The sequence below is a fragment of the Streptomyces sp. NPDC008139 genome (assembly GCF_042957025.1).
In the GTDB taxonomy this organism is placed as follows: domain Bacteria; phylum Actinomycetota; class Actinomycetes; order Streptomycetales; family Streptomycetaceae; genus Actinacidiphila.
Genome location: NZ_JBIBHM010000002.1, coordinates 56,424 through 112,144, shown reverse-complemented (window position 1 = coordinate 112,144; position 55,721 = coordinate 56,424). Strand labels below are relative to the sequence as shown.

48 protein-coding genes (2 of these 48 cut by a window edge) are annotated in these 55,721 nt (G+C 72.7%); 27 read left to right on the top strand and 21 right to left on the bottom strand.

The genetic code is table 11. The features are described from left to right. Positions 1–183 carry the final stretch of a DeoR family transcriptional regulator gene (locus tag ACFZBB_RS04380; protein ID WP_391117710.1) on the top strand. 576 nt of this gene lie to the left of the window's left edge, so the window shows 183 of its 759 coding nt (coding positions 577–759); its start codon lies beyond the left edge, outside the window; its stop codon occupies positions 181–183. 108 nt (positions 184–291) lie between these two features. On the opposite strand, the gene ACFZBB_RS04375 is transcribed toward ACFZBB_RS04380, so the two are convergent. From ACFZBB_RS04375 to ACFZBB_RS04365, 3 genes are all read right to left on the bottom strand, one after another. Further along, the gene (locus ACFZBB_RS04375) at positions 292–2,775 is read right to left on the bottom strand and encodes a tetratricopeptide repeat protein (protein WP_391117708.1); all 2,484 of its coding nucleotides are present in this window, start codon (positions 2,773–2,775) and stop codon (positions 292–294) included. A 56-nt stretch (positions 2,776–2,831) separates the two neighbouring features. Then, positions 2,832–3,338, bottom strand: a complete 507-nt coding sequence (locus ACFZBB_RS04370) for a hypothetical protein (protein WP_391117706.1) — start codon at positions 3,336–3,338, stop codon at positions 2,832–2,834. A 148-nt stretch (positions 3,339–3,486) separates the two neighbouring features. After that, positions 3,487–4,398: an aldo/keto reductase gene (locus ACFZBB_RS04365; protein WP_391117704.1), complete on the bottom strand. Its 912-nt coding sequence runs from the start codon at positions 4,396–4,398 to the stop codon at positions 3,487–3,489. A 450-nt stretch (positions 4,399–4,848) separates the two neighbouring features. On the opposite strand from ACFZBB_RS04365, the gene ACFZBB_RS04360 reads away from it, so the two are divergent. The 4 genes from ACFZBB_RS04360 (at position 4,849) to ACFZBB_RS04345 (ending at position 10,479) form a co-directional block, all read left to right on the top strand. After that, the gene (locus ACFZBB_RS04360; protein ID WP_391117702.1) at positions 4,849–6,852 is read left to right on the top strand and encodes a DNRLRE domain-containing protein; all 2,004 of its coding nucleotides are present in this window, start codon (positions 4,849–4,851) and stop codon (positions 6,850–6,852) included. After that, on the top strand, positions 6,849–7,349 hold the full coding sequence (locus ACFZBB_RS04355; protein WP_391117700.1) for a hypothetical protein: 501 nt from the start codon (positions 6,849–6,851) through the stop codon (positions 7,347–7,349). The genes ACFZBB_RS04360 and ACFZBB_RS04355 overlap by 4 nt, the downstream gene beginning before the upstream one ends. A 236-nt stretch (positions 7,350–7,585) precedes the next feature. After that, positions 7,586–9,190 (top strand): amino acid adenylation domain-containing protein, encoded by a 1,605-nt coding sequence (locus tag ACFZBB_RS04350; protein WP_391117698.1) that lies wholly within the window; start codon positions 7,586–7,588, stop codon positions 9,188–9,190. Next, complete coding sequence (locus ACFZBB_RS04345; protein WP_391117696.1) at positions 9,190–10,479, top strand: benzoate/H(+) symporter BenE family transporter; 1,290 nt, start codon at positions 9,190–9,192, stop codon at positions 10,477–10,479. Before ACFZBB_RS04350 ends, ACFZBB_RS04345 begins: the two co-directional genes overlap by 1 nt. Before the next feature lie 74 nt (positions 10,480–10,553). On the opposite strand, the gene ACFZBB_RS04340 is transcribed toward ACFZBB_RS04345, so the two are convergent. Then, positions 10,554–12,524 carry a discoidin domain-containing protein gene (locus tag ACFZBB_RS04340; protein WP_391117694.1) on the bottom strand — a complete coding sequence of 657 codons (1,971 nt, stop codon included), beginning with the start codon at positions 12,522–12,524 and terminating at the stop codon, positions 10,554–10,556. A 173-nt stretch (positions 12,525–12,697) separates the two neighbouring features. On the opposite strand from ACFZBB_RS04340, the gene ACFZBB_RS04335 reads away from it, so the two are divergent. Continuing rightward, positions 12,698–13,720: a LacI family DNA-binding transcriptional regulator gene (locus ACFZBB_RS04335; RefSeq protein ID WP_355346035.1), complete on the top strand. Its 1,023-nt coding sequence runs from the start codon at positions 12,698–12,700 to the stop codon at positions 13,718–13,720. Positions 13,721–13,771: 51 nt separating this feature from the next. Here ACFZBB_RS04335 and ACFZBB_RS04330 read toward each other — a convergent pair whose 3' ends face one another. Beyond that, positions 13,772–14,632, bottom strand: a complete 861-nt coding sequence (locus ACFZBB_RS04330) for a hypothetical protein (protein WP_391117691.1) — start codon at positions 14,630–14,632, stop codon at positions 13,772–13,774. 204 nt (positions 14,633–14,836) lie between these two features. On the opposite strand from ACFZBB_RS04330, the gene ACFZBB_RS04325 reads away from it, so the two are divergent. Next, positions 14,837–16,117 carry a VWA domain-containing protein gene (locus tag ACFZBB_RS04325; protein WP_391117689.1) on the top strand — a complete coding sequence of 427 codons (1,281 nt, stop codon included), beginning with the start codon at positions 14,837–14,839 and terminating at the stop codon, positions 16,115–16,117. Beyond that, on the top strand, positions 16,117–16,968 hold the full coding sequence (locus tag ACFZBB_RS04320) for a hypothetical protein (RefSeq protein WP_391117688.1): 852 nt from the start codon (positions 16,117–16,119) through the stop codon (positions 16,966–16,968). Before ACFZBB_RS04325 ends, ACFZBB_RS04320 begins: the two co-directional genes overlap by 1 nt. Positions 16,969–17,057: 89 nt before the next feature. Here ACFZBB_RS04320 and ACFZBB_RS04315 read toward each other — a convergent pair whose 3' ends face one another. After that, positions 17,058–17,426 carry a DUF427 domain-containing protein gene (locus ACFZBB_RS04315; protein WP_391117686.1) on the bottom strand — a complete coding sequence of 123 codons (369 nt, stop codon included), beginning with the start codon at positions 17,424–17,426 and terminating at the stop codon, positions 17,058–17,060. A 192-nt stretch (positions 17,427–17,618) separates the two neighbouring features. Here ACFZBB_RS04315 and ACFZBB_RS04310 point away from each other — a divergent pair, with 192 nt between their 5' ends. Continuing rightward, positions 17,619–17,840 carry a hypothetical protein gene (locus ACFZBB_RS04310; protein ID WP_188282053.1) on the top strand — a complete coding sequence of 74 codons (222 nt, stop codon included), beginning with the start codon at positions 17,619–17,621 and terminating at the stop codon, positions 17,838–17,840. A 31-nt stretch (positions 17,841–17,871) separates the two neighbouring features. Here ACFZBB_RS04310 and ACFZBB_RS04305 read toward each other — a convergent pair whose 3' ends face one another. Genes ACFZBB_RS04305 through ACFZBB_RS04295 form a run of 3 tightly spaced genes read right to left on the bottom strand, consistent with a single transcriptional unit; the run spans position 17,872 to position 21,346 of the window. Beyond that, positions 17,872–18,621, bottom strand: coding sequence for a succinate dehydrogenase/fumarate reductase iron-sulfur subunit (locus ACFZBB_RS04305; protein ID WP_391117684.1), 750 nt, complete (start codon positions 18,619–18,621; stop codon positions 17,872–17,874). Continuing rightward, positions 18,618–20,636 carry a fumarate reductase/succinate dehydrogenase flavoprotein subunit gene (locus tag ACFZBB_RS04300; protein WP_391117682.1) on the bottom strand — a complete coding sequence of 673 codons (2,019 nt, stop codon included), beginning with the start codon at positions 20,634–20,636 and terminating at the stop codon, positions 18,618–18,620. Before ACFZBB_RS04300 ends, ACFZBB_RS04305 begins: the two co-directional genes overlap by 4 nt. Positions 20,637–20,641: 5 nt before the next feature. Continuing rightward, positions 20,642–21,346: a succinate dehydrogenase cytochrome b subunit gene (locus ACFZBB_RS04295; RefSeq protein WP_355346013.1), complete on the bottom strand. Its 705-nt coding sequence runs from the start codon at positions 21,344–21,346 to the stop codon at positions 20,642–20,644. Between the two features lie 96 nt (positions 21,347–21,442). Here ACFZBB_RS04295 and ACFZBB_RS04290 point away from each other — a divergent pair, with 96 nt between their 5' ends. Continuing rightward, positions 21,443–22,333: a LysR substrate-binding domain-containing protein gene (locus ACFZBB_RS04290; RefSeq protein ID WP_391117680.1), complete on the top strand. Its 891-nt coding sequence runs from the start codon at positions 21,443–21,445 to the stop codon at positions 22,331–22,333. A gap of 16 nt (positions 22,334–22,349) precedes the next feature. Here ACFZBB_RS04290 and ACFZBB_RS04285 read toward each other — a convergent pair whose 3' ends face one another. Continuing rightward, positions 22,350–22,733 carry a cupin domain-containing protein gene (locus ACFZBB_RS04285; RefSeq protein WP_391117678.1) on the bottom strand — a complete coding sequence of 128 codons (384 nt, stop codon included), beginning with the start codon at positions 22,731–22,733 and terminating at the stop codon, positions 22,350–22,352. Positions 22,734–22,918: 185 nt separating this feature from the next. Beyond that, complete coding sequence (locus ACFZBB_RS04280) at positions 22,919–24,973, bottom strand: phosphocholine-specific phospholipase C (protein ID WP_391117676.1); 2,055 nt, start codon at positions 24,971–24,973, stop codon at positions 22,919–22,921. A 291-nt stretch (positions 24,974–25,264) separates the two neighbouring features. On the opposite strand from ACFZBB_RS04280, the gene ACFZBB_RS04275 reads away from it, so the two are divergent. Together ACFZBB_RS04275 and ACFZBB_RS04270 are read left to right on the top strand one after the other, a co-directional pair. After that, positions 25,265–26,890, top strand: coding sequence for a fibronectin type III domain-containing protein (locus tag ACFZBB_RS04275; RefSeq protein ID WP_391117673.1), 1,626 nt, complete (start codon positions 25,265–25,267; stop codon positions 26,888–26,890). A gap of 119 nt (positions 26,891–27,009) precedes the next feature. After that, complete coding sequence (locus tag ACFZBB_RS04270; RefSeq protein ID WP_391117671.1) at positions 27,010–28,743, top strand: glycoside hydrolase family 9 protein; 1,734 nt, start codon at positions 27,010–27,012, stop codon at positions 28,741–28,743. Between the two features lie 68 nt (positions 28,744–28,811). Here the strand turns inward: ACFZBB_RS04270 and ACFZBB_RS04265 are convergent, their stop codons facing one another. After that, positions 28,812–30,278 carry an ATP-binding protein gene (locus ACFZBB_RS04265; protein ID WP_391118455.1) on the bottom strand — a complete coding sequence of 489 codons (1,467 nt, stop codon included), beginning with the start codon at positions 30,276–30,278 and terminating at the stop codon, positions 28,812–28,814. A gap of 74 nt (positions 30,279–30,352) precedes the next feature. Next, entirely contained in the window at positions 30,353–31,096 is a 744-nt protein-coding gene (locus ACFZBB_RS04260) for a response regulator (RefSeq protein ID WP_391117669.1), read from the bottom strand. A 262-nt stretch (positions 31,097–31,358) separates the two neighbouring features. On the opposite strand from ACFZBB_RS04260, the gene ACFZBB_RS04255 reads away from it, so the two are divergent. The 4 genes from ACFZBB_RS04255 (at position 31,359) to ACFZBB_RS04240 (ending at position 35,065) form a co-directional block, all read left to right on the top strand. After that, positions 31,359–32,726 carry a ferric reductase-like transmembrane domain-containing protein gene (locus ACFZBB_RS04255; RefSeq protein WP_391117667.1) on the top strand — a complete coding sequence of 456 codons (1,368 nt, stop codon included), beginning with the start codon at positions 31,359–31,361 and terminating at the stop codon, positions 32,724–32,726. 55 nt (positions 32,727–32,781) lie between these two features. After that, a complete protein-coding gene (locus tag ACFZBB_RS04250; protein ID WP_391117665.1) occupies positions 32,782–33,294 on the top strand; it encodes an FMN-binding protein in 513 nt (170 codons plus the stop codon). 44 nt (positions 33,295–33,338) lie between these two features. After that, positions 33,339–34,064: an FAD:protein FMN transferase gene (locus tag ACFZBB_RS04245; protein WP_391118454.1), complete on the top strand. Its 726-nt coding sequence runs from the start codon at positions 33,339–33,341 to the stop codon at positions 34,062–34,064. A gap of 98 nt (positions 34,065–34,162) precedes the next feature. Continuing rightward, positions 34,163–35,065, top strand: a complete 903-nt coding sequence (locus tag ACFZBB_RS04240; protein ID WP_391117663.1) for an alpha/beta fold hydrolase — start codon at positions 34,163–34,165, stop codon at positions 35,063–35,065. Between the two features lie 34 nt (positions 35,066–35,099). Here ACFZBB_RS04240 and ACFZBB_RS04235 read toward each other — a convergent pair whose 3' ends face one another. Together ACFZBB_RS04235 and ACFZBB_RS04230 are read right to left on the bottom strand one after the other, a co-directional pair. After that, positions 35,100–35,750 carry a 3-oxoacid CoA-transferase subunit B gene (locus tag ACFZBB_RS04235; RefSeq protein ID WP_391117661.1) on the bottom strand — a complete coding sequence of 217 codons (651 nt, stop codon included), beginning with the start codon at positions 35,748–35,750 and terminating at the stop codon, positions 35,100–35,102. Between the two features lie 2 nt (positions 35,751–35,752). Continuing rightward, positions 35,753–36,526, bottom strand: a complete 774-nt coding sequence (locus tag ACFZBB_RS04230; protein ID WP_391117659.1) for a 3-oxoacid CoA-transferase subunit A — start codon at positions 36,524–36,526, stop codon at positions 35,753–35,755. 248 nt (positions 36,527–36,774) lie between these two features. Between ACFZBB_RS04230 and ACFZBB_RS04225 the strand changes: the two genes are divergently transcribed. Genes ACFZBB_RS04225 through ACFZBB_RS04205 form a run of 5 tightly spaced genes read left to right on the top strand, consistent with a single transcriptional unit; the run spans position 36,775 to position 41,669 of the window. Beyond that, entirely contained in the window at positions 36,775–38,085 is a 1,311-nt protein-coding gene (locus ACFZBB_RS04225; protein ID WP_391117657.1) for an ABC transporter substrate-binding protein, read from the top strand. Continuing rightward, the gene (locus ACFZBB_RS04220) at positions 38,082–38,840 is read left to right on the top strand and encodes an ATP-binding cassette domain-containing protein (RefSeq protein ID WP_391118452.1); all 759 of its coding nucleotides are present in this window, start codon (positions 38,082–38,084) and stop codon (positions 38,838–38,840) included. The genes ACFZBB_RS04225 and ACFZBB_RS04220 overlap by 4 nt, the downstream gene beginning before the upstream one ends. Further along, positions 38,837–39,688 carry an ATP-binding cassette domain-containing protein gene (locus tag ACFZBB_RS04215; protein ID WP_391117655.1) on the top strand — a complete coding sequence of 284 codons (852 nt, stop codon included), beginning with the start codon at positions 38,837–38,839 and terminating at the stop codon, positions 39,686–39,688. Before ACFZBB_RS04220 ends, ACFZBB_RS04215 begins: the two co-directional genes overlap by 4 nt. Next, on the top strand, positions 39,688–40,575 hold the full coding sequence (locus ACFZBB_RS04210; RefSeq protein WP_391117653.1) for a branched-chain amino acid ABC transporter permease: 888 nt from the start codon (positions 39,688–39,690) through the stop codon (positions 40,573–40,575). The genes ACFZBB_RS04215 and ACFZBB_RS04210 overlap by 1 nt, the downstream gene beginning before the upstream one ends. Then, complete coding sequence (locus ACFZBB_RS04205) at positions 40,572–41,669, top strand: branched-chain amino acid ABC transporter permease (protein WP_391117651.1); 1,098 nt, start codon at positions 40,572–40,574, stop codon at positions 41,667–41,669. The genes ACFZBB_RS04210 and ACFZBB_RS04205 overlap by 4 nt, the downstream gene beginning before the upstream one ends. Before the next feature lie 31 nt (positions 41,670–41,700). On the opposite strand, the gene ACFZBB_RS04200 is transcribed toward ACFZBB_RS04205, so the two are convergent. Together ACFZBB_RS04200 and ACFZBB_RS04195 are read right to left on the bottom strand one after the other, a co-directional pair. Then, the gene (locus ACFZBB_RS04200) at positions 41,701–43,614 is read right to left on the bottom strand and encodes a GAF domain-containing protein (protein ID WP_391118450.1); all 1,914 of its coding nucleotides are present in this window, start codon (positions 43,612–43,614) and stop codon (positions 41,701–41,703) included. 367 nt (positions 43,615–43,981) lie between these two features. After that, a complete protein-coding gene (locus ACFZBB_RS04195) occupies positions 43,982–44,809 on the bottom strand; it encodes a 3-hydroxybutyrate dehydrogenase (RefSeq protein WP_391117648.1) in 828 nt (275 codons plus the stop codon). A gap of 368 nt (positions 44,810–45,177) precedes the next feature. On the opposite strand from ACFZBB_RS04195, the gene ACFZBB_RS04190 reads away from it, so the two are divergent. Continuing rightward, positions 45,178–46,683, top strand: coding sequence for a PHB depolymerase family esterase (locus tag ACFZBB_RS04190; protein ID WP_391117646.1), 1,506 nt, complete (start codon positions 45,178–45,180; stop codon positions 46,681–46,683). A 52-nt stretch (positions 46,684–46,735) separates the two neighbouring features. On the opposite strand, the gene ACFZBB_RS04185 is transcribed toward ACFZBB_RS04190, so the two are convergent. Further along, positions 46,736–47,470, bottom strand: coding sequence for a methyltransferase domain-containing protein (locus ACFZBB_RS04185; protein ID WP_391117644.1), 735 nt, complete (start codon positions 47,468–47,470; stop codon positions 46,736–46,738). 424 nt (positions 47,471–47,894) lie between these two features. Here ACFZBB_RS04185 and ACFZBB_RS04180 point away from each other — a divergent pair, with 424 nt between their 5' ends. Both ACFZBB_RS04180 and ACFZBB_RS04175 read left to right on the top strand, forming a co-directional pair. Further along, positions 47,895–49,367, top strand: coding sequence for an MFS transporter (locus tag ACFZBB_RS04180; protein WP_188285401.1), 1,473 nt, complete (start codon positions 47,895–47,897; stop codon positions 49,365–49,367). 40 nt (positions 49,368–49,407) lie between these two features. After that, entirely contained in the window at positions 49,408–50,058 is a 651-nt protein-coding gene (locus ACFZBB_RS04175) for a TetR family transcriptional regulator (protein WP_391045581.1), read from the top strand. Between the two features lie 81 nt (positions 50,059–50,139). Here ACFZBB_RS04175 and ACFZBB_RS04170 read toward each other — a convergent pair whose 3' ends face one another. Both ACFZBB_RS04170 and ykgO read right to left on the bottom strand, forming a co-directional pair. Next, complete coding sequence (locus ACFZBB_RS04170; protein ID WP_355345949.1) at positions 50,140–50,799, bottom strand: zinc ribbon domain-containing protein; 660 nt, start codon at positions 50,797–50,799, stop codon at positions 50,140–50,142. 267 nt (positions 50,800–51,066) lie between these two features. Further along, the gene (gene ykgO, locus ACFZBB_RS04165; RefSeq protein ID WP_188285404.1) at positions 51,067–51,189 is read right to left on the bottom strand and encodes a type B 50S ribosomal protein L36; all 123 of its coding nucleotides are present in this window, start codon (positions 51,187–51,189) and stop codon (positions 51,067–51,069) included. Between the two features lie 118 nt (positions 51,190–51,307). On the opposite strand from ykgO, the gene ACFZBB_RS04160 reads away from it, so the two are divergent. The 3 genes from ACFZBB_RS04160 (at position 51,308) to ACFZBB_RS04150 (ending at position 55,604) form a co-directional block, all read left to right on the top strand. Then, positions 51,308–51,646, top strand: coding sequence for a hypothetical protein (locus tag ACFZBB_RS04160; RefSeq protein ID WP_391117641.1), 339 nt, complete (start codon positions 51,308–51,310; stop codon positions 51,644–51,646). Between the two features lie 88 nt (positions 51,647–51,734). Then, positions 51,735–52,424 (top strand): excalibur calcium-binding domain-containing protein, encoded by a 690-nt coding sequence (locus ACFZBB_RS04155; RefSeq protein WP_391117639.1) that lies wholly within the window; start codon positions 51,735–51,737, stop codon positions 52,422–52,424. Between the two features lie 333 nt (positions 52,425–52,757). After that, complete coding sequence (locus ACFZBB_RS04150) at positions 52,758–55,604, top strand: glycoside hydrolase family 3 C-terminal domain-containing protein (protein ID WP_391117637.1); 2,847 nt, start codon at positions 52,758–52,760, stop codon at positions 55,602–55,604. Positions 55,605–55,686: 82 nt separating this feature from the next. Here ACFZBB_RS04150 and ACFZBB_RS04145 read toward each other — a convergent pair whose 3' ends face one another. Beyond that, positions 55,687–55,721: the final stretch of an ArgP/LysG family DNA-binding transcriptional regulator gene (locus ACFZBB_RS04145; RefSeq protein ID WP_391117635.1), read on the bottom strand. It continues 931 nt past the right edge of the window; only the last 35 of its 966 coding nucleotides appear in the window; its start codon lies beyond the right edge, outside the window; it ends in the stop codon at positions 55,687–55,689.

Below are 55,721 nucleotides of genomic sequence, written 5' to 3'. Positions count from 1 at the left end.
CGCGCCTTCGCCGACAACAGCGACCGTACGGTCGTGGTCGCCGACCACACGAAGATCGGCCGGGCCACGCTCGCCAAGATCTGCCCGCTCACCGAGATCCACGACCTGGTGACCGACGGCGCGGCGCCGGACGCCGAGCTGGCCCGTATCGCGGGCGCGGGCGTACGCGTGACGGTCGGCTGAGCGCTTCTCCTCGCCACGGTCGGCCGCATGCTGTGCGGGCGCGCCGACCGCTGTTCACGGCGCCGGGAAGCGCCGACCGTCAGGGCGCCGGGGCGCGACGACCGTCGTTCACGGCGCCGGGGCGCGCCTCACGCGCAGGGTCAGCACCTCCGACTCCTCACGCCAGTAGGCGATGTTGTGCCGGGTGATGACCGTGTCGGCGTGCTCGGGACCGAGCACCCGCTCCATGTCGACCAGCAGCTCCTCGAAGGCGCGCGCCGCGCCTGCCGCGTCCCCAGCCCGCCCGCGCAGCCGCGCGACATTGTGCCGGGTGGTGAGCGTGTGCGGATGGTCCGGGCCGAGCACGCGGAGCCGGTCCGCCAGCAGTTCCTCGAAGGCGCGCGCCGCGCCGCTGACGTCCCCGGCCCGGCCGCGCAGCCGCGCGATGTTGTGCCGCGTGGTCAGCGTGTCCGGATGGTCCGGGCCCAGCACCCGCGCCGCGTCGGCCAGCAGCTCCTCGAAGGCGCGCGCCGCGCCCTCGGCGTCCCCCGCGCGCCCCTGCCAGTAGGCCAGGTCGTGCCGGGTGGTCAGGGTGTCGGGGTGGTCGGGCCCCAGCACCCGCACCATGTCGACCAGCAACTCCCGTAGCCCCTCGGCTGCTTCGGCCGTCTCCCCCGCGCGACCGCGCAGCCGGGCCATGTTGTGCCGCGTGCTGAGCGTGTCCGGATGGTCGGGGCCCAGCACCCGCAGCCGGTCCGCCAGCAACTCCTCCAGCGCGGTGGCGGCGTCCTCCGCGTACTCCGCCTCGCCGCTCCAGTAGGCGATGTTGCCGCGGGTGGTGAGCGTATGCGGGTGGTCGGGGCCGAGCACCCGCAGCCGGTCCGCGAACAGTTCCCGGAAGGCGCTGATCGCGCCCTGCGCGTCGCCCGCCGCGCCCCGCCAGTACGCCAGGTCGTGGCGGGCGGCGAGGGTGTCGGGGTGGTCGGGGCCCAGGTGCTGGTGGGTGGTCCTGGCCAGCAGCCTGAAGTGCCCGGCCGCGGCGGCCACCTGGCCCGCGACGCCCAGGCTCTCGCCGACCCGGTAGAGCAGCGCGTGCGCGTGCGGGCGGTGCAGGGCGCTCTCCGCCTTGCCGGTCAGCGCGGTGGTGTTGGCGCGCAACGCCTGCGCGAGGTCGGTGTCGCGCTCGACCTCGGGCCAGACCGCGGTCAGGGCGTCGGCGGCTGTACGGGCCAGCGCGTCGTGGTCCGCCTCGCCGAGGGTGTCCCGGACGGCCCGCTGGATGAGCTGGTGGACACGGACCGCCCGGTGCCCGGTCTTCGGGGTGTGGTCGATCAGATTGAGCCCGTGCAGATCGCGCAGGGCCCGTACGGTCTGCTGCTCGGTGATCCCGCGCGCCGGGCACTGCTCGGGGGCGGCTCGGCGTACGACGCGGGTGAGGTGGTCGCGGACCGGCCCGCTGGTGAGCACCGGCTGCGGGATGCCGTTCGGGTCGAGCAGCGCGGCCAGCTCCAGCAGGGACCTGGCCAGTCCCCGGGGACCGCGGGCGTCGGCGCGGTCCACCGACAGAGACCAGACGGCGGCCACGCCCGCGGTCTGGTCGTCGGGCAGGGTCGGCGGCCTGAGGTCGGCCAGCCGGGCCCGGTTCGCCAGCAGCGCGCGGTAGTCGTGGCAGCCGATGTCGGCGTCGATGAGGTACGCGGCGGCCTGGGACAGGGCCAGCGGCAGTCTGCCCAGGTCCTCGGCGAGCAGCGCGACCTCCTCGGGCGCCTCCACCCGGCCGCGCGCGGCGAGCGCCGCCGTCAGATAGCCGGTCGCCTCCCGCGGGGTGAACAGGCCGACGGTCACCATGCGGCGGCCCGCGCCGGTCAGGGCGGCGTCCCGGCTGCGGGTGGTGACGACCGTACGGCCGAGGGGGTGGTCGGGCGGCCACAGGCCGGTGAGGTCGGCCGGGTCCGTCACATTGTCGAGGACCAGCAGCCAGCGGCAGTGTCCGGCCGCCGCGCCGGGGCCGGGCTCCAGCCAGGCCAGGAACTCCTGCGCGGCGCGCGCCGGTTCGTCCCGCTCGATGTGCAGCACCCTCGCGGCGGCGTCCGCGTACGCGTCGATGACGGCCTGCCGGGTCGAGGCCGTGACCCACATCAGGAGGTCGACCTCGCCCGCCCGCCAGGCGTGGTGGGCGCGCCGGGCGGCGAGTTGCGTCTTGCCCACGCCGCCCATGCCGGTCAGCACCTGGCAGACCACGGCGGTGCCGGGGCCGGTCAGCGCGGTGTCCAGGGCGTGGATCACCTCCCGGTGCTGGAACCAGTCGGCCGACCGGGGCACCACGCCGACCCTGACCGGCCAGTTGACCGGCGAGCGCGGCACGACATGCCAGTGGTGGTGCTGGTGGATGTCGCCCGCGACGCCCGCCGCGACACCGCCGCCGGCCGCGGTGACAGCGGAAGGGGCCGGGGCAGGGGCCGCCTGGGACCGGGCCTCGGCATCGGTACGAGGCCGGGCCTCGGCCTCCGTGCGGCTCCGGCCCTCGGCGCGGACCCGCGACGGGGCGGCCGCGGGCAGCATCGGCAGCGTCGGGACGGTGTCCGAAGGCTCCGGCGCGCGCGGCGGCGCCACCGGCGCGGGTGCGTACGGCGGCGCGGACAAAGGGGCGGGGACGGCTCCGGGTGCGCTCAGCCCTGGGGCGGACCCGGCAGAGGAGGGTTTTCCATCCGTACGTCCCCCATCCGTAACGACGCCACGGACCTGTCCTGGGCGCGTACGTCGACGTCGCCGCCGACCGCGATCCCGTCGCCGGTGGCCGCCGCCGCGCCGGGCGGGCCGCCCGGCGGTCCGCTGCCGTAGGGACGGTCCCGCAGCCGGTCCACCGCCTGCCGGAGCGCCGTGGCCAGCGCCGCGTCCCGCTCGACGGCCTCGTCCAGCGCGTCGGTCAGGCGGCGCCTGGTCCGCTCGGTGACCGCGCCGTCAGGGGCGGCGCACTCCTCGGTGGCCAGCCGCAGCGCGGGGTCCTCGCCGAGCAGCACGCGGACCAGCGAGTACAGCCGGTCGAGTTCGCCGACCTGGACCTCGTCCAGGTCGTGCCGCCGGTGCTCTGCACCGCTCGCTCGCCACGTGAGCCACACGCAGACATGGCCGACCGCGGCCTCGACACCCGTCACCCCGTACCCCCATGCGCTCACTCGTCTCCACCGACGGTAGCCAGCCGCGCGCGGCCCGGCATCCGATCTCGGCAAGCCGTCGCGAATTGGCACCGCAGGCACACGATTCCACAGATGACCCACGGTGCACACGCGTCAACTCCGGCCCCGGCCGGGGTACCTCGGCTCCTCAGGCGCCCTCGTGGTGCAGCGCGTCCAGGGCGGCCAGTTCGTCGGCGGTGAACCGCAGCGCGCCCGCGGCCACGTTCTCCACCAGGTGGTCGGGGTTGCCGGTGCCGGGGATGGCCAGGACGTGCGGGCCGCGCTGGAGGGTCCAGGCGGTCCTGATCTGGGCGGCGGTCACGCCGTGGGCGCGGGCCGCGGCCAGCACCTGCTCGCTCTCCGCGGCGCCCGCACCCGACTCGCGGCCCGCGCCCGCGATGGCGAAGAACGGCACGAAGGCGACGCCCTGTTCACCGCACAGGTCCAGGAAGTCGTCGTCCTCGCCGGGCAGTCCGAGCGCGTACTTGTTCTGTACGCACACCACCGGCGCGATGGCGCGGGCCTCCGCGAGGTGGCGCGGCCCCACGTTGGAGATCCCGAGGTGGCGGATCAGCCCGCGCTCGCGCAGTTCGGCGAGCGCGCCGAAGTGCTCGGCGATCGAGTCCGCGCCCTGATTGCGGTAGTTGACCACGTCGAGGTGGTCCCGGCCGAGCTGCCGCAGATTCTCCTCGACCTGTCCGCGCAACTGCGCGGGCGTCGCTGCGGGCAGCCAGGCGCCCGAGGGGTCCCGGCCCGGGCCGACCTTAGTGGTGATGACGAGGTCGTCGGGGTACGGCGCCAGCGCCCGGTTGATCAGCTCGTTGGCCGCGCGCAGGGCGGAGAAGTAGAAGGCGGCGGTGTCGATGTGGTTCACGCCGAGTTCGACCGCGCGCCGCAGCACACCGATCGCCCGCTCGCGGTCGCTGGAGCCGCTGTCGGCCGCGAACGCCCTGCCGTCCTGCGGCAGCCGCATCGCCCCGAAGCCCATCCGGTTGACGGTCAGATCGCCGAGCGTCCACGTGCCCGCGGCGTCCGCGGTGATCGTCGTCCCAGAAGTCATCGGAGGATTCTCCCACGGCGGCTCACAGCCGTCCCCGAGGGACGTCGGGCTGACATTCAGGCCACATCCGGAGTCCAGCGGGAGTGTCGCGCATCACCGTCGCGACCGGGACCGCGCGGGCCGCGCGGCCTTGTGCCCGCAGGTCATGCCGGGTCATAGTCGTTCTTGGCACCGCACCGAAACATTTCGGGACCGCCCGGTGGGGACCGGATCCGGCCGAAGCGGAATCGGCGCGGCGCCGCTGCGTGCCCGCCGTGTCCCCCTCCCCGGCCGCTGGGCTACAGGAGTGCAACAGTCGTTACGGGGAGGCTGACCCCAAAGCGGACCAAACGTTAACCTTGCCGCATCTCGCGGCCGTTTGGGGCCGCTGGGGGAACAGCACAGAGCTCAGGGGGGCTCATGCGAAGAGCTGGGGCAATAACCGCTGCCTTCTCACTGGCGGCGGCTTCGATGATCGGATTCACCGCCGCGCAGTCCGCGTCCGCGCTCACCGCGCCGGTCGCGATGACCGCGGACGACCTGCCGACCTGGCAGACCAACGGCGTCGTGTGGGCGCTGGCCCAGGCGCACGGTGTGGTCTTCGCGGGCGGCACCTTTTCCACCGTCCGGCCGCCGGGCGCCGCCGCGGGCACCGGCGAGCAGCAGGCGCTCAACTTCCAGGCGTTCGACGCCGCCACGGGCGCGCCGACGTCCTGCAAGCTGTCCTTCACGGTCGGCTCGGGCACGGCGACGATTCGGGCGCTGGCCGTCTCACCGGACGAGTCGACGCTGTACGCGGGAGGCACCTTCGGTTCGGTGAACGGCGTTCCGTCGAGCAGCCTGGCCGCGATCGACATCGCCACCTGCACCGTGAAGACCACGTTCAAGGTGTCGGTCTCGGCGCAGGTCCGCAGCATCGTGGCGACGAACGACACGGTGTACATCGGCGGCAATTTCCTCACCGTCGCCGGGCAGCCCCGGCAGCGCTTCGCCGCGCTGACGACCACGGGCGCGCTCAAGCCGTTCACGGCCAACGCCGACAAGGCGGGCAAGGCCATGGTGCTCAGCCCGGACGGCACCAGGCTCGTCATCGGCGGCGACTTCAACACCGTCAACGGGGTCAATTCGCACGCGCTGGCCGTGGTGAACGCCACGACCGGCGCCAATGTGAAGACCTATCCGGGCTTCATCTCCGCGACCTCCACCGTGCAGGACCTCACGAGGGACGCCACCGGCTTCTTCACCGCCAACGAGGGCACGGGCGGCGGTGTCTTCGACGGCCGCATCGCGCTCAACTTCAGCGACCTCAACCAGCGCTGGCGCGACACCTGCCTGGGCGCGACCCAGGCCGTCACCGTCTACAAGGGCGTGCTGTACAGCGGCTCGCACGCGCACGACTGCTCCAGCATGCAGCAGTTCCCGCAGCTCAACAACGACCGGCAGCACCTGCTCGCGGAGTCCGTCGACAACCCGAGGCCGCTGCTGGGCTGGTTCCCCGACACCGACGACGGCCCGGCGGGCACCGAGCAGATCGGCCCGCGCGCCCTCACCACCGCCTCCAGCGGCGGCACCGACTACCTGTGGGTGGGCGGCGAGTTCACCCGGATCGCCAGCAACGGCAACCGGCTCCAGCAGGGCCTGGTCCGCTTCCCGAGCGGCCCCGACACGCGCGCGCCGTCCGTACCGCTCCAGGTGACCGCGGCGAACGTGTCCGGCGGGGTGCGGGTGAGCTGGCAGGCCAGCCTCGACCTGGACGACTCGACGCTGACGTACAGGATCTACCGCGACGGCACGCAGGTCGGCACGGTCACCGGTGACTCCAAGTTCTGGATCCGCCCGACGCTGACCTTCACCGACACCGCCACCTCGCCCGGCACCACGTACTCGTACCAGGTCACGGCGGGTGACGCGCCCGGCAACACCAGTGCCAAGTCGGCCGCGGCGGCCGTCACGACGCCGGGCGCGCCGACGTCCTCGACGGTGACGCTCAACGCGACGGCGGACAGTTACGTCAACGCGGGCGCGCCCTCGGCGAATTACGGCCCGGACCAGCAGCTCGCGGTGCGCGGCACGTCCGCGTACAACACGTACCTGCGGTTCGACCTGCCCGCCGCGCCCGGCGGCATGGTGCTCAAGAGCGCGCAACTGACCCTGCGCACCAGCTCCGACGCCATCGCCAACTCGGTCGACACGCTCACTGTGCAGCATGTGACGGGGAGTTGGACGGAGACAGGGGTGACCTGGAACACCCGTCCCACGCTCGACCCGACGGTGCTCGGCACGGTGCCCGCGCCGACCGCGCTCCAGACCGACTACACCGCGACGCTCACCGCGGCGGCACTGACGCCGGGGCTCGGCGGTTCGTACGATCTCGCGGTGACGTCCACCGGCACGGACTCGGCCTGGTTCTGGTCGAAGGACGCGCCCGGCACGTCGGGACATCCGCAGCTCGTCCTGACCTTCGCGAAGCCGTGACCGCGACCAGGGCCCGGTTCGCCGCGGCCGTCGTCATCGTGACGACGGCCGCGGCCGTCCTGGCCGGATGCGGCGGCGGACACCCGGAGGCGGCGCGGGACCGCGCCGCCCCCACCAGCGAGCGGCCGGCCTCCTCCGCGCCCGCGATCGGCCCCGACGGCACGGCGGAGCCGCCCGCCTCGGCCTCGACCGGTCCGGGCGGCAGCGGCGGTGCGAACGGCGCCGACGCCAAGGAGCCGACCCTGCCCAAATCCCAGCTCACCCCGGCCACCGGCACGTTCACCGACCAGCAGAGGAGCTATCTGGTCGGCAAGGTGCCCAAGGGCATGGACCCGGCCGCCGTTCTCCAGACCGGACAGGAGTCCTGCGACCGGATCGCCAACACCGCGGACGCGAGTCCGAAGCTGGCGAAGGAGGCCATCGCGGACGGCGAGATCGCGGACGCGAAGGACGCGATCACGTATCTCTGCCCGAAGTACAAGAGCCTGCTCCAGTAGCGGATCGACCGGCCCGCCCGCGCGACGGGCCGGTCGGCGCCGGGGACGGTCCGGGTATCGGAATTGGCGCGCGCTCCTTCGGGGCCGCGGATTACGATGCCCGAGCCGTCCCCTGCGCCGTTGTCACCTGCCACGGCGCGCGGGCCCGGTGGTCAAGCAAACGCCGAGCCTGGGAAAGCGCGGGACGTGATGGTTCGTCGAGCACACCGCCGACGGCACGCCGTATCCGTCCGGGGGTGTCGGCGCTGCGCCGGGTGACCGCGTCCGAGGCGGCCCTGGCCGCGCACCGGCAGATCAACGCCACGGCGGTCGGCTATCCGCGCGACAGCGCAGTGCCCGCGCTGTTCGAGGAGCGCGCGCGGCTGCGGCCCGAAGCGCCCGCGGTCGAACAGGGCGCGCGCACGGTCGGCTACGGGCAGCTCGACCGCCTCGCCAACGGCCTCGCCCGTGACCTGCTGGCGCGCGGTCTCCCGCCGGGCGCGACCGTCGGCGTGTGCCTCGACCGCTCCCCCGAACTCGTCGTCGCGCTGCTCGCCGTCCTCAAATGCGGCGGCTGCTACCTGCCGATCGACGCGTCCTGGCCGGACGAGCGGCTGCGCGCGCTGCTGTCGGACGCCGACTGCCGGTGGGTGCTCACCGACCGGCCGGCGGAGCTGGCCGACCGGCTCGACGGCTGCCGGACCGTCCCGGTGACGCGGGGAGGTGTCGCGGAGAGCGAGCGCGGCCCGGAGGTCGAGGTCGCGGGCGACGCCGTCGCGTACGTCAACTTCACCTCGGGCTCGACCGGCCGCCCCAAGGGGGTGCCGGTCCGGCACCGCGGTGTGGTCCGGCTGGTGTCCGGTGCACGCTACGCCCGGCTCGGCGAGGGCAGCAGGCTGCTGCAACTGGCGCCGGTGACCTTCGACGCGGCGACCTTCGAGATCTGGGGCGCGCTGCTGACCGGCGGCACCTGTGTGCTCTACCCCGACGCGCGGCTGAGCCTGTCGAAGCTGGGGCGGGTGCTGCGCGAGAGCCGGGTCAATGTGCTGTTCCTGACCACGGCGCTGTTCAACTCCGTGCTGGACGAGGCGCCCGAAGCCCTCGACACGGTGGCCACCGTGCTGACCGGCGGCGAGCGCGCCTCGGTGCCGCGGCTGGCGCAGGCCGTACGCCGCTTCGGCCCCGGCCGCCTGGTGCACGTCTACGGACCGACCGAGTCGACCACCTTCGCCACGTACCACCGGGTCGACGCGCTCCCCGCCGACGCGGCGGAACTGCCGATCGGCCGGCCGATCCAGAACACCCGGCTGTACGTGATCGACACGGACGGCGACGACGGCGGTGAGCTGTGCGAGCCGGGGCGCGCGGGCGAGATCTGGCTGGCGGGGGACGGTCTGTCGCCCGGATACCTGGGGATGCCGGAGCTGACCGCCCGGCTGTTCGTGGAGCGCGAGGTCGACGGCGTACGCGAACGGCTGTACCGGACGGGCGACTACGGGCATCTGCGGGCGGACGGCGCGGCGGTGTTCCACGGCCGCAGGGACGACCAGGTGAAGGTGAACGGCTACCGCATCGAACTGGGCGAGATCGCCCACCATTTGGACCGGCACCCGGCCGTCCGGCGCAGCTTCGTCACCGCGAGCGCCCGCGGCGAGAAGCCGGTGTGGGCGTTCGTCGTCACCGACGACCCGGCCTGCACCCCGCAGGCGCTCCGCGCCCACCTGCGCGCGCTGCTGCCCGGCTTCATGGTCCCGGCCCGCATCCAGCTCTGTGACACCCTGCCGTTGACCGCCACCGGCAAGATCGACCGCACGGCCCTGCTCGCCGCCCACGCGCGCCGACCGGCCCCGGAGGAGACCTGATGCCCGTCCGCACCACCGCCCCGGAGCCCGTCCGGGACAAGCCCGGCGGTGACTCCGCGCGCTCCGACCTCCTCCGGGCCTCGACGGCGGGCCTGATCGCCGCCTTCGTCGGCTTCTCCAGCTCCTTCGCGGTGGTCCTCGAAGGGCTCACCAAGGTCGGCGCGTCGCACGCCGAGGCCGCGTCGGGACTGATGGCGCTGTGCGTGGCGATGGGCCTGTGCGCGATCTACCTGAGCCTGCGCTCCCGGCTGCCGATCAGCATCGCCTGGTCGACGCCGGGCGCGGCGCTGCTGGCGGGCTCCGCCGGTACGCACGGCGGATTCGCGGCGGCCGTGGGCGCGTTCCTGCTCACGGGCGTGCTCGTCGTGATCTCCGGGCTGTGGAAGCCCCTCGGCCGGTGGGTCTCGGCGATCCCGAAGCCACTGGCGAACGCGATGCTCGCGGGCATCCTGCTGCCGCTGTGCCTGGCTCCGGCGCACGCGGTCAAGTCCGACCCGGCGGTGGGCCTCGGTGTGATCCTCGCCTGGGCGGTCGTCGGCAGCGTCCGGAAGCTGTACGCGGTGCCCGCCGCGGTGGTCGTGGCCGTCGTCCTGATCGCCACCACCACGCACATCGACACGGCCGCGCTCGGCCCACTGTGGCCGCACCCGGTGCTGGTCGCCCCGCACTTCACCGCCTCCGCGGTGATCGGCATCGCGCTGCCGCTGTACGTGGTGACGATGGCGTCGCAGAACATCCCCGGCATCGCGGTGCTCAATGTCAACGGCTACCACCCGGAGCCGGGGCCGCTGTTCGGCTGGACCGGCGTCTTCAGCCTGCTGTCGGCGCCCTTCGGCGGGCACGCGGTCAACCTGGCGGCGATCACCGCCGCGCTGTGCGCGGGCGAGGAGGCGGGACCCGACCCGCGCAAGCGGTATCGGGCCGCGGTCGTCGCCGGCGGCGCGTACATCCTGCTGGGCCTGGGCGCGGCGGCGGCGGTCGCCTTCGTCAACGCCTCACCGCCCAATGTCATCGAGGCCGTCGCGGGACTCGCGCTGCTCGGCGCCCTCGGCAATTCCCTGACCGGCGCGATGGCCGACGCCGACAACCGCGAGTCGGCGGTCGTCACACTCGTCGTCACCGTCTCGGGCGTGACCTTCTTCGGCGTCAGCGGCGCCTTCTGGGGCCTGGGCGCGGGCGGCGCGCTGTACGCAATGCGGCAGTGGCAGGCGCGCCGGACGGAGCGGGCGGCAGCGGCGGAGGCCGGGCCGGAAGCGGCGGCGCGTCCCGTACCGGAGGCGGACGCGTGACACGCAGGGGCAGCCGGGACCTCCAGGAGGTCGCGGCTGCCCCGGGGTGACGCGTCGGGTCTGAACGCCTCGGCTCAGCGGTAGAGCCGCAGATCGGCCAGGCTCCACCAGTTGGCCGCCGTGCCCGTCGATGTGACGCGCACGTAGCGTGCCGTGGTCGTACGGGGCAGGTCGGCGACGGTGAGTTGCCCGGTTCCCGTACCGGCGGCGGCCGTCCGCCAGGTGACGCCGTCGTCGCTGGTCGAGATCTGCCAGCCGCGTGCGTAGTCGCCGAGGTTGTCGCCGCTGTCGACGGCGACGCGGGAGAACGCGGTGCGCTTCTTGAGGTCGATCTGCACGTACTGGCCGGGGGTCTGGGCCGCGCCGCTGGACCAGCGGGTCGAGCCGTCGGCGTCGATCGCGAGGTCGGCGGCGCCCTGCCCGGCGGGCTGGGAGGTGGCGCTCGCGCCGTTCAGCGGCACCGCGTGCGACCGGCTGGTCAGATCAGCCGACTTGGGCCACGTGAAGGTCGCCAGCGCACCGCCGGGCAGGGAGTATTCGAAGGTCCGGTCGCCGACGGCGACGGCGAAGGAGCGCGGGTCGTCGTTCTCGTTGTGCACGACGAGCGCGGTGGAGCCGTCGGGGTTGCGGAAGGCGACATCGGTGAGCTGGCCGTTCCAGCCGGTCGTGCCGTAGTTGGTGCTGCCGATCCGTACCGCGCCCGGCCGGACGAACTTCGACAGGTGGCCGATGGTGAAGAACTCCGCGCTGGTGGTGACCGTGCCGTCCGGCTGGACGGTCAGCAGGGCGGTGCAGGTGTCGCAGCCGCCGTTGTGCGGGCCGCCGTCGGCGTCCAGCGCGAGGTTCCAGTCGGCGACGGACTTCGCCCAGTTGCGCGTGGTGCCGACGGTGATCGTGCGCGCGTGCCAGGTCAGCGTGCCGCGGAAGATCTGCGCGGGCGTGTCGGTCGCGCCGTGCGAGCCGGAGCACTCCGTGAACCAGATGCCCTTGTCGGGGTGCGCGTCGTGCAGCGCGCTCTGCGCGCTGGGGTCGCCCGAGTAGCAGTGGTAGGCGGTGCCCGCGATCCATCGGGCGGCCGGGCTGTCCAGCACCTCGTACGGGTAGTCGGTCTGCGGGTCCTCGCCCATCTGCTCGGCGGTCTTGATGTCGTCGGGGTGCGTGGTCCAGTTGTGGTCGTACGCGAGGATCTTGGTGCGCGGGCTGGCCCGGTGCAGCAGCGGTCCCAGCGCCTCGATCACCTTGACCTGCGCCTGCACGGGCAGGTCGGTGCCGGGGTACGCGGAGGGCTTACGGTTCTGCGGCTCGTTCTGGACCGTCAGGTAGTCGACGGGCACGCCGGCCGCCGTGTACGCCTGGACGAACTTCACCAGGTAGCGGGCGTAGGCGTCGTAGACCTTCGGGTCGTCCTTGAGGTGGCCGCCGACCAGCGAGTCGCCGTCCTTCATCCACGCGGGCGGGCTCCAGGGCGTGGCCATGACGGTGAGCCGGGGGTTGAGCCGCTTCGCCTGGCGCAGCAGCGGCAGGATCTGGCGCTGGTCGTGCGCGATGCTGAAGTGGCGCAGCGCGAAGTCGGTCTGCCCCGCGGGCATGTCGTCGTAGGTGTAGTGGGCGGCGGAGGCCGTGAAGTCGGAGGAGCCGATGGGCTGGCGCAGGAAGCTGACGCCGATGCCGCGGGCGGGGTCGAAGAGCTGCCGCATCGCGGAGTCCCGCGTCGTGCGCGGCAGTTGACTCAGGACGGCGGCCGAGGAGTCGGTGAGCGCGCCGCCGAAGCCGTCCACGCTCTGGTAGCTCTGGTTCGGGTCGATGGTGATGGTGGTGAGGTCGGACGGTCCCCGGCCGAAGTCGACCGGCGCCTGCTGCCGTAGTTCCTGGGCGCCGTCGGCCGTGGTCAGCCACACCTGGGCGCGGGGTGGCGGCGCCGGGCGGGAGGGGGAGGCCGCGGTGGCGGCCGTCGGGGTGACGGCGGACGTCTGGGCGGCCGGTACGCAGGCCAGGCAGAGTGCGGCGGCTGTGGCAGCGGCGGCACCTACGGCGCGTCTCCTCATCGTTCTCCTCGGGCAGCACTCACTGTGAAACGGAATGAAACGTTTTCTGGAACCGTGGCGAAAATCAGGTAAGCGGTCGGCGGCGTGCGCTGTCAATGCCTTGTACCGATCCTGCCGTGACCCTGATGGGTCGGGGCGCTAAGCTGCGCATATGAAACGAATGGGTGTAACAGTTGGCTAGGTCACCGGGCACCCGCGTGACGGTCCGCGCCATCGCGGCGGAGGCGGGCGTCTCCATCGCCACCGTGTCGCGGGTCATGACCGGACAGGCCAACGTGGCCCCCGACACCCAGGCGCTGGTCCGCCGGGCGGTCGAACGGCTGGGGGCGCCGGCCCCCGTCCGGCGCGGCGCGGCGGACGGCGCGATCTATGTGCGCTGCCCGTACGTCCTCACCGACTACTTCGGTGTGATCGTCTCCTCGATCGCCGAGACGCTCGACCTGCACGGCAGGCGCGTGGTGCTCAGCGCGGGCGACGCGGCGCGCGAGGTCCAGGTGCTGCCCGGGCTGCCGGGCGACCCGGGCATCGCGGGCGCGATCCTCATCGTCCCGCCCGAGCCGGAAAGGGAGTTGGAGGTCCTGCGGGCCCAGGACTTCCCCTTCGTGGTCGTCGACCCGCGCACCCCGCTCCCCCGCGACATCGCCTCGGTCTCGGCCGCGAACCTCGCCGCGGCCCGCAGTGTCACCGCCCACCTGGTGGAGTTCGGCCACCGCCGGATCGGCGTCATCGGCGGACCGGGCGACTGGCTCGCCAGCAAGTCCCGTCTCGCGGGCCACACCTCGGCCCTCGCCGACGCCGGGGTGCTGCCCTCCCCCGAACTCCTGCGCAGCATCGAGCCGACCGCCGACTGGGGCTACGGGGCCGCCTGCGAACTCCTCGACCTCCCCCAACCCCCCACCGCGCTCGTCGCGTTCAACGACAAGGCCGCCGTCGGCGCGCTGCGCGCCGCCTACGAACGCGGCCTGCGCGTCCCCGAGGACCTCTCCATCACCGGCTTCGACGACATCGACCTCAGCCGCAGCACCGTGCCCCGCCTCACCACCGTCCGCCAGCCGCTCGAAGAGATGGGCCGGATGGCGGTCTCCCTGCTGATGCGGCTCCTGGACCGCCACACGGTCGACACCCTCCACGTCGAACTGGCCACCCACCTGGTGGTGCGCGGCTCGACGGGCCCGGCCCCGACGCCTCCTCGCTGACGCGGGCAGCGGGCGTCCGTGGCCGGTGGCCCGGAGTCAGCGACAGGTGCGTCAGCGCTTGGGGCCGGTCGCGAAGACGCCCTCGGGGAAGGCGCCCGCGGCCAGCGCGCGCATGGTGAGGCCCTGGGCGATCTCGGTCAGACGGGCGGTGCCGGCCTCGCCGAGGTGCTCGTAGGGGGCGCGGCCGAGACGGTCGGTCTCGGACTCGATGTGGCGGCGCAGTTCGACGCCCTCGTCGGTGAGCGAGCCCTCGGCGTCGAGAAGGCCGCGGTCGCGCAGCCGGGCGACGGCCGCGTCCCACTCCTGCTCGCTCCAGCCGCGGTGGGTCCTGGCGAAGCCCGGGAGGAAGCCCTTGCCGGTCGCGGTGTGGGTGACGAGGGCTTCCAGGCCGTCGAGTTCGGCGGAGAGCAGGACGGCGAGGTGTCCGTCGCCGCGGTACTCGCGCAGCAGCGTGGTGGCGTGCCAGAAGGCGAGGTGCGGCTCCTTCGGCGACGGCAGGGCCGCGTGGGCGGCGAAGAGGATCCGGTCGCCGCCGGTGCACGCCTCGGCGGCCCGCTGGGCGAGTTCGGCGGCCTCGGCCGTCTCCGGGGAGTCGACGGCGTCGCCGAGCAGACGGCGCTGTACGGCGTCGACCGCGCGCAGCCGCGCCGCGGTGATGTCCTCGGGGGCGGCCAGGGTCCAGGCGAGCGGGATGTGCCGGGCCACCAGGGACGGGCTGAAGTTGTAGAAGGTGCTCGTCACCACGGCGGGGCCGACCGGGCCGAGGGCGGCGGCGCGGCCCGCGAAGTAGCACATGCGGTTGTTCTCCAGCCCGGCCGCGACCAGCGCCGCCTGCGTCTCGGGCGCGAAGTACACCATCGAGTGCAGCGGTTCGAGCACCCGGAAACATTTCCTACCGGCCAGTAGCGTCATATCGGCCACTTTACTGAGATCGCCGCGCACGTCCACCCCCGGCGCACCACCGGCCCGCGCGCGGCCCCGGCGGCTCCCCGGCCCGGCGCGCGCTCGTCGTCATCGCCCGTGGTCCGTCCCCGTCCGTCCGCTTTGGCACGGTCCCGCACCGGCCGCTGACCGGCCGACTTCAGGTTTTGACACTACCTTCACTACGATCCGGCGATGATCATAAGAAGGTTACTGACGGCCGGAGTTGGCTGCGGCCTGCTGGTCGTCCTGGCTTGCGGTCTGCTGCCCGCGAGCGCGGTCGCCGACGAACCCACGACACCGGCGACGCCGACGGCGCAAGCCGCCCCGAAGGTGGAACTGCTGCTCGATGTCAGCGGCTCCATGCGGGCGAAGGACATCGACGGGCAGTCGCGGATGGCCGCCGCGAAGCAGGCGTTCGACGACGTGCTGGACTCGGTGCCGGAGAACGTGGAGCTGGGCATCAGGACGCTCGGCGCCGACTATCCGGGCAACGACCGCAAGACCGGGTGCAAGGACACCCGGCAGCTCTACCCGGTCGGCCCGCTGAACCGCACCGAGGCCAAGGCCGCGGTGGCGACGCTGGCGCCCACCGGCTGGACGCCGATCGGCCCCGCGCTGCTCAAGGCGGCCGACGATCTCCAGGGCGGCGACGGCACCCGCCGCCTGGTGCTGATCACCGACGGCGAGGACACCTGCGCGCCGCTCAACCCGTGCGACGTCGCGCGGGACATCGCCGCCAAGGGCATCCATCTGGTCATCGACACCCTGGGGCTGATCCCGGACTCCTCGACCCGTAACCAGTTGACGTGCATCGCGGAGGCGACCGGCGGCACGTACACCGCCGTCCAGCACCGGCAGCAGCTCACCACCAAGGTGAAGCAGCTGGTGGGCCGCAGCACCGACGCCGTGGTGGCCCCGGTGGCCACCCGGGGCGCCGCGCAGTGCGCGGACGCGCCGCAGCTCAAGGCGGGGATCTACACCGACCGCGAGCTGTTCTCGGAGAACCGCTGGTACCGGGTGGACGTGCCGTCGGGGCAGGAGCTGCGCGCCTCGGTGAGCGTCTCCGCCGACCGCGCGGTGAACGCGAACTACGGCGTCCTGCTGCGTGGCGTGACCACGCACGGCCGGGAGATCGTCAGGGACGACGAGGGCGGCACCGGCCGTACCGACGTCGTGTCCGCCGGTATCCGCTACCCCAAGCCGCACGCGGACTCCGACACCCCGCCGGAGACGGTCTGCCTCCAGGTCGGCAACTCCTTCTCGGCGGCGCCGTCGGTCAAGACCACCCCCGGTCTGCCGGTGGAGCTCTCCATCGACCTGGTGGACTCCCCCGACCAGCCGTCCGACGTGGCCTTCTTCGGCCTCGGGCGCGGCTGGTGGCTGCTGGGCACGCTGGCCGTGGCCGGCGCGGTCCTCGGCCTGCTGTCGGGCTGGGTGTCCCGCTGGCGTCTGAACACGGGGAGGACCGTCTGATGCGTACGTCACCACGTCAGGCCGTACGGCTGCTGACGGTCACCGCGGCGGGGCTGCTGGCCGCCGCGGCGCTGGCCCTGAGCGCGGGCAGCGCGGTCGCCGACGACCCGTCGGCCGACCCGAGCGCGAGCACGGGTACGGCCACTCCCGGCGACGGCGACACCGCGCCGACGGAGGCGGGGACGAGTTTCCGTACCGCCACCGTCGTCCGGCAGGGGCAGGAGGCGACCGCGGACGCGTCGGCGGGCGACTACCTGTACTGGACGTTCCCCGCCGACAGCGGGCAGAACGTGACGGTGAAGGCCACCGTCACCTTCCCCGAGACCGCGACCCGGCACGGCGCGTCCACCTGGCAGCTCGATGTGTACGACGGGCTGCGGCGCCGCCAGCCGTGCAGATACGGCGCGCAGAGCAGGTCCGTGACGGCCGACGCGGGCTCGGTCGAGCTGGTCTGCCACCTGCGGGCGATCCGCTCGTGGGCCGACACCTGGTCCAACGATCCGCTGCGCGGCGGCTACTTCCTGCGGCTGACCGTGCTCGACCTGCCCGCGGCCGACCTCGGCCAGCCGGTCAAGGCGGCCGTGAAGGCCACCTCGGAGGGCACGGCCGGGCAGCAGGCGGTCGACGGCTCGGTGACGCCCGTGGTGTCGGCGTACGCGCCGCATGTGGCGCCGGCCGACGGCTGGGCGGGCACCTGGTGGTCGCCGCGCTGGCTGTGGACCGGCGGCGGCGGTCTGCTGGCCGCTCTGGCCGGTCTGGGCGCGCACCGACTCGCCCGGGGTCCGATCCGGTCTCGGCGGGACCCGCGCACCCCTGAGCGGCCCCGCGAGCCCGTGGGATACCGGGACTGAGGCAGCGGCACGCGAGGAGGGCCCGTCCGACCGGACGGGCCCTCCTTTTCGCGCGCGACGGCTACGACGCGGCGACTGCCACGCGAGCGCTACTGCGCGGCGACCTCGACGTGCTGCGGGTAGAAGGCGACGTGCCCGGCGATCGTGCCGACCGCGTCGTACGGCTTCTCGTACGTCCACACCGCGTCGGTGATCTCGCCGTCCGCGGTCACGAGGGAGTAGTAGGAGGCGTCGCCCTTGTAGGGGCAGTACGTCCGGGACTCGGTGGGGCGCAGGGCGCCGGCCTCGACGTCGGCGAGCGGGATGTACTGCACCGGCGGGTAGTCGGCCTCGCGCAGGGTCAGGGCGTGGGTGGTGTCGGCGATGACCTTGCCCGCGGCCCTGACCACGATGCGCTCCGGGTTCGGCTCGACCGTGATGGGGTGGTCGGGACCGGGTGTCTTGACCGTGCGTGCCATGGGGGGCTCCATGAGTAGAACCTGGATGGACCCGAGGTGACCTGGGGGGATCTGCCGCGGTCCGCCTGTCCTGGGCGATACCCACCGAGGGTAGACAGACAGGTCTATACGGGTCAAGGACGTCTGGCGGGTAGTCGCAGATGCGGCGTCCGGCGGGACAATCGGACCGCCGACGGGCGCATACTGGTGACAATGACAAAGCCTGATGCAGCGAAGCGCTTTTTGCCCACCAGTCCCTTCAAAGCCCCGGTGGCGCCGCCACCGAAGGAGTTCGCCGTGGGCAATCGGGTCACCCACGATGTGTACGGCCTCGGCCGGGTCACCGGAGTCGAGGAAGGCGTCGCGGTGATCGTCGACTTCGGCTCGCTCCAGAAGCGCATCATGAGCCCGTACACCAAGCTCACCAACCTCTGAGGTTCCAACGGCGTGGGGACCCCGAAGGTTCCTAACGGCGTGGGACCTTGCGGGTCGCCCGCAGCCACTCCTTGTTCATCGCGGTGATCGAGGTCAGCGGGATGCCCTTGGGGCAGGCGGTGGCGCACTCCCCCGTGAGCGTGCAGCCGCCGAATCCCTCCTCGTCCATCTGCGCGACCATGTCGAGGACACGGGTCTCGCGCTCCGGCGCGCCCTGCGGCAGCACGTTGAGGTGGTTGACCTTCGCGGAGGTGAAGAGCATCGCGGAGCCGTTGGGGCAGGCGGCGACGCAGGCGCCGCAGCCGATGCACTCGGCGTGTTCGAACGCGGAGTCGGCGGCCGCCTTGGGTACGGGCGTGGCGTGTGCTTCGGGCGCCGCGCCGGTGGGCACGCTGACGTAGCCGCCGGACTGGATGATCCGGTCGAACGACGAGCGGTCCACGACCAGGTCGCGGACGACGGGGAAGGCGGCGGCCCGCCACGGCTCGACGTCGATGGTGTCGCCGTCCCGGAAGGACCGCATGTGGAGCTGGCAGCTCGTGGTGCGCTCCGGGCCGTGCGCGTCGCCGTTGATCACCAGGCTGCACGCGCCGCAGATGCCCTCACGACAGTCGTGGTCGAAGGCGACCGGGTCCTCGCCCTCGACGGTGAGCCGTTCGTTGAGCGTGTCGAGCATTTCCAGGAACGACATGTCGGGTGAGACGTCGTCGACCTGGTAGGTGGCCATGGCGCCGGGCGCTTCGGTGTTCTTCTGGCGCCAGACGCGCAGGGTGAGCTTCATGCGTAGCTCCGCTGGGTGGGGTGTACGTAGTCGAAGACGAGGTCTTCCTTGTGCAGGACGGGCGCGCCCCCGGTCCGGGTGAACTCCCACGCGGCGGCGTAGGAGAACTCCTCGTCCCGGCGGGCGGCCTCGCCGTCCGGGGTCTGGGACTCCTCGCGGAAGTGGCCGCCGCAGGACTCGGCGCGGTGCAGCGCGTCGAGGCACATCAGCTCGGCCAGCTCCAGGTAGTCCACGACGCGGTTGGCGCGCTCCAGTGACTGGTTGAACTCCGCGCCGCTGCCCGGCACCTTGATCCGGCGCCAGAATTCGTCCCGGATCTGCGGAATCCGGTCCAGCGCCTTGCGCAGCCCCTCCTCCGTCCTGGCCATCCCGCAGAACTCCCACATCAGCTCGCCGATCTCGCGGTGGAAGGAGTCGGCGGTGCGGTCGCCGTCGACGGCGAGGAGCAGATTGAGCCGGTCCTCGGTCTCCGCGAGGACTTCCTGGACGACGGGGTGCTCGGCGCCGATCTCCTCGCGCCCCGGGTGGCGGGCCAGGTAGTCGTTGATGGTGGCCGGCAGCACGAAGTAGCCGTCGGCCAGGCCCTGCATCAGCGCGGAGGCGCCGAGCCGGTTGGCGCCGTGGTCGGAGAAGTTGGCCTCGCCGATCGCGAAGAGGCCGGGCACGGTGGTCTGGAGGTCGTAGTCCACCCACAGGCCGCCCATCGTGTAGTGCACGGCCGGGTAGATCCGCATCGGGACCTCGTACGGGTCCTCGGCGGTGATCCGCGCGTACATGTCGAAGAGGTTGCCGTACTTCTCCTCGACCGCCCTGCGGCCCATCCGCGCGATGGCGTCGGCGAAGTCCAGGTAGACGCCCTGGCCGCCGGGGCCGACACCACGGCCCTCGTCGCAGACGTTCTTCGCGGCGCGGGAGGCGATGTCGCGGGGTACGAGGTTGCCGAAGGAGGGGTAGATCCGCTCCAGGTAGTAGTCGCGCTCGTCCTCGGGGATCTCGCCGGGCGGGCGGGTGTCGCCCTTGGTGCGCGGCACCCAGATCCGGCCGTCGTTGCGCAGCGACTCGCTCATCAGCGTGAGCTTGGACTGGTGGTCGCCGGTGCGCGGGATGCAGGTGGGGTGGATCTGGGTGAAGCAGGGGTTGGCGAAGTACGCGCCGCGCCGGTGCGCCCGCCAGACGGCGGTCGCGTTGGAGTTCATGGCGTTGGTCGACAGGTAGAAGACGTTGCCGTAGCCGCCGGAGGCCAGCACCACGGCGTCCGCGAAGTGGCTGCGGATCTCGCCGGTGATCAGGTCGCGGGCGACGATGCCGCGGGCCCTGCCGTCGATGACGATCAGGTCGAGCATTTCGGTCCGCGGGTGCATCTCGACGTTGCCCGCGGCGATCTGCCGGGACAGCGCCTGGTAGGCGCCGAGCAGCAGTTGCTGGCCGGTCTGGCCGCGGGCGTAGAAGGTGCGGGAGACCTGGACGCCGCCGAAGGAGCGGGTGTCGAGCAGGCCGCCGTACTCACGGGCGAACGGCACGCCCTGCGCGACGCACTGGTCGATGATCTCCACCGAGATCTGGGCGAGGCGGCGGACGTTGGACTCGCGGGCCCTGAAGTCGCCGCCCTTGACGGTGTCGTAGAAGAGCCGGTGGACGGAGTCGCCGTCGTTGCGGTAGTTCTTCGCGGCGTTGATGCCGCCCTGCGCGGCGATCGAGTGGGCGCGGCGCGGGGAGTCCTGGTAGCAGAACTGCACGACGTGGTAGCCCTGTTCGGCGAGCGTGGCGCCCGCGGAGCCGCCCGCGAGCCCGGTGCCGACGACGATGACGGTGTGCTTGCGGCGGTTGGCGGGGTTGACCAGCTTCGCGGTGAAGCGGCGGGTGTCCCAGCGGTCCTCGATCGGGCCTTCGGGCGCCTTGGTGTCGGCGAGGGGCTCGCCGGTCGCGTACCGCGCGTAGTCGGACGGCGCGGTCGCGGTCGCGGCGGTCGTCGGGGAAAGCTCGGAGGTCTCGGAGGTCTGGGGCGTCTCGGGCATGTCAGTCAGCTCACGATTCCGGTCATGACGCCGACGGGTACGGCGATGAAGCCGGCCGTCAGCACCAGTGCGAGTGCGTTCGCGGTGGCCTTGAGCACCCGGTCACGGGTGGCACTGCCCGCGCCGAGGGTCTGGGCGGCGCTCCAGAAGCCGTGCCTGATGTGCAGGCCGAGTGCGAGCATCGCCACGATGTAGATGACGTTGTTCCACCAGTCGTGGAACGCGGCCACGACGTTCTGGTACGGGTGGCCGGGCACGAAGCCGCGCTGCACGGTGCCGGTGGTCAGGTCGAGGATGTGCCAGACGATGAACAGCAGCAGGATCACGCCGCCCCAGCGCATGGTGCGGGTGGCGTAGCTGGCGCGCGGGCGCGGATGGGCGTAGGCGACCGGCCGGGCGCGCCGGTCGAGGCGGCTGAGCTGGTACGCGCACACGCCGTGCAGCACGACGGCGGCGACCAGCACGACGCGGATGATCCACAGCGCCCACTCGTAGTGCAGGAACGGCTCGCCGATGGTGCGCAGCCAGTGCGCGTACTCGTTGAAGCTGCCGGACCCGAAGAAGATCTTGAGGTTGCCGAACATGTGGACGACCAGGTACAGCAGCATGATCAGGCCGCTCACCGCCATGATCGTCTTCTTGCCGACGGTCGAGCCCCAGACCGTGCGCGCCATCGACGGACGTCGGTCCGTCCGCGTTGCCAGTGCCATGTCCACAGACGTTACGGTCACCGGAGTCGAGTGGTCCAAGACATGATCCGGCTCGTGTCCATAGCCTGGACCTATCGCCGGGCTATCGTGGGACCCATGCAGTTCCAGCAGCTCGCGTACTTCGTGGCCGTCGCCGACGCCCGGCACTTCACCCGCGCCGCCGAGCGGGTGCATGTCTCGCAGCCGTCACTGTCCCAGCAGATCCGCGCGCTGGAGACGGAGCTGGGCGCGCCCCTGTTCAGCCGGGCGCGCGGCAACATCGCGCTCACCGACGCCGGGGAGGCGCTGCTGCCGCTGGCCCGGCGGATCCTCGCCGACGCCGACACCGCCCGCCACGAGGTGCTGGAGCTGGCCCAGCTGCGGCGCGGCCGGGTCCGGCTCGGCGCCACCCCGAGCCTGTGCACCGGTCTGCTCCCCGACGTGCTGCGCGTCTTCCACGACCGGCACCCCGGGGTGCGGCTGCTGATCGAGGAGAGCGGGTCGCACGATCTCGTACGGGAGCTGGCCCGCGGCGGCCTCGACCTGGCGCTGGTGGTGCTGCCGCTGCCGAACCCGTCGCCGGCCCTGACCACCGTCGAGCTCTTCCAGGAGGATCTGGTCGTCATCTCCTCGGCCGCCGCCGAGCCGCCGCGCTCACCGGTGAGGATCGCCGACCTCGAAGGCCGCCCGATGGTGATGTTCCGGCACGGCTACGACCTGCGCGACCTGACCCTCGCCGCCTGCCGCTCCGCGGGCTTCGAGCCCTACCTCACCGTCGAGGGCGGCGAGATGGACGCCGTGCTCGGCTTCGTGAGGGCCGGGCTCGGTCTGGGCGTCGTCCCCAGCATGGTCGCCGCCCGCGCGGGTCACGACCTGCGGGTCACACCGCTGGCCCGGCCGGGGCTGCGCCGCACCATCGCGCTGGCCCACCGCAGTGACGTTGCTCCGCCACGAGCCGCCCGGGTCCTCCAGGAGGTCCTTCTGACCGCGGCCCACCGGGAGACCTGAAGCCGCGCGGGAGACCTCAGTCCAGCGGGACGGCCGCCAGGGTCAGCGGGCCGCCCGCGCTGCCGGTGTTGAGGGTGCCCGCGGGCTCCAGCAGGAGGATGGCGGTCTCCTCGTCGGCGCGGGGGCAGTGCTCGACGCCCTTGGGGACGACGTACAGCTCGCCGGGGCCGAGGACGACGTCGCCGTCGCGGAGCTGGATGGTGAGACGGCCGCTGACGACCAGGAACAGCTCGTCGGTGTCCTCGTGCTCGTGCCAGACGAATTCGCCGTGCACCTTGGCGAGCTTGACCTCGTAGTCGTTGAGGTCGGCGATCTTGCGCTGCGACCACAGGTCGCTGAACTGCGTGAGCTTGTCGGCAATGGTGACCGGTGCGGCGGGCTTCCGGGTCGGTGCGGTCATGCGAGGTACTCCAACAGGTGCGTACGGCCCGGACGGTCATGTCCGGCTGCTGCCCCGAGCATGCCCCGGCGCGCGGCCCCGCGTCTTGTACATTCTTGACGCGGGGCCGCGTGCGGCAGCCGGTGCGGGACCCGTGCCGAGGCCGGTGGCACGACGGCTGTCGGGACCGCTGTCCAGGTCCGCCGTCAGTGCGTCCTGATCGCCGGGTCGCTCACGCCGGGACGGCCCGTCTCGACGTGTCCCGCGAAGCGCCGCAGGAACGCGGCGTCGTGGTCGGCGACCACCGTGAGGTCGTACCAGCGCTTGCCCGCGCGGACGTCGACCGAGTGCGTCTCGCGGCGCCCGGCGCGGACCACGTACGTGTGGTGGCGGCCGTCGTAGGAGTTGGTGACCGTGAGCCGGACGTCGCGGCGGCCGGAGTTGGTCATGGTCAGCTCCACCCGCTCGCTCAGGGCGTCATGACGGGCCGTCACCTCCGCGCCGGATGTGGCGCCCGCGCCGCGGAAGGCGCGCAGGAAGCCGTTGGGGCCGTGCACGGTGAGGTCGTAGCCGCCGGTCGCGGCCGTCTCCCAGGTGCCGGAGAGCTTCTTGCCCGCCTCGGTGGTGTACGTCCACGGGCCGTCGGCGCGGTCCGCGGCGGTGACGTGGAAGCAGACGCCCGCGGCGACACCGCCGCCGAAGGTGAGCGTGACCAGGCCGGTGGACGGCGTGACGGCCGCGTCGACCAGCGGCGCGTACGGCAGCGGGCGGGTCGGCCGGGCGCCCCGTTCCTGCGTGGGCACGGCCTGGCGGGCGGGCGGCACCGGGACGTAGCTGTCGTGCCGGTCGCCGTCCGGCGGCCGGTAGCCGTCGGTGCCGGGCAGGTGCGCGGGTCGGTCCCGCGTGAGCTTGAAGTCGAAGGCGGAGGTCAGATCCCCGCAGACGGTACGCCGCCAGGGCGAGATGTTGGGCTCGTGCACGCCGAAGCGGCGCTCCATGAAGCGGATGATCGAGGTGTGGTCGAAGACCTCGGAGCAGACGTAGCCGCCGGTGCTCCAGGGCGAGACCACCAGCATCGGGACGCGCTGGCCGAGCCCGTACGCGCCGGCCGCGTAGGTGCCGTTGCCCGGGAAGATCTCGCCCCGCGTGCTGACGGTGGAGGCGCCGCCATCGGCGGTGAGCGGGGCGAAGGGCGGGACGACGTGGTCGAAGTACCCGTCGTTCTCGTCGTAGGTGATGAACAGCGCGGTCCTGCTCCACACCTCGGGGTTGGAGGTGAGCGCGTCCAGGACCTGCGAGATGTACCAGGCGCCGTAGTTCGCGGGCCAGTTGGGGTGCTCCGAGAACGCCTCGGGCGCGGCGATCCAGGAGATCTGCGGCAGCCTGCCCGCCGTGACGTCGGCCTTGAGCACGTCGAAGAAGCCGTCGCCCGCCTTGGCGTCGGTTCCGGTGCGGGCCTTCTCGTAGAGGGCGTCGCCGGGCTTGGCGTTGCGGTAATTGTCGAAGTAGAGCAGGGAGTTGTCCCCGTAGTTGCCGCGGTAGGCGTCCGGGATCCAGCCCCAGGAGTGGTCCCCGTCCAGGCCGTCGCCGATGTCCTGGTAGATCTTCCAGGAGATCTTCGCCTTCTCCAGCCGCTCCGGGTACGTCGTCCAGTCGTACCCGGCCTCGGAGTTGTCGAGCACCGGGCCGTTGCCCCTGCCGTCGTTGCCCGTGTAACCGGACCACATGTAGTAGCGGTTGGGGTCGGTGCCGCCGGTGAACGAGCAGTGGTACGCGTCGCAGACGGTGAAGGCGTCGGCGAGCGCGTAGTGGAACGGGATGTCGCCGCGCGTCAGGTGCGCCATCGTGCCGGTGCCCTTGGCGGGGATCCACTGGTCGTACTTGCCGTCGTTGACAGCCGCGTGGCTGCCGATCCACTCGTGGTTGAGGCCCTCGATGAACTGGAGTCCGAGGTCGTCCACGTCCGGGTGGAAGGGCAGCACCTCCTTGTCGCCGTCCGGCTGGTGGAACACCGACTTGCCGCTGGGCAGGGACACCGGGCGCGGGTCGCCGAAGCCGCGGACCCCCTTCATCGCGCCGAAGTAGTGGTCGAAGGACCGGTTCTCCTGCATCAGGACGACGATGTGGTCGATGTCCTTGAGGGTGCCGGTCCTGCGGCTGGCCGGGATCGCGGCGGCGCGGGCGATGCTGCTGGACAGGGCGGTGAAGCCCGCGGTGGCGCCGGCTATCTGGAGGAACCGCCGCCGGTTGAGTTCAGACATGGATCCGAGGACCTCTTCGCGGTAGGGGGATGCGCGCAGTGCAGGGTCCTCCCACAGCAGCGACCACAGGCGACCTGCCGGTGTCCGGCGCGTGACTGCGGGCGGTACGCGTCACGAACAGGCCCGGCGCACAGGGCCGTTCGCCCGACCGGGGGCGGGACCTCGCCGCGCCCGGCTGGTCACAGGATTCCGCCGCGTGTGCGACAGGCGGCGTTCAACTGGCCGTCGCCGACGGGCGGGAGCCTTCGGAGGTTCGTGTCGCGAGACCCCGCACCGCACCAAGGAGCAACGATGGTCGCACAGATGGAGACACCGGGTCCGTCGGGAGACCGCCTCAGCCGCCGGTCGGCCGTCGGTCTGCTCGGCACCGCGGGTGTCGGCGCGGTCGCGGCGCCGCTGCTGACCGCGGGCCCCGTGTCCGCCGCCACGCCGTCCTCGTCCAGCACACCCGCGAGCGCCGCCCCCGCCTTCCACCCCACGCCCGACGCCGGCGGCGCGTCCCCGGTGCAGGGGCTGCACCTCACCTTCGGCAGGGACCCCGGCAGCCAGATGGTGGTGTCCTGGCTGACCGACGGCCCGGTCAAGCGCCCGCAGGTGAGGTACGGCACGATCAGCCACGGTCTGGGGTCGGTCGCCCCGGCGCGGACCCGCTCCTACAGCGACGGCAAGTCCGGCCGGGTCGTGTACGTGCACCACGCCGCGATCGACCGGCTCTCGCCCGGCACCGAGTACTTCTACCTCGTGTCGCACGACGGCGCCGCGCCGGACAGCGGCACCTTCAGGACCGCGCCGCGCGGCCGTCAGCCGCTGACCTTCACCAGCTTCGGCGACCAGTCGGCGCCGCAGGTCACCTGGACCAGCACCGGCGCGGTGGGCCTCGACGCCAACTCCACGCCCGCCACCAAGGACATCGTCACCGGCATCGAGCAGGTCGCGCCGCTGTTCCACCTGCTCAACGGCGACCTGTGCTACGCGAATCTGGACGTCGACCGGGTCCGCACCTGGAACAACTTCTTCACCAACAACAGCCGTTCGGCGCGCTTCCGGCCGTGGATGCCCGCCGCGGGCAACCACGAGATCGAGTCCGCGAACGGCCCGCTCGGCCTCGGCGCGTACCAGACGTACTTCCAGCTCCCGTCGACCGAGAGCGACCGCGAACTGGCCAACCTCTGGTACGCCTTCACCGCCGGTTCGGTGCGGGTGATCGTGCTCCAGAACGACGACAACTGCCTTCAGGACGGCGGCGACGTCTACATCAACGACTACTCCGGCGGCCGTCAACTCGCCTTCCTGGAGAAGGAGTTGCGGGCGGCACGCGCCGACCGCGACATCGACTGGGTGGTCGTCGCCATGCACCAGGTGATGGTCAGCTCGACGGACGCCAACGGCGCCGACCTGGGCCTGCGCGAGAAGTACGGGCCGCTGTTCGACCGCTACGGCGTCGACCTGGTGGTCTGCGGCCACGAGCACAACTACGAGCGGTCGCTGGCCGTCCGCGGTGTGGTCGGCGGCAGCGAGACGCTGACGCCCAACCCGGTGTCGCACGCCACCGACGACATCGACACCGGTCTCGGCACCGTGCACATGGTGCTCGGCGGCGGCGGGGTCTCGGGCACGACCAACCAGTCGTTCTTCAAGGACGGCACCGGCAAGGTCATCACCGCGGTCTCCTCGACGCCCGGCTCCAACGGCAAGCGGACGGCCACGTACGTGCGGGAGCAGGCGGTCTGGGCGGGCGTGCGCGATGTCGACCACCCCTACGGCTTCGCGGCGTTCACCGTCGATCCGGGCCGTCACGCGGGCGACACCACGCGGATGCACGTCACGTACTACAACGTGAACAAGCCGAACGGCGAGCTGTCGGTCTTCGAGACGTTCACGCTGCACCGCAAGCGGTCGGACGGCGGCCGGCACTGAGGTCCCGCGGATGTTCCCGGGCGGCCGGGCGGATGCCCGGCCGCCCCGACGATCACCGTTGACCCATAGAAGTCCACTACATACCTTTGCGGGCACGAGAGAAGGGACGGTGCCCGTAGGTGCCCATCGAAACCGGCTTGGAGACCTCGGCGGTACGCGTAGCGCACCTCGGTTACGGACTCGGCGGGGCACCCGCGGTCGTGGCGGTCCTGCCCGACGGAAGGGCCCCGCGGCGCGTGCAGTTGCTCGGCGCCGACGGCGGCTCGCTGCACGAGCTGGAACCCGGCCCGCTGGAGTCCGTCCCCGGCTGGCACGGCGGTCCCTTCTCCCGGGTGCCGCTGCCCTCCGGCCTCGCGCCCGGCCGGTACGCGGTCCGCCTGGTCGACGGCCGCGGCCGTACCTGTGTCTCGGACGACTTCGAGGTGGCCGCCGACCGGCTCCAGCGGCAGACGATGTCCGACGTGCTGGCGTACTTCAAGGCGATGCGCTCCAGCGGCGAGATCGACCGCAAGGACCGGCGCGCCGCACTGTGGGGCGACGACGGCGGCCGGGAGGTCGACGCGCGCGGCGGCTGGCTCGACGCGAGCGGCGACACCAGCAAATTCCTCAGCCATCTCACGTACACCCGCACCATGAGTCCGCAGCAGATCCCGCTGTGCGCGTGGGCCATGATGGCCGCGCGGGACGCGGTCGCCGAGCGACACCCGCTGCTGGTCCGCTCGTTGAGCGCGCGGCTGCGCGACGAGGCGCTGTGGGGCGCCGACTTCCTGGTCCGCTTCCGCTCCCCCGAGGGCTACTTCTACACGGGAATCTTCGACGCGCTCACCAAGCGGCTCGAAGAGCGCGTCGTGACGGCGCCGCTCCCGGAGTGCGTGCGCACCGACCGCTACCAGGCCGCGTACCGGCACGGCGGCGGCCTGGCCATCGCGGCCCTCGCCCGCGCCTCGACCCTGGACGACCACGGCGACTTCACCGGACCCGAGTACCTGGCGGCGGCCGTCGAGGGCTTCACACACCTTGAGGCGCACAACACCGAATACGTCGTCGGCGGGGCCGAGACGGTCCTCGACGACTACACGGCACTGCTGGCCGCCTGCGAGCTGGTCGCGGCGGGCGGCGGCACGGTCCCGGCCGCGGCGCGGGACGCGGCCCGGCTGCGCGTACGGTCGCTGCTGGCGCGGTACGTACGGCCCGCGCACGGCCCCGGCTGGTTCGGCGCGGACGCCGAGGGGCGGCCGTTCTTCCACGCCGCCGAGGCCGGGCTGCCCGCGCTCGCCCTCGCCCGCTTCGCCACCGCGCTGCCGGACGCGCCCGAGGCCGGGGCCGCGAGCGCGCTCGCCCTGGAGGCCGTCCTCGACACCGTGGTCAGGACCCGTTCCGTGCCGAATCCCTTCGGCTATCCCCGGCAGCGCGTGCAGCCCGCGGGGGGCACACCGCGCGACGCCTTCTTCTTCCCGCACGACAACGAGACCGGCTACTGGTGGCAGGGCGAGAACGCCACCATCGCCTCACTGGCCGCCGCCGCGAACACCTGCGCCGACCTGCCCGGCACGGCGGAGGCCGACCGCGACCTGCTGCTCGGCTTCGCCGACGACCAACTCGCCTGGATCACCGGCCGCAACCCCTTCGACGTCTCGATGCTGCACGGCCGCGGCCGTCACAATGTCGACTACGAGTCCGACTTCCCCAACATCCCCGGCGGCATCGTCAACGGCATCACCTCCGGCTGGACCGACGAGGACGACATCGCCTTCCTTCCCGCCGACGCCCCCGAGGACGAGGTCTGGCGCTGGGCCGAGCAGTGGATCCCGCACACCGGCTGGTTCCTGCTGGCGGTGGCGTCGGCCCGCTGAGGGACCGGCGGGGCGGCGGTGTCCGGATCGGCGCGGTGGCATCGCGGGAAGCCTCGCGGAACCCCGCGTCAGACCGCCGACGCTTCGGGCCGCTCGGGCGGCGCGTCCGGGAGCGTCACCGTGAAAGAGGTGTCGCCCGGCTCGCTGGTGAGGGTGACCGTGCCGCCGTGGGCCGCGGCGACCGCCGTGACGATGGCCAGGCCCAGACCGGCGCCATGGCCGGCGGCGGGGTCGGCGCGCCGGTCGTCGGCGCGGTGGTGGTCGGCGCGGGCGAAGCGTTCGAAGACGGTGCGCTGGATGGCCGGCGGGACACCGCCGCCGTTGTCCGCGACGGTGAGGACGGTCGCGGCGCCGTCGTGGCGCAGCCGTACCGTGACGCGGGTCCCCTCGGGGGTGTGCACGCGGGCGTTGGTCAGCAGATTCCCGGTGATCTGCTGGAGCCGGGCGGCGTCGCCGGTGACGGTGACCGGTTCGGCGGGCAGGTCCAGCAGCCAGCGGTGGCCGGGGCCCGCGGCCCTGGCGTCGTCGACCGCGTCGAGGACGAGGCGCGTCAGGTCGACCGGCTCACGGGCCAGCGGGCGGCCCGCGTCGAGCCGGGCGAGCAGCAGCAGGTCGTCCACCATGCCGCCCATCCGCGCGGACTCCGCCGCGATCCGGTCAAGTGCCCGCGTCACACCGGGCGGCACCGGGCCGGGGTGCCGCTGTGCCAGCTCCGCGTGGCCGCGGATCGCGGCGACCGGGGTGCGCAGTTCGTGGCTGGCGTCGGCGGCGAAGCGCCGCAGCCGTTCCTCGCTGGCGTGCCGGGTGGTCAGCGCGCCCTCGACATGTCCGAGCATGCGGTTGAAGGCCGCGCCGACCTGCCCGACCTCGGTCCCGGGGTCGGTGTCGGGCACCCGGTCGGGCAGCGCCACCTCTCCGCTGTCCAGCGGCAGCGCGGTCACCGAGGCGGCGGTCGCGGCCACCCGGCGCAGCGGTCGCAGCGACCAGCGCACCCAGAAGGCGCCCGCGGCCCCCGCCACGACCAGCGCGCCGCCGAAGACGGCCGCCTCCACCGCGATCAGCCGCGTCTCGGCGTCCTCGATGCCCTGCCGGGGCAGCCCGGTGATCAGGACGTCCCCGTCGTCGCCCGCCACCGCTTTGACCTGGTAGTCGCCGAGCGAGGACAGATCTACCCTGTGACAGTGGCCGTCGACGGGAACCGTCGCGAGGGCGGTCCGGTCGTCGGGGGTCAGCCGTACCGTGGTGTCCGTGCCCGCGCGGACCACGGCGGCGGCCGTGACCCGGCCTTTGAGCAGCCGCGCCCCGAAGGTCCCGCGCGCCTGGCGGCGGGTGTCCACATGGACGTTGTCGGCGTCCGGCTCCCCCGCGCCGTGCGCGTGTTCCAGGCTGGCGGGGAATGTGCCCCCGGCCTCCGAGAGCTGCTGGTCGAGCCGTTCGCCGAGGAAGGACCGCAGTGCGACGACCGCCGCGATGCCCACGGCTGCGCAGCTCAGCGCGAGCAGCACCACGAGGCCGCAGGTGAGCCGGGCGCGCAGCGTGCGCGGTACGAGGACCCGCGACGCGAAAGCGAGCGGCGTGGAGCGACGGCCGGTGCGCGCCGAAGGCGGCCTCACCACGGCGGCGCCTTCAGCAGGTAGCCCGCGCCGCGCACCGTGTGGATCATCGGCTCGCGCCCGCTGTCGATCTTGCGGCGCAGGTAGCTGATGTACAGCTCGACCACATGCGCCTGGCCGCCGAAGTCGTACGACCACACGCGGTCGAGGATCTGCGCCTTGCTGAGCACCCGGCGCGGATTGCGCATCAGGTACCGCAGCAGCTCGAACTCGGTCGGGGACAGCTCGACGACCGCCCCGCCGCGCGTCACCTCGCGCGCGTCCTCGTCCATGACGAGATCGCCGACGGTGAGGACCGCCGCGTCGCCGCGCGCCCTGGTCATGCCCGCCCGGCGCAGCAGTCCGCGCAGCCTGGCCAGCAGTTCCTCCAGGCTGAACGGCTTGGTGACGTAGTCGTCGCCGCCCGCCGTGATGCCCGCGATGCGGTCCTCGACGGAGTCGCGCGCGGTGAGGAACAGCACGCACACCTCGGGCTGGCTCGCGCGGAGCTGGCGCAGTACGGACAGGCCGTCGCCGTCGGGCAGCATCACGTCGAGCACGACCGCGTCGGGACGGAAGGCCCGCGCCTCGGCGACCGCGGAGGCGACGTCACCGGCGGTGCGCACGTGCCAGCCCTCGTAGGCGAGGACGCCGGACAGCACTTCGGCGAGGTCGGGTTCGTCGTCCACGACGAGGACCCGGACCGGGGAGCCGTCCGGGTGGGCGAGGGGGTGCGGTGCCGCGCTGTCTGAGATGTCCATGGTCCTTCCAGCATCGCCCGGCGGGCGGTCGCGCAGCGAGAGCGGGCGCCTCTGCGTTCCCTGTGAGTCCTGTGAGTCCTGTCGCCGATCGGTGAGCGAGCCGCCCGCGCGGCGCCCTCACCACGGGTCCCGCGGGCCGCCGTGAGCCTCTGGATCACCTGTGAGTCCGCGGCCGGGGCCCCGATTCAGAGCTGGCTCAGAGGTTCCGCCCGCACAGTGGCAAGCGTACGACCAGGAAGGGAACCACCGTGAGCGGCACGACATGAGCGGCACCCACAGCCCCCGCACCACCGTGCGGCACGCGGGGACGTATCCCGGCAGGCGGTCACCGGCCGTCGTGGTGCTGGCCCTGGGCTGGGCGGGCGCGGCGGCGGTGATCGCGCTGTGGTGGCAGGACACGTCGTCGGTCGTCGGCCCCGCGGGCTGGCTGATCGGCGCGGGCCGGATCGCCGGGCTGCTGACCGGCTACTGCTGTGCGCTGCTGGTCGGCCTGATGGCCCGGATTCCCGCCCTTGAGCAGGGGGTGGGCAGCGACCGGGTGGCGCGCTGGCACGCGATGGCCGGGCGCTACACCGTCTGCCTGCTGATCGCGCACATCACGCTGATCCTGTGGGGTTACGCGGCGCAGGCGCACGCCTCGGTCCTCGGCGAGACATGGACGGTGGTGTTCACCTATCCGGACATGCTCAAGGGCACGATCGGTGGTCTGCTCCTGCTGGTCGTCGGCGCGCTGTCGGTACGCGCGGTACGCCGCAAGGTCCGCTACGAGACCTGGTACTACCTGCACCTGCTGACGTATCTGGCGATCTTCCTGGCCTTCTGGCACCAGCTCGCGCTCGGCGCGGACTTCGCGGGCGGCACGGTCGCGCGCGGGCTCTGGTACGCGCTGTACCTCGGTGTCGCGGCGGCGGCGCTCTGGTACCGGGTGCTGGTGCCGCAGCGGCTGAATCTGCGGCACCGGCTGCGGGTGGCGTCGGTGGTACGGGAGGCGCCGGGCGTGGTGTCGGTGCTCATACGCGGCCGACGGCTGCCCGAACTGGCGGTGCGGCCGGGGCAGTTCCTGCGCTGGCGGTTCCTGACGCCCGGCCTGTGGTGGACGGCCAGCCCGTACTCGCTGTCCGCCGCGCCGCGCCGCGACCTGCTGCGGATCACCGTGAAGGCGGTGGGCGAGCACAGTACGGCGCTGGCCGGACTGCGGCCCGGCACCCGGATCTGGGCCGAGGGACCGTACGGCGCGCTGACCGCGGAGCGCAGGACCCGGCAGAAGGTGCTGCTGCTCGCGGGCGGGGTCGGGGTGACCCCGCTGCGGGCGCTGTTCGAGTCGCTGCCCGCGGGGCCCGGCGACCTGACGCTGGTCTACCGGGCGCGCACCGAGGCCGATCTGGCGCTGCGCGGCGAACTGGAACGGATCGCCGCCGCGCGCGGCGCCCGTCTGCACTTCGCGGTCAACGCACCCGACGGCCGGCGGCCCGTCCTCACCGCGGACACCCTGCGCGCCACGCTGCCGGACATCGCGCGGCACGACGTGTTCCTGTGCGGGCCGCCCGGAATGGCGCGGGCGTCGTACGAGGCGCTGCGCGCGGCGGGTGTCCCGGCCCGCCACATCCATCACGAGTCCTTCGAACTGTGAGCCATGCCGTGAGCCATGCCGTGAGCGAGATGGTGAACCGAGGTGAGAGCCGTCCATGAGCGCCTTTCCCGCCCGCCCTTTGCGGCGCGTCCTGTTGAGCACCCTGGCCACCGTCGCCGGTGTGGTACTGCTGCTGACCCTCAAGCCGCACACGACGGCGAGCGCGGGTGACGTCGCCGCGGGCTCCGCGGCCCCCACGCCGGCGCCGTCCGCGACGTCGGGGACGTCCGGCTCCTCCAATGGCTCGTCCAATGGCTCGTCCAACGGCTCGTCCTCGAAGGGGACTTCGGGCACCAGGACGGTCGACGGCGACACCGCGCAGACCCGCTACGGTCCTGTCCAGCTCCGGCTCACCCTCACCGGCGGCAGGATCACCGCGGTGAAGGCCGTCCAGTTGCCGAACGACAACCCCAGGGACACGGAGATTGCCGGTTTCGCGATCCCGCAGCTCACCCAGGAGACGCTGGCCGCGCAGAGCGCGAAGATCGACACCGTGTCCGGGGCGACGTACACCAGCGAGGGGTATGTGCGGTCGCTCCAGAGCGCGTTGGACAAGGCGGGGGTCTGACCGTGTCCGACACGCGGGCCCGGCCGCGCCGGGTGGAACACACGATGGGCACGGTCTTCTCCTTCGACGTGCGGGGCGGCGGCGACCGCGTGGAGGCGGCGCTGCACGCGGCGGCTGCCTGGCTGCACCATGTCGACGAGGTCTTCTCCACCTACCGCCCCGACAGCCAGATCAGCCGGCTCGCCGCCGGCACGCTCACGCTGTCGGCCTGCTCCCCCGACGTGCGCGAGGTGCTGGCGCTGTGCGAGACGGCCGGGCGACTGAGCCACGGCTGGTTCAGTACGGGGTACGCGGGCGGCTTCGACCCGACCGGGCTGGTGAAGGGGTGGGCGGTGGAGCGGGCCGTCGCCATGCTGGCCTCCGCGGGCGCCGACGCGGTGTGCCTCAACGGCGCGGGCGACGTACAGGTGTACGGCGGTCCCTGGCGGATCGGTGTCGCCGACCCGCTGCGGCCGGGCGCGCTGGTCTGCGTGGTACACGCCGACGGCGAACTGGCCGTCGCCACCTCGGGTCCCGCCGAGCGCGGCTGCCACATCCTGGACCCCTTCACCCATCACCCGCCCGCCCCCGCGCTCGCCTCCCTCACCGTGGTCTGCCGCGGCCTGACCGACGCGGACGCCCGCGCCACCGCCGGCTACGCGATGGGCCCCGCCCGCGCCCGCCGCTGGCTCGAATCCCTCCCCGACACCGAGGGCTTCGCGGTCGCGGCGGACGGCGCCACATGGCAGACCGCCGGGTACGGCGTGACCACCGCCGCCCACACACCCTGAACCCCCGCTGTGTGGGCCGCGCCCATGCCCGGCCGCCGGATCGGCCCCTATCCTGCTCGGGCCGTACGGGACGGCGCGAGCGGATCGCGGGAGCGCGCATGCGGGAATTCGAGGATGTCGGCGTCGAGGTGCCGGGCGGACGGCTGGCGGTACGGCGCTGGCCGGGCCCGGCGGGCGGCCCTGTGGTGCTGGCGCTGCACGGGATCGCCAGCAACGGCCTGGCCTGGGCGCAGGTCGCCGAAGCGCTCGACGGGGTCGAGATCCTGGCGCCCGACCTGCGCGGGCGCGGGCTCAGCCGGGAGGTGGCGGGCGCCTGCTCGATGGCCCGGCACGCCGACGACATGCTCGCGGTGCTCGACCGCTTCGGCGTCGAACGGGCGGTGCTGGCCGGGCACTCCATGGGCGGCTACGCGGCGTGCGTGGCCGCGCGCCGCGATCCGGGGCGTTACTGCGAACTGGTGCTGGTCGACGGCGGCTTGGGCTTCCCCGTACCCGCGGGCGTGGACATCGACGCGGTGCTGCACGCCGTGGTCGGACCCGCGATGCGCAAGCTGGAGATGGAGTTCGCCGACCGCGCCGCGTACCACGCCTTCTGGGCGGAGCACCCGGCGTTCAGCACGCTCGGCGGGCCGCTGCTCGCCGCGTATCTCGACCGCGATCTCACCGGCGAGGCACCGCACTTGAGGTCGGCGTGCCGGGCGGACGCGATCCGCGAGGACGCCGCGGACGAGCTGCGCAACCCGGACGTCTTCGCCGCGATCCACGAAATCACCGTCCCCACCCGGCTGTTGTGGGCCGAGCGGGGGCTGTCGGACGAGCCGACCGGGCTGTACGCGCCCGAGGCGATCGCGGCGAGCGGCCTGGTGGCGGAGGGGATCGCCCTGCATTTCGTCCCAGGCGTCAACCACTACTCGGTACTGCTCGGCGAGCCCGGCGCCCGCCTGGTGGCCGAGCACCTGACGGACGCGGTACGACGCACGGCTGCCGCGGCCCGGAGCTGATCCTCCGGGCCGCGGCCCGTACGGCGCGGGGCGGTCAGCCCCGCGCCACCGCGTCCGGCACCAGCAGGTCCGGCCCGGTCGCCGCCCGTACCTCCTCCACGCCCACGCCCGGAGCCAGTTCGGCCAGCCGCAGTCCTTCGGGGGTGACGTCGAGGACCGCGAGGTCGGTGATCACGCGGTGCACGACGCGGCGGCCGGTGGCGGGCAGGGTCAGTTCCTCGACGATCTTCGGGGAGCCGTCCTTGGCCGTGTGTTCCATGACCACCACGATCCGGCGGGCGCCGTGCACGAGGTCCATGGCCCCGCCCATGCCCTTGACCATCTTGCCGGGGATCATCCAGTTCGCCAGGTCACCGCGGGCGGAGACCTGCATGGCGCCGAGCACCGACACGTCGATCCGGCCGGAGCGCACCATCCCGAAGGAGGCGGCGGAGTCGAAGTACGCGGCGCCGGGTGCCACGGTGACCGTCTCCTTGCCCGCGTTGATCAGGTCGGGGTGCTCGTCGCCCTCGTACGGGTAGGGGCCGACGCCGAGGACGCCGTTCTCCGAGTGCAGCACCACATGGGTCCCGGCGGGCAGGTGGCCGGGGACGAGCGTGGGCAGGCCGATGCCGAGGTTCACGTACTGGCCGTCGCGCAGTTCGCGAGCGGCGCGGGCGGCGAGTTGGTCGCGGTCGAGTGGCACGGTCAGTTCTCCCGGTCGGAGGTGGCGTGGGCGGTACGGACGGTGCGTCGCTCGACGCGTTTGTCGGTCGGATCGGCGGTCACGACGCGGTCGACGTACACACCGGGCAGATGGACGGCGTCCGGCGGCAACTCACCCGGTTCCACGATGCGTTCGGCCTCCACCAGGGTGATCCGGCCGGCCATCGCGCACAGCGGGTTGAAGTTGCGGGCGGCGGCGTGGAAGGCGCAGTTGCCGTGCCGGTCGGCGACGGCCGCCCGGACCAGCGCGAAGTCGGCGGTGATGGCTTCCTCCAGCAGATGGCGTACGCCGCCGAAGTCCCGTACCTCCTTGGGCGGCGAGGCGACAGCGACCGTGCCGTCCGCCGCGTACCGCCAGGGCAGGCCGCCCTCCTCGACCTGCGTGCCGGCGCCCGCCGGGGTGTAGAAGGCCGGGATGCCGCAGCCGCCCGCGCGCAGCCGTTCCGCGAGGGTGCCCTGCGGGGTGAGTTCCACCTCCAGCTCGCCCGTCAGATAGCGCCGGGCGAACTCCTTGTTCTCGCCGACGTACGAGGAGGTCGCCCGCGAGATCCGGCCGAGTCCGAGCAGCAGGCCGAGTCCCCAGTCGTCCACTCCGCAGTTGTTGGAGACGACCCGCAGATCCGTCGGGCCCGCCGCGGCGAGCGCCGCGATCAGCGCCGACGGGATGCCGCACAGGCCGAATCCGCCGACGGCGAGCGTCGCGCCGTCCGGGATGTCCGCCACCGCGCGGGCGGCCGAGGCCACCACCTTGTCCATGCGTCCGCCTTCCCCGCAGGGGTCATCGAGGGTGTTTCGAGGGTGGGTTGAGGGTGCGTCGGGCCGCCGTGCCGGGCGTGACCCGGACCGTGGCGCCCGCCCTGTCACCTTTGCGACGGCGCAGCGGGGCCGCCATGGTCCCTGTCGACATGGCTCGCGGGGAAGGAGCGTGTGCCGCCCACATGTCCGGTTCGGCGGGGCGCTTCTACGGTTTGCGCAACAATCCACCTCTCCGGGAGCCGGTCGCCATGCGTCGCAGCACATCGAGCACCAACAGATCGAGCCGAGCGGGCCGTTCGAGCGAGCCGGCCGCGTCCCGTCGGCCGCGCCCGACGAACGGGCCGGGCGCCTTCCGTACGCTGACCGTACCGGCGCTGGCGGTGCTGACCGCGGGTGTGCTGCTCGCCGGATGCAGCGCCGCCGGGACGGCGGGCAGCGCCAAGTCCTCCGACGGCAAGAGGGACTCGGCGGTCAAGGTGGGCCTGGTCTACTCGCGCAGCGGGCCGCTGGCCGCCTACGGCAAGCAGTATCTGGACGGCTTCAACGCCGGTCTGGCGTACGCCACTCACGGCAAGGGCACAGCGGGCGGCCACCGGATCGAGGTGGTCGAGCAGGACGACGCGGGCGACCCCGCGAAGGCCGTCGCCGCGGCCAAGACCCTGATCGGCAAGGGCACGCACATCATCGCGGGCACCACCGACTCGGGCGTGGCGCTCCAACTGGCCCCGCTGGCCGCCCAGAACAAGGTGCTGTACATCGCGGGACCCGCCGCCACCGACGCGTTGACCGGCGTGAACGCGTACACCTTCCGCTCCGGCAGGCAGTCGTACCAGGACATCCTGACCGCCGGGTCGCTGCTGGGCGACTCCAAGGGCAAGAGGGTCACCGTGCTGACCCAGAACTCCGCCTTCGGGCAGGCGAATGTGACCGCCGTGAAGGAGGTGTTGGGCGGCCAGGGCGCGACCGTGGACTCGGTGCTGGCGCCGCCGAGCGCGGGCGATCTGACGCCGTTCGCGCAGCAGGTCAAGTCGAAGAAGCCGGATCTGGTCTTCGTCGCGTGGGCCGGGGCCAGCGCGCCCGCGCTGTGGACGGCGCTTGACCAGCAGGGCGTGGTGACCTCGACCAAGGTCGTGACGGGCCTGGCGGGCACCGCCTCGTACCCGCTGTTCGGCGCGGCCGGGTCCAAGATCTCCTTCCTCGCGCACTACTTCCCCGGCGCCGCGCACAACGCGGTGGAGACGGCGATGCTCGACGGCATCACCAAGGCGGGCGGCACGCCCGACCTGTTCAGCCCGGACGGTTTCACCGCCGCGCAGATGATCGTGCACGCGGTGGAGGCGGGCGGCGCGGACAGCCCGACCGCGATGGCGAAAGCGCTGGAGGGCTGGTCGTTCGAGGGCCCCAAGGGCGACGAGCAGATCAGGGCGGTGGACCACGCACTGCTCCAGCCGATGTTCACGGCGAAGCTGAACGGCACGGGCGCCGCCGCGAAGCCGGAGCTGATCAGCAGGCTGCCCAAGGACGCGGTGAACCCGCCCTCGAAGCAGATGGCGGGCTGACCGTGACGAGCACGGCCCCGGTACTCCGGCTGCGTGACGTGGGCTGGTCGGTCGGTGGCGCGACCATCGTGGACGAGGTGTCCTTCGATGTGCGCGAGGGCGAATTCCTGGCCTTCATCGGTCCCAACGGCGCGGGAAAGACATCCCTGTTCAACCTGATCAGCGGTCTCGTACCGGCCAGTCGCGGGTCCATCGGGCTCGACGGCGCGGACATCACCGCCGAGAGCGTTCCGGCCAGAGCGCGGCGCGGGCTGGGGCGGACGTTCCAGACGTCCAGTCTGTGGCCCGGTATGACGGTCGCCGACCATGTGCGGCTGGCCGCCCAGGCGGCGGGCGGCGGGTCGTACCGGATCTGGCGCCGCGCCGCGGGATACGCGCGGCAGGTCGGGCAGGTGCTGGAGCGCACGGGGCTCGGGCACCGTGCCCAGGCGCTGTCGAGCGCGCTGTCGCACGGCGAGAAACGGAAGCTGGAGTTGGCGGTGCTGCTGGTCGGCGAGCCGCGCGTGATGCTGCTCGACGAGCCGATGGCCGGGGTCAGCGCCGAGGAGGTGCCGGCCCTGACCGCGCTGATCCGCTCGCTGCATCGCGACGAGGGCCGCACGGTCCTGATGGTCGAGCACCACATGGACGTGCTGCTCGGCCTGGCCGACCGGCTCGCGGTGATGCACCACGGCACCCTGCTCGCGCTCGACACCCCGCAGGCCGTCACGGCCGACGCCACCGTGCAGCGGGCCTATCTCGGGGAGGCGTTGTGACCGGCGAACCCCTGTTGTCCGTACGGGACTTGAAGGTCGTCATCGGCGGCCGTCACATCCTGCACGGCGTGGACCTCGACGTCGCCGCGAGCGGGGTGACCGCGCTGCTCGGCCGCAACGGCGCGGGCAAGACCACGACGGTGCGCGGCGTGCTGGGCCTGGTGCCGCGCACCGGCAGCGTGCGCTTCGCCGGTCAGGAGACGGTACGGCTCGCCACGCACGCGCTGGTGCGGCGCGGGATCGGCTACGCGCCGGAGGACCGCGGGGTGTTCGCCGCCCTGACCGTCGCGGAGAATCTGCGGCTGGCCGAGCGGCGCGGCGCGGGCGAGCCCGCCTACGCGCTGGTGCACGAGCTGTTCCCCGAGCTGCGGCAGCGGGCGGCGCAGCGCGCGGGGACGCTGTCCGGCGGGCAGCAGCAGATGGTCGCGATCGGCCGCACCCTGCTCAACGGCAACCGGCTGATCATCGCCGACGAGCCCACCAAGGGCCTGGCGCCGAAGGTCGTCACCGAGGTGGCGCGGGTGCTGGAACGGGCCGCGCAGGCGGTGCCGGTGCTGCTCGTCGAGCAGAATCTGGCGATGGTACGGCGGCTCGCCGAGCACTGCGTGGTGCTGGCAGACGGCAGGACCGCGCACCGCGGCCCCGCCGCCGACCTGCTCGCCGATCCCGAGGCGACCCGCAGGCTGCTGGGGGTCGGACGCAAGGGCGCGGACGCGCACGTGAGAGAGGCAGAGGCCGTGTCATCCGATCCCGCCAGGGAATCCGCCACCGACGCCGCCGGGACGCAAGTCCAGGCCGCGACCGGGTCGTACCCACCGCCGTCCGCGGCACGGAAGGCGGGCGCCTGATGTCGACCGTCGTGCTCCTCACAACCACCGGACTCGGCCTCGGCGCCCTGTACTTCCTGGTGGCCTCCGGCCTCTCCCTGATCTTCGGCCTGATGGACGTGCTGAACTTCGCACACGGCGCGCTGCTGTCCATCGGCGCGTACGGCACCTGGTGGGCCGCCTCCGGGCACCTGCCGGGCGCGGGCTCCGGCGGATTCGGCTTCGTCCTCGCCGTCGCCTTCGGCACCGCCGTGGGCACCGTCGCCGCGATGGTGCTCGAACTCGCCCTGATCCGCCCGTTGTACGAACGGCCGCGCGAGCAGGTCCTCGCCACTGTGGGGGTGGGGCTCGCGGTGCCCGCGCTGCTGTCGGCGATCTGGGGCGCCGACGCGCGCACCTTCCCCGGACCCGCGGCCCTGTCCGGCACCTTCGGACTGTTCGGCGCGCGCGTCCCGGTCAACCGGCTGGTGCTGATCGGCGCCGCGGTGCTCGTCCTGCTGGCGCTGCGGCTGTTCCTCGGCCGCACCCGGCACGGCCTCGTCGTCAGAGCCGGGGTCGAGGACCGGGCGATGGTCACCGCGCTCGGCATCGACGTCCGGCGCGCCTTCACCCTGGTCTTCGCGATCGGCGGGGCCGCGGCGGCGCTCGGCGGCGCGCTGGGCGGCCTGTACTACGGCTCGGTCGACCCGGGCCAGGGCACCTCGCTGCTGATCTTCGCCTTCGTCGTGGTCGTCATGGGCGGCATGGGGTCGGTGTCGGGCGCAGCGCTCGCGGCCGTCGGCGTCGGCCTGGTCCAGCAGTTCGCCAACTACTACACCGCGTCGGGGCTCGGCGATCTCGCGGTCGTCGTCCTGCTCGCGGCGCTGCTGCTGCTCCGGCCGCACGGCGCCACCGGGAGGCTCGCATGACCACCGCCACCCCGACCCGCGAGGAGCAGCGCGTCCAGGCGGCGCCCGCGCCGGCCGGACAACTGCGCCGGGTCACCCGCTGGTGGCCCGCCGCCGCCCTGGCCGCGCTGCTCGCGGCCCCGTACAGCTCGCTGCCGCTGCCGGGCCTGCTCGACGGGCCGATCGGCAGCGCAGGCAGCCTTCAACTCCTCGCGCTGTGCCTGGTGTTCGGCGCGCTCGCGACCGGATACGACCTGCTGCTCGGCCGTACGGGCCTGCTCTCGTTCGGCCACGCGCTGTACTTCGCCGCGGGCTCGTACGCCACCGATGTCATCATGATCGAGGCCGGGCTGCCGTTCGGCGCCGCCGCCGTGCTGGGGCTGCTCTTCGGGATCGCGCTGGCCGCGCTGCTGGGCTCGGTGTCGCTGCGGGTGAGCGGGATCGCCTTCTCGATGGTCACGCTCGCCTTCGCGCAGGCCGGTTCGATCCTGGTGGAGCGCGACCCGGGCGGGGTGACCGGCGGCGAGGAGGGCCGGGCGGTGCCCGCGGACAAGCTGCCCGCGTCACTCGTCGGCATCGAGCACACCGTCAATCTCTACTGGATCGCGCTCGCCTATCTCGTGGTGACCGTCGCCGTCGTGCACTGGGCGGTCCGCTCCCCCACCGGGCGGGTCTGGGAAGGCATCAAGGAGAACGAGCGCCGGGTGGAGGTGCTGGGCCTGCGGCCGTACGGCTTCAAACTGACGGCCTTCGTGCTGGCGGGCGCGCTGGCCGCGGTCGGCGGCATCGTCCATCTGCTGCTGACCGGCGGCGCCACCCCGCAGACCACCACCTCCGACTTCACCTTGTCGCTGCTGGTGATGGTCGTCCTCGGCGGCTCCGGCTCGCGCTGGGGCCCGCTGATCGGCGGGGTCCTCTACACCTGGGCCGACCACCGGCTCGGCGACCTCGCGGGCTCCGACTCGGTCGCCGGTCTGCCCTCGGTCCTGCGGGTCCCGCTCTCCCAACCCCTGTTCCTGCTCGGCACCTTGTTCGTCGTGGTGGTCTACGTGCTGCCCGGCGGTGTGGCCCGGCTGCCGCAACGGCTGCGCGCGGCGGCGCGGACGAGGAGCTGACCGAGCGGCGGTCCTGGCCGGGAGGGCTGTCCTAGCCGTGCGGCGTGGACAACAGGTGCAGACGGAGGGCGAGTTGGAGTTCCAGCGCCCGGTCGGGGGCGTTCCAGTCGGGGCCGAGGAGTGCCTGGACACGGTCGAGGCGCTGGACGACGGTGTTGACGTGGAGGTGGAGTTCGTCCTTGGTACGGGTGAGGGTGCCGCCGCAGGCGAAGTAGGCGCCGAGGGTACGGACCAGCTCCGTGCCGCGCCGCGCGTCGTAGTCGAGGAGCGGACCGAGCGTCGCGGTGACGTAGGAGTCGACGTCCCGTTCGTTGCCCAACAGCACTCCGAGGAAGCCGAGTTCGTCGGCGCTCGCGCCGTCGCCGACGCGGCCGAGCGACTGGAGGGCGCGCAGGCAGCGCAGCGCCTCGGCGTGGGCGTCGGCCAGGGCCCGCGGTCCCGCTGCCGGTCCGCCCGCGGCGACCGTGACGGGCGCGCCCACCAGGTGGCCGAGCTGGGCGACGGCGGCCCTGGCGGCCTCGCCGGGCGGTGCGCCGTCGTACGGGAGGAGCAGGACGACGGTGCCGGACTGCTCGGCGCTGATGCCGTCGCCGCCGAAGAGGTACTGGACGGCGGCGCCCGGCAGTTTGTCGTGGCAGGCGGTGACGGTCTCGGCGACGAGCAGCAGGCACGGCCGGTCGAGGTCGACACCGAGCCTGCGACCGCGCACGACAAGACCGGCCGGGTCGCGCCCCGCCGCGGTCAGCAGGTCGGTGATCAGCTCGCCGCGCACCCGGTTCTCGGTCTCCGCGACGGAGCGGCTGAGCAGCAGCAGGAGCGCGGTGACGACCCCGGCGCGCTCGAACAGCCGCCGGTCGGAGTCGTCGAGCCGTTCGCGCCCGTACAGCACGAGGCTGCCGAGGAGTTCCTGTCCTGCGAGCACGGCGCAGGTCCAGCGGCCGTCGCGGAACACCGCGCGGGCCGCGGCGTGCGAGTCGGCGGCGTGCCTGACCAGGGCCGTCGGCTGCGGGGGCAGACCGTCGAAGTCGCCGCCGCCGCGCCCGACGGCGGCCAGCCGTCGGCCCTCCGGGTCGTGGATGGTGAGGGCGCCGTCCAGCAGTCCCGCGACGGCGGCGGCCACTTCCGACAGGTCGCCGCCGCGCAGCACCAGGTCGGTGAGCCGGTCGTGCGCCTCCTCTGCGCGCTGCATCGCGGCGGCGTGCTCGCGGATCACGGCGCCCGCCTCGGCGAGGTCGGTGATGGCCTTGGCGGTGTCGATGGCGATGGCGGCGTGCGCGGCCAGCGAGCACAGCAGCGCGACCTCGTCGGGCGAGAAGGGGCGCGGGGTGCGGTCGGCGGCGAAGAGCACCCCGATCACGTCGCTTCCGACGGCGCCGCCCGCGTGACCGCCCGCGCCGCGCGACCCCAGCAGCAGCGGCACCCCCAGGATGCCGACCAGGCCCTCGTCCAGCACGCCCTCGTCGATCGAGCCGGTGTGCCGGAAGCGCTCGTCGGTGCGGTAGTCGGGGGTCGCGTAGGGGCGGGCGGTCAGTGCGACCAGACCGCCGAGACCGTCGCCGTACGACAGCCGGAGGTTCTGGAAGAGCGGTGAGACCGAGCCGTCGGTGACCCGCATGTAGGTGTCGCCCGCCTCCTCGTCACGCAGCGTCAGATACGCGGTGTCCGTGCCGAGCAGCATCCTGGCCCTGCGGACGATGGACTGGAGGACGGCGTCGAGGTCGCGGAGCGCGGCCAGGTCGCTCGCGGTGTCGAAGAGCGCGGCGAGTTCGGTCTCGCGGCGGCGGTGCTGCCGCAGCACCCGGCGGACCCGCAGCGCGATCCCGGTGGCCTGTTCCAGCTCCGACAGGTCGGACGCGCCCGCCCCGTTGATCCTCGCCTGCGCGGCGACCGCCCCGAAATCCTCCGCGGGCGCGTCGGCCGCGACCATTTCGAGCAGCCGACGCATATGGCGGGCGATGGGCGCGGGTTCGGCCGCGGGCACGAGGGCGGGTGCCGGTGCCGCTCCGGACTCGGGTGCCGGTACGGCTGCGGGATCTGCGGATTCTGCGGACATCAGGGGTCACCGTGCCGGAGGGACGAAGAACGGTCCGTGCGGCGCGGCGGTCGGGACCGTCGCGCCGCACGGCTGGTGCGACGGACGCGCGGTACGGTTCGCCGCCCCGCCGGGACGGGACGACGGCCGCCGCAGACGCCGACCCTATCGACCAGCCGCCGTAAAAGGCGAGGTCAGTGGCCGGATCAGTGACTGGATCGATGGCCGGATCAGTGGGCCGCCCGGTGGCCGGCTCGACGGTCGGCTCGGTGTGCGCGGGTCAGTGGGCGGTCCACCCGCCGTCCAGCGGCAGCGAGGCCCCGGTGATGTAGCCGGTGTGCGGGGAGCAGAACCACAGGGCCGCCGCCGCGACCTCCACCGGCTCGATCAGCCGCTTGATCGCGGTGCGCTCCAGCATCACCCGGGTCACCACCTCCGCCTCGGGGATGCCGTGCGCGACGGCCTGGGTGGCGATCTGGTCCTCGACGAGCGGGGTGCGGACATAGCCGGGGTTGATGCAGTTGCTGGTCACGCCGTGCGGCGCGGCTTCGAGCGCGACGGTCTTGCTGAGCCCTTCGAGGGCGTGCTTGGCGACGACGTAAGCGGACTTGTAAGGGCTGGCGCGCAGGCCGTGCACCGACGAGATGTTGACCACCCGGCCCCAGCCGCCCGCGTACATGTGCGGCAGGGTGCGGCGCAGGATGCGGAACGGCGCCTCGACCATCACCCGCTGGATCAACGCGAAGCGCTCCGGGGGGAATTCGTGGACGGGCGCGATGTGCTGAAGGCCCGCATTGTTGACGACGATGTCGGCGTCGTCGGGCAGCGCGTCGACGGCGGCGGGGTCGGCGAGGTCGGTGACACAGCAGGTGCCGCCGATCTCCGCCGCCACTTCCTTGGCCGCGTCCGCCGCGATGTCCACCACGTAGACGGCGGCGCCCGCCTCGGCGAGGGCCACCGCGCAGGCCCGTCCGATACCGCTGGCGGCTCCGGTGACCAGGGCGGTCCGCCCGGCCAGGAACCGCGCGCCGGGCGGGTCGTCGGGGGTGGCTGCGGCGGGCGGCGCTGCGGGCGGCCCCTCGGCGCCGGGGCTCTGAGTGCTCTCCATGGCCGCCACGCTAGAAACGATGCGGGGGCCCGCACACGTGGCCGGTGACCATACTTCCCCGTCCCGAGGTGGCGTCCACAGCCATGTCGCGCGGGCCCTTAGGGGTCCATGCCGATACGCCCGGGCGGCGCGGGCGGTGGCCGGCCGGCCGCGCCGCCGGGCGCACCGCGGCGCGGCGGACGCAATGGCGGCGGCCCCCACTTCCGCCGCCCAGGGGTGGCGGTCCTTCACGTGTCTGGGGCCGCCGCGGCGGTTCTACCGTCCAGCCGACACGTGGTCCCCGTCACATCAGGAACGCCCCCTACCGCTGTCGTCCGACGTGCCGGTGTCCGCCGACCGTGAGCCGCCCCCCATCCCGAGGAGTCCGCATGCCCCCCAACCCGCCGCCCGGCAGCGCCCGTTCGCCCTTCCCCCGTACCGCCCGCGCCGTGACCACCGCGCTCCTCGGTGTCCTCGCCCTGCTCACCGCCTGCCTCGGCGCGGTCGTCACCGCCGGTCCGGCCGCCGCGGCCGGTCTCACCCAGGTCTCGTCCTTCGGCTCCAACCCCGGCAATCTGGCGATGTACGAGTACGCACCCGCCGGTCTGCCCGCGAACGCTCCCGTCGTGGTCGCGCTGCACGGCTGCGGGCAGAGCGCGAGCGACTACTTCGCCAACTCCGGCTGGCAGAAGTACGCCGACCTGTGGGGCTTCGCGCTCGTGCTGCCGCAGACCAGCTCGGCCAACAACTCGCTGTCCTGCTTCAGTTGGTTCGACCCCGCGAAGGACACCCGCGGCAAGGGCGAGGCGGCGTCCGTCGTGTCGATGGTCGGCCACGCCGTCACGCAGTACGGCTCGGACAGCCGTCGGGTGTACGTCACCGGCCTGTCGGCGGGCGGCGGCATGACCGCCGACCTGCTCGCGGACTACCCGGACGTCTTCGCGGGCGGCTCGGTGGACTCGGGGCTGCCCGCGCAGTGCGCCACCAGTCAGACGGCGGCCTCCGGTTGCCAGTACGGCGGCCTCAATCTCACCCCGGCGCAGTGGGGCGACAAGGTCCGCGCCTCCTACCCCGGTTACGCCGGGCCGTGGCCGCGGGTGGCGATCTGGCAGGGCGCCTCCGATTACACGGTCTACCCGGTCAACGCCACCGAACTGCGCGACCAGTGGACCAATGTGTGGGGCATCAGCCAGACCCCGTCCAGCACCCAGACCCTGCCCGGCAACACCACGCTGACCACGTACAACGACGGTTCCGGCAAGCCCGCGGTGCAGATGTACTCGATCGCCGGCATGGGACACGGCCTGGCCGTCGACCCCGGCTCGGGCACCGAGCAGTGCGGCGCGACCGGCGCGTACTACCTCGACACGATCTGCTCCAGCTACTACACCGCCCGCTTCTGGGGCCTGGACTCCGGTTCCGGCGGGGGCACGGGCGCGCTGCCCGCGCCCACCGGGCTCAAGGTCACCGGCACCACCGACACGACGGCGAGCCTGAGTTGGGCGGCGGTGACCGGCGCCGCCTCGTACACCGTCTACCGCGCCGGGACCAAGGTCGGCACCAGCACCTCGGCCGCGTACACCGACAGCGGCCTGTCGGCGGGGACTTCGTACGCCTACACCGTCGCCGCGGTCGACTCGGCCGGGACGGTCGGCGCCCCGTCCGGCGCGGTCACGGCGACCACCACCGGGTCGGGCGGCGGCGGTTCCGGGCAGTGCTTCACCGCCACCAACTACGCCCAGGTGGCGGCGGGCCGCGCCCATCAGAGCGGCGGATACGCGTACGCCAACGGCTCCAACCAGAACATGGGGCTGTGGAATGTCTTCGTCACGCACACCTTGAAGGAGACGGCGGCCGGTTACTACGTGATCGCCGACAGCGGCTGCTCGGCCTGACCCCGGCCGCGCCCCGGCCCGCGGCACCGACCGGGTACGGACCCCGTACCGGTCAGGTGCTGCGGGCCAGCACCAGCCGACAGCGCGGGCTGCCGTCCGGGCGGCGGCCGAACTCCTCAAGTGCCGTGTGGGTCACGGTGAATCCGGCCCCCGCGAGGTCGTCGAGCACCCCGCGCAGCGGGAACGTCCGGTAGTACATGACGAATTGCGGGCGCCAGACCAGATTGCGCACCCGCATCCCGGCGTCGAAGCCCCACAGCGCCCAGTACAGGGCCGAGTCGACCGGCGGCGGCGCGGTGACCGGGAAGGCGAAGAGCCCGCCGGGGCGCAGCGCGCGGCGCACCTCGGAGAACAGCCGGGGGCGTTCGGCGGGCAGGAAGTGCCCGAAGGCGCCGAAGCTGACGGCGAGGTCGAACTCCGCGTCGAAGGGCAGCGCGCGGACGTCCGCGCGAACCCACTCCGGCTCCGGTCCTTCGGCGGTGTCCCGGCCGGTGTACGCGGCGCGCGCGGCGGCCAGCATCCCCGCGCTGAAGTCCACGCCGGTGACGCGTTTCCCGCACAGCGACCGCAGCGTCCCGACGCCCGCGCCCGTACCGCAGCAGACGTCGAGTCCCGCGTCGAAGGGCCCGAGCGGCGCGAGAGCGCCCGCCACCGCGTCGAGGAAGACATCGGGCGTGCGGAACGGTGTGTGGTCGAACTTCGGCGCGAGCAGGTCGTAGCCGCGGTCGACGGAGGAGAGCGCCTGCACCGCCAACTCGCGGAAGCTCGGCCCCTGATCGGAGAACATCCGGCCACCTTAGGCCGTGCGAAGCCGTGCGACGCCGTGTCGCGGCGAACGCCCGGCCCGCCGCCCGGGTGGATCGATGAGGCGGCGGCAGGCCGTGGGTGTGCGGGTGGCTCGGGTGGCGTCAGACCGGTTGGCAGCCGAACGCCACGGACGGATCGGGCGCACGTCCAGTCATGGAGTGTGGGGCCCTTCAGGCGCATAGGGGGAATGAGAGCGCTCCCACCACTGGGAAGGCAGCGTCTGCCGGTGCGCGTGTATACGCGTCGGACGGGCCTTCGGGGCGGCGTTCCCGCCGTTTATTCCCGCCGGGGGCGAAGTGAGGTGTGTGTTACACCTGACCTCCACGAAACGGAAGCGTCATTCCTGATGCGATATTCTGCTGGCTTAACGGAATGCTCGTTCCGGTTCAAGCTTGAGGAGTTCCATGGCGTCCGAGACCCGGCGACCGCACCACCAGGTCACGTTCGCGGTCCTGGCGGCGGGTGTCGCCGCCTACGCGCTGTTGCAGTCCCTGGTCACCCCCGTCCTGCCGACGATCCAGGAGAGCCTGCACACCAACCAGAACACCGTCACCTGGGTGCTGACCGCCTATCTTCTGTCGGCGTCGATATTCACCCCGATCATGGGCCGCATCGGCGACATGATCGGCAAGGAACGCGTCTTCGTGGCGACGATGTCCGCCCTCGCGGTCGGCTCGCTGCTGGCCGCGCTCGCGTCCAACGTGCAGGTGATGATCATCGCCCGCGTGATCCAGGGCATCGGCGGCGGTGTGCTGCCGCTGGCCTTCGGCATCATCCGCGACGAGTTCCCGCGCGAGAAGCTGAACGGCGCGGTCGGCGCCATCGCCTCGCTGATCGCGGTCGGCTCCGGCCTCGGCATCGTCCTCGCGGGACCCATCGTCAGCGTGCTGGACTACCACTGGCTGTTCTGGCTGCCGATGATCATGACGATCCTCGCGGCCGTGGCCGCGCACTTCTTCGTCCCCGAGTCCCCGATCCGCACGCCGGGACGCATCAGTTGGCTGCCCGCCGTGCTGCTCTCCGGCTGGCTGGTCGCCCTGCTGGTCGCGCTGAGCCAGGCGTCGGTGTGGGGCTGGGCCTCCGGCAAGGTGATCGGCCTGCTGATCGCCGCCGTCGTCCTGGCCGTCGCCTGGGTGCAGGTCGAACTGCGCTCCGCCGTACCGCTGATCGACATGAAGATGATGCGGTTGCCCGCGGTGTGGACCAACAACCTGGTCGCGCTGCTCTTCGGTGTCGGTATGTACGCGACCTTCGCCTTCCTCACCGAATTCGTGCAGACCCCGAAGTCCACCGGCTACGGCTTCGGATCGAGCATCACCGAGTCCGGTCTGATCCTGCTGCCGATGTCGGTGACCATGTTCGCCGTCGGCCTGGGCGCGAGCCGTCTCGCCCAGCGGATCGGCGGCAAGATCGTCGTCCTGCTCGGCTCGCTGATCGGCACCGTCTCGCTGGCGATGATCGCCTTCGCGCACGGCGCGACCTGGGAGCTGTACATCGCCACCGGCGTGATGGGCGTCGGCTTCGGCCTGGCCTTCTCGGCCATGTCGAGCCTGATCGTCGCCGCGGTGCCGCCGGAGCAGACCGGCGTGGCCAGCGGCATGAACGCCAACATCCGCACCATCGGCGGCTCGATCGGCGCGGCGCTGATGGCCAGCATCGTCACCTCGAACCCGGCCGCCGACGGTCTGCCGCGCGAGTCGGGGTACACCAACGGCTTCGCGATGCTCGGTGTCGCGCTGCTGATCGCGGCCTTCGCCGCGATGCTGATTCCGGTCACCCGGCAGCAGACCAGGCTGGTGGATTTCGCGGACGAGCCCGCGCATCCGGAGTTGGCGGTGGTACCCGGCGGTACGGTCGTGGGTGACAAGCCGGAGTGAGCTCCGGCGTACGAACGGCCGCACCCACCGGGAGTGACGGATGACAGCGCGCGACACGCAGGACCGGCCGATGCGGCGCGATGCCGTACGCAACCAGCAGTTGGTCATCGAGGCCGCGCGTGAGGTCGTCTCCGAATTCGGCACGGAGGCGAGCGTGGAGCTGATCGCCTCGCGCGCGGGGGTGGGCGTCGGTACGGTCTACCGGCGCTTCCCCAACAAGGAGGCGCTGGTCGAGGAGATCGTCGGGCAGATGCTCAGCGAGCTGGTCGCCGAGGCGCGCCGTGCGCTCGCGCTCGGCGACGGCACCGGGCTCGAGGTCTATCTGCGGGCCATGGGCCAGTCGCTGAGCACCCACCGGGGCTACGCGGTCAAGGCGGTCGGCCACTCCAAGGCGGCCTGCGTCGAGCAGCTGCGCGACCTGATCACCGAACTCCTCGCCCAGGCGCAGGAGTTCGGGCGGATCGGTCCCGACATCGTGCTCGGCGACATCATGGCGATCTCGTGGGCGCTGCGCGGCATCGTGGAGACCGCGGGCCCGGTCGCGCCGGAGGCGTGGCAGCGGCACCTGGACATCCATCTCGCGGGCTTGCGCGCCCACGGCACGCCCGCGATCCACGCCCCGGCCACGCGCGAGCAGTTGACGCTCATCAGCAGTGGTGCGGGGCGCGCGAGCTGCGCGCGGGACGCGTAAGAGCCCCTGGCGCGGCCCTCAACTGATGGCGCCGCTCCCCCTCACGCGTCGGCCGACGCGAGGGGGTGGCGGCGCGCGTCGTCAGCGGCGGGTGCCGCACCCCGGGCAGAAGGCGGCGCCCTCGGGAATCGGGGCGCTGCACGAGGCGCAGTTGTCGGGCTGCGCGAGCCGGTGGCCGCAGCCGGAGCAGAAGGCGGCGCCCCGCGTCTCCGTACCGCACTGCGGGCAGACGAGCTGGCGCGCGGCGGTCACGTCGAACGCCTGGCCGCTCTGCTGGCCCACGGTGTAGGCGCGCTCGGAGACCATGTCGTTGAGGCCGCGCTGCTGGGCGGCGAGCGCCTCGGCTGCGGTGTCGGGGGCGCAGGTCAGGCAGATGCCCTGAGCGGCGTTCCAGCAGCGGTTGCAGACGTAGTCGGTGCAGCGCGGGCAGCGGTTGAAGTGGCCCTCGGCGTTGGTGATCGCCCGCTGGAAGGACTTGTCGCGCGCGCTGCCGAAGCCCGCGCCCGCCAGGCCGTCGGCGGCGCTGGACATGCCGTAGCCGCCACGGCCGAGCACGCCGTAGGCCGCGCTGACGCCCTTGCCGAGCCAGCCCGCGACCCGGCCGCTGGTGTACGGCTCGAAGGCCGAGCGCCAGGTGTCCTGGCAGCGCCGGCACGAGAACTCGAACTGGAAGCCCGCTCCCGTGCCGTGCTCCTGGCACAGATCCCGGTAGTTGTTGCTGAAGTAGATCTCGGAACTCATTCCCACGCCTCCACCGCGCGCGCACCTCCGGTCGGGCCCCCTGACCCGCCGGTACCCCCACCAGCACGGACGCCCCGCACCCCACGCCGGTTTCCGAACGCGCCGTCCGGTTCTCACCGGGCCTGTTCGCCGCGCCCTGTACTGCCGCCCGATCCCGGGCAAGGGATACTGTCGCACACCCTGATCGGTGCACGACACGCTCAACCGGCTCATGCCCGATACAGGGGAGTTGGGGCGGATCCCGGCATTCCGCCCCGGTCGCGGAGGTCAGCCCTGACGGGCCTTGAAGCGGGGGTCCTTGCGGTTGATGACATAGACCTTGCCGCGCCGGCGGACGATCTGGGCGCCCGGACGGCTCTTGAGCGAGCGCAGCGAATTACGGACCTTCATGGGACACCTTCCTGCTCGTACTGTCTCGTACTGTTCGTTGTGTGCATGGCAACGGTGACGCGGCCGGGTTCATTCCGTTCCGCGGGCAGGCGGTGCGGACCGCCGTGAGGGGACCGAGATGAGCGACGAACAGCACGGTGGCGGAAGTGGCGACGCGGGCGGTACGGACGCGGACGCGCCGGACTTCTCCAGCCCCGGTTTCTCCAGCCCGGACTTCTCCAGTCCCGACTTCACGGGCCCCGACGCGCCCGAGATCCACGACTACACCCCGCCCGACTACGTCGTCCCGCCCTTCGAGGGCCCCGACTACGAGGCCGACTCCGCCGACGACCTCGTCCCCCAGGAGGTCGGCATCTCCCCCCACGGCTTCTCCAGCCCCGACTTCTCCAGCCCCGGCTCGATGGCCGAGGACACCCCCGACACCCCACCGGCCCCCGACGAGGACCGCACCCGCTGAGGCGCGCGTCCGTCCTTGATCGGCGAGCGGTACCGGCCGGGGCGGCGCACTCTGGGACAAGGGGACAGCCACCTGCGAGGTGAGTCCCATGGCCCGTGTACGACTCCTGCCCGCCACGCTGCTGGTCGCCGTCACGGCGGCCACGGCCGCGGCATGCGGCAGCACGGACGGCAACTCGTCGGCGGGCGTCAGCGTCGCTCCGAGCGCGTCCGGAGCGACGGTGACGACCACCGTGACGACGCCGAATCCGCCGCCTGCGACACCGACGCCCACCCCGACCGCTCCGACGACGACCACGACAGCGACGGCGACGGCCACCGCCACGGACCCGAGGACGGTCGTCAGCGACTACTTCGCCGCAATCAACGCCCGTGACTTCAGCCGGGCGTGGGCTCTCGGCGGCAAGAACGTCAGCTCCTCCTACTCGGCCTTCGTCAACGGCTTCTCCTCCACCTCTCAAGACGTCGTGACCGTCCTCGCCAGCACCCCCACCACTGTCACCGTCCACTTGGACGCCACCCAGACCGACGGCACCGTCAAGTCCTTCGAGGGCACGTACTCCGTCGACGGCGGGCGGATCACCGGGGCGAGTGTCCACGCGGTGCCGGGCTCGGGAGCAGAGACGACCGGTCCGCCCGCGACCACCTACAAGGACTGCACGGACGCGCACGACCACGGCGCGAGCGACATTCCGAGCAGCGATCCGCGCTATCGGCCGAAGCTCGACCGCGATCACGACGGCCTGGCCTGCGAGCCGTCCGAGGGCGCCGCTCCCTGACCTCGCCAGGCGGCCGGGCGCGCTTTTCCGCACGGCCCGTCACGCAACCTCCGCCGACGGCGGGAGAGCGCTCTCTGCCAGTCTTGACACGGGGTCTGCGGGGGACGATCGTCGCTTGCGCAGTCCGCTGTCGGCGCCCCCACGCGTCGTGCGGGCTGTGCGTTCCGTCGCTCTCCCCCGCGTTGTCGAGCCGCACACAGGAGTCCCCCCATGCGTCGAACACGTCCTTGGATACGAACGGCGCTGCCCATAGCGGCAGCGCTCTTACTTGTGACCGGAGCAAGCGCTGTCTCCGCGAGTCGGAGTCCCGCGCAGGCCGCGACGCAGCCGTGGATGAACACGGCGCAGACGCCCGCGCAGCGGGCGGACGAGCTGCTGGCGGCGATGACGCAGGCGGAGAAGCTGACGATGCTGCACGGCGGGGCGTCGTGCGGGTACGTCGGGTGTGTGGACGGGAACACGCGCCTGGGCATTCCGCCGCTGCACCTTCAGGACGGGCCGGTCGGTGCGGGTGACGGCTTCAACGACGTGACGCAGATGGCCGCCCCGGTCGCGGGCGCGGCGAGCTGGGACCCCGCGCTGATGCAGAACTACGGCAAGGTGCTGGGCTCGGAACAGTGGGGCAAGGGCACCAATGTGGTGCTGGCGCCGACGATCAACATCGTGCGCGACCCGCGCTGGGGCCGCGCCTTCGAGTCGATGGGCGAAGACCCTTATTTGGCGGGCCAGTTGGGCGCCGCCGACATCCAGGGCATCCAGAGCCAGGGCCCGATGGCCCAGGTCAAGCACTATGTGGTCTACAACCAGGAGACCAACCGCAACAACGCCTCGGACAACGCGATCGTCTCCGACCGCGCCATCCGCGAGATCTACACCCCGGCGTTCGAGACGTCGGTCAAGCAGGGCCAGGCCGACTCGGTGATGTGCTCGTACTCGGCGATCAACGGCCCCTTCGCCTGCGAGAACGGCCCGTTGCAGAACGGCCTGCTCAAGGGCGACCTCGGCTTCACCGGCTTCATCACCTCGGACTGGGGCGGCACCCACTCCACGGTCGCCTCGGCCAACAACGGGCTGGACATGGAGATGCCGGGCAAGGACTACTACGGCACCGCGCTGACCAACGCGGTGAACAACGGCCAGGTCTCGCAGGCCACGATCGACGACCATGTGCGTCGCATCCTGCTGTCGATGTTCCGCCAGGGCCTGTTCGACAACCCCAACAACGGCTCCACGAACGCGGTCGTGACCTCCCCCGCGCACGCCGCGATCTCGCAGCAGGTCGCCGAGGAGGGCAGCGTCCTGCTGAAGAACGGCTCCTCGGTGCTGCCGGTCGCCTCGTCGGTCAAGTCGATGGCCGTGATCGGTGACGACGCGGGCACCGGCGCGATGACGCAGGGCGGCGGCAGCGCGGGCGTGAACGCGCCGCATGTGATCACGCCGTATCAGGGCCTCAAGTCCCGTGCGGGCAGCGGCACCACGGTGACGTACGCGCAGGGCGTCGCGTCGGCGAACGGTTCGCTGTCGCCGGTCGGCAGTGCGTATCTCAAGCCGTCGCAGGGCACCGGCAGCGGCCTGTACGGCGAGTACCACAACAGCAAGGACCTGTCGGGCGCCGTGGTGGCGAGCCGCGTGGACTCGACCGTCGACAACGTGTGGGGCGGCCAGTCCCCGGCCCCCGGGGTCAACACCACCAACTGGTCGGCGAAATGGACCGGCACGCTGACCCCACCGACCACCGGCACGTACACCTTCTCGCTCAACAGCGACGACGGCAGCAGGCTGTTCGTCAACGGCCAGCAGATCATCAACAACTGGTTCGACCAGGGTCCGACCACCAGGACGGGCACGATCAGCCTGACGGCCAATGCGCCGGTGAGCATCGAGGTGGACTACTACCAGGCGGGCGGCGGCAGCAACGCCACGCTCGGCTGGCAGATTCCGGGCCTGTCGCTGCACGACCAGGCGGTCGCGACAGCCCGTTCCTCGGACCTCGCGGTGGTCTTCGTGAGCAACTTCGAGTCCGAGGGCGGGGACCTGTCGTCCATCGACCTGTCCGCCGCGCAGAATCAGCTCGTCACCGATGTCGCGGCGGCCAACCCCAACACGGTCGTGGTCGTCAACAGCGGTTCGGCGGTGACGATGCCGTGGGCCAACGCGGTGCGGGGCATCGTCGAGAACTGGTATCCGGGCCAGGAGGACGGCACGGCCATCGCCCGGCTGCTGTACGGCGACACGAATTTCTCCGGCAAGCTGCCGGTGACCTTCCCCGCCTCGATCGCCGACGTCCCGGCGCACACCACCGCGCAGTGGCCCGGCCAGAACAACACGGTGCAGTACAGCGAGGGCGTGAACGTCGGCTACCGCTGGTACGACTCGCAGAACAAGACGCCCGCGTACCCGTTCGGCTTCGGCCTGTCGTACACGACCTTCGGCTACTCGGGCCTGACGGTCGGCGCTCCTGACGCGAACGGCAATGTCGCGGTCGGCTTCGACGTCACCAACACCGGCACGCGAGCGGGCGCCGAGGTCGCCCAGGTCTACGTCGGACAGCCCGCCACGACGGGTGAACCGCCCAAGAGCCTGCGGGGCTTCCAGCGGGTCAGCCTCAACCCCGGCCAGAGCCAGCACGTCTCGGTCACCCTGGACGCACGCAGCTTCCAGTACTGGACGAACGCCTGGACCAACGCGGCCGGTACGAACGCCGTCTACGTCGGTTCGTCGTCCCGCGACATCCGCCTCACCGGCCAGACCACCATCCCCGCGGGCAACGGCGGCGGGGGTCACTCGCTGCTGTCGCGTACGGGGTGGACGGCGTCCGCCTCGGCGACCGGCGGCGGTGACGTGGCCGCGCGGATGCTGGACGGGGACTCGTCGACGCGCTGGAGCACCGGCACGCCGATGGTCAACGGCCAGACGGTGACCGTCGACATGGGCGCGTCGCACACCGTCGACCAGATCACGATGGACTCGGCGGGCAGCGCGAGCGACTACGCCCGCGGCTATCAGGTCGCGCTGTCGGCCAACGGCACCACCTGGAGCGCCCCGGTGGCCACCGGCACGGGTTCCGCCGCGCTGGTCACGGCGTCGTTCCCCGCGCAGGCCGCCCGCTACATCCGGGTGACGCAGACCGGCAGCGCCACGTCCTGGTGGTCGATCGCGGAGTTCAACGCGTACGGGTAGCCGACGCGTACGAGTGACTCGCCGGTGGACATCCGGCGGTGACCGGCCGGGGCGTGCGCACACACGCCCCGGCCGGTCCGCGTCAGCCCGCCGCCGGCGCGCCCTCGGTGTCCTTGA

Excerpts from the sequence above, each read along its gene's own strand:
- ACFZBB_RS04290 (WP_391117680.1), top strand. The coding sequence starts at position 21,443 with ATGCAGTTCCAGCAGCTCGCGTACTTCGTGGCCGTCGCCGACGCCCGG.
- ACFZBB_RS04205 (WP_391117651.1), top strand. The coding sequence starts at position 40,572 with ATGACCACCGCCACCCCGACCCGCGAGGAGCAGCGCGTCCAGGCGGCG.
- ACFZBB_RS04365 (WP_391117704.1), bottom strand. The coding sequence starts at position 4,398 with ATGACTTCTGGGACGACGATCACCGCGGACGCCGCGGGCACGTGGACG.
- ACFZBB_RS04150 (WP_391117637.1), top strand. The coding sequence starts at position 52,758 with ATGAACACGGCGCAGACGCCCGCGCAGCGGGCGGACGAGCTGCTGGCG.
- ACFZBB_RS04190 (WP_391117646.1), top strand. The coding sequence starts at position 45,178 with ATGCCCCCCAACCCGCCGCCCGGCAGCGCCCGTTCGCCCTTCCCCCGT.
- ACFZBB_RS04255 (WP_391117667.1), top strand. The coding sequence starts at position 31,359 with ATGAGCGGCACCCACAGCCCCCGCACCACCGTGCGGCACGCGGGGACG.
- ACFZBB_RS04260 (WP_391117669.1), bottom strand. The coding sequence starts at position 31,096 with ATGGACATCTCAGACAGCGCGGCACCGCACCCCCTCGCCCACCCGGAC.
- ACFZBB_RS04230 (WP_391117659.1), bottom strand. The coding sequence starts at position 36,526 with ATGGACAAGGTGGTGGCCTCGGCCGCCCGCGCGGTGGCGGACATCCCG.
- ACFZBB_RS04340 (WP_391117694.1), bottom strand. The coding sequence starts at position 12,524 with ATGAGGAGACGCGCCGTAGGTGCCGCCGCTGCCACAGCCGCCGCACTC.
- ykgO (WP_188285404.1), bottom strand. The coding sequence starts at position 51,189 with ATGAAGGTCCGTAATTCGCTGCGCTCGCTCAAGAGCCGTCCGGGCGCC.
- ACFZBB_RS04210 (WP_391117653.1), top strand. The coding sequence starts at position 39,688 with ATGTCGACCGTCGTGCTCCTCACAACCACCGGACTCGGCCTCGGCGCC.
- ACFZBB_RS04300 (WP_391117682.1), bottom strand. The coding sequence starts at position 20,636 with ATGCCCGAGACGCCCCAGACCTCCGAGACCTCCGAGCTTTCCCCGACG.
- ACFZBB_RS04170 (WP_355345949.1), bottom strand. The coding sequence starts at position 50,799 with ATGAGTTCCGAGATCTACTTCAGCAACAACTACCGGGATCTGTGCCAG.
- ACFZBB_RS04315 (WP_391117686.1), bottom strand. The coding sequence starts at position 17,426 with ATGGCACGCACGGTCAAGACACCCGGTCCCGACCACCCCATCACGGTC.
- ACFZBB_RS04310 (WP_188282053.1), top strand. The coding sequence starts at position 17,619 with ATGACAAAGCCTGATGCAGCGAAGCGCTTTTTGCCCACCAGTCCCTTC.
- ACFZBB_RS04245 (WP_391118454.1), top strand. The coding sequence starts at position 33,339 with ATGGGCACGGTCTTCTCCTTCGACGTGCGGGGCGGCGGCGACCGCGTG.
- ACFZBB_RS04325 (WP_391117689.1), top strand. The coding sequence starts at position 14,837 with ATGATCATAAGAAGGTTACTGACGGCCGGAGTTGGCTGCGGCCTGCTG.
- ACFZBB_RS04295 (WP_355346013.1), bottom strand. The coding sequence starts at position 21,346 with ATGGCACTGGCAACGCGGACGGACCGACGTCCGTCGATGGCGCGCACG.
- ACFZBB_RS04285 (WP_391117678.1), bottom strand. The coding sequence starts at position 22,733 with ATGACCGCACCGACCCGGAAGCCCGCCGCACCGGTCACCATTGCCGAC.
- ACFZBB_RS04330 (WP_391117691.1), bottom strand. The coding sequence starts at position 14,632 with ATGACGCTACTGGCCGGTAGGAAATGTTTCCGGGTGCTCGAACCGCTG.
- ACFZBB_RS04305 (WP_391117684.1), bottom strand. The coding sequence starts at position 18,621 with ATGAAGCTCACCCTGCGCGTCTGGCGCCAGAAGAACACCGAAGCGCCC.
- ACFZBB_RS04160 (WP_391117641.1), top strand. The coding sequence starts at position 51,308 with ATGAGCGACGAACAGCACGGTGGCGGAAGTGGCGACGCGGGCGGTACG.
- ACFZBB_RS04195 (WP_391117648.1), bottom strand. The coding sequence starts at position 44,809 with ATGGAGAGCACTCAGAGCCCCGGCGCCGAGGGGCCGCCCGCAGCGCCG.
- ACFZBB_RS04250 (WP_391117665.1), top strand. The coding sequence starts at position 32,782 with ATGAGCGCCTTTCCCGCCCGCCCTTTGCGGCGCGTCCTGTTGAGCACC.
- ACFZBB_RS04175 (WP_391045581.1), top strand. The coding sequence starts at position 49,408 with ATGACAGCGCGCGACACGCAGGACCGGCCGATGCGGCGCGATGCCGTA.
- ACFZBB_RS04360 (WP_391117702.1), top strand. The coding sequence starts at position 4,849 with ATGATCGGATTCACCGCCGCGCAGTCCGCGTCCGCGCTCACCGCGCCG.
- ACFZBB_RS04240 (WP_391117663.1), top strand. The coding sequence starts at position 34,163 with ATGCGGGAATTCGAGGATGTCGGCGTCGAGGTGCCGGGCGGACGGCTG.
- ACFZBB_RS04225 (WP_391117657.1), top strand. The coding sequence starts at position 36,775 with ATGCGTCGCAGCACATCGAGCACCAACAGATCGAGCCGAGCGGGCCGT.
- ACFZBB_RS04280 (WP_391117676.1), bottom strand. The coding sequence starts at position 24,973 with ATGTCTGAACTCAACCGGCGGCGGTTCCTCCAGATAGCCGGCGCCACC.
- ACFZBB_RS04275 (WP_391117673.1), top strand. The coding sequence starts at position 25,265 with ATGGTCGCACAGATGGAGACACCGGGTCCGTCGGGAGACCGCCTCAGC.
- ACFZBB_RS04345 (WP_391117696.1), top strand. The coding sequence starts at position 9,190 with ATGCCCGTCCGCACCACCGCCCCGGAGCCCGTCCGGGACAAGCCCGGC.
- ACFZBB_RS04180 (WP_188285401.1), top strand. The coding sequence starts at position 47,895 with ATGGCGTCCGAGACCCGGCGACCGCACCACCAGGTCACGTTCGCGGTC.
- ACFZBB_RS04185 (WP_391117644.1), bottom strand. The coding sequence starts at position 47,470 with ATGTTCTCCGATCAGGGGCCGAGCTTCCGCGAGTTGGCGGTGCAGGCG.
- ACFZBB_RS04200 (WP_391118450.1), bottom strand. The coding sequence starts at position 43,614 with ATGCGTCGGCTGCTCGAAATGGTCGCGGCCGACGCGCCCGCGGAGGAT.
- ACFZBB_RS04155 (WP_391117639.1), top strand. The coding sequence starts at position 51,735 with ATGGCCCGTGTACGACTCCTGCCCGCCACGCTGCTGGTCGCCGTCACG.
- ACFZBB_RS04320 (WP_391117688.1), top strand. The coding sequence starts at position 16,117 with ATGCGTACGTCACCACGTCAGGCCGTACGGCTGCTGACGGTCACCGCG.